Annotated in this window: 55 protein-coding genes (1 of these 55 running past the window's edge); 39 read left to right on the top strand and 16 right to left on the bottom strand. The window is 27.9% G+C overall.

Features of this window, described 5'->3' with window-relative positions; translation table 11 throughout:
• The first annotated feature begins 322 nt into the window (after positions 1-322).
• The 10 genes from FMAG_RS00710 (at position 323) to FMAG_RS00755 (ending at position 11,592) form a co-directional block, all read left to right on the top strand.
• Positions 323-1,066 carry an MIP/aquaporin family protein gene (locus FMAG_RS00710; protein ID WP_005883088.1) on the top strand — a complete coding sequence of 248 codons (744 nt, stop codon included), beginning with the start codon at positions 323-325 and terminating at the stop codon, positions 1,064-1,066.
• 33 nt (positions 1,067-1,099) lie between these two features.
• Positions 1,100-2,605: a glycerol kinase GlpK gene (gene glpK, locus FMAG_RS00715; protein ID WP_005883090.1), complete on the top strand. Its 1,506-nt coding sequence runs from the start codon at positions 1,100-1,102 to the stop codon at positions 2,603-2,605.
• A gap of 141 nt (positions 2,606-2,746) precedes the next feature.
• Complete coding sequence (locus FMAG_RS00720; protein WP_005883092.1) at positions 2,747-4,192, top strand: NAD(P)/FAD-dependent oxidoreductase; 1,446 nt, start codon at positions 2,747-2,749, stop codon at positions 4,190-4,192.
• Position 4,193: 1 nt separating this feature from the next.
• On the top strand, positions 4,194-5,456 hold the full coding sequence (locus FMAG_RS00725) for an NAD(P)/FAD-dependent oxidoreductase (protein ID WP_005883094.1): 1,263 nt from the start codon (positions 4,194-4,196) through the stop codon (positions 5,454-5,456).
• Entirely contained in the window at positions 5,456-5,800 is a 345-nt protein-coding gene (locus FMAG_RS00730) for a DUF1667 domain-containing protein (RefSeq protein ID WP_005883096.1), read from the top strand. Before FMAG_RS00725 ends, FMAG_RS00730 begins: the two co-directional genes overlap by 1 nt.
• Positions 5,801-5,984: 184 nt before the next feature.
• On the top strand, positions 5,985-7,076 hold the full coding sequence (locus tag FMAG_RS00735; RefSeq protein ID WP_005883099.1) for an antitoxin: 1,092 nt from the start codon (positions 5,985-5,987) through the stop codon (positions 7,074-7,076).
• A gap of 447 nt (positions 7,077-7,523) precedes the next feature.
• Positions 7,524-8,285, top strand: a complete 762-nt coding sequence (locus tag FMAG_RS00740) for an ABC transporter permease (RefSeq protein ID WP_005883101.1) — start codon at positions 7,524-7,526, stop codon at positions 8,283-8,285.
• Complete coding sequence (locus FMAG_RS00745) at positions 8,269-8,967, top strand: ABC transporter ATP-binding protein (protein WP_005883103.1); 699 nt, start codon at positions 8,269-8,271, stop codon at positions 8,965-8,967. The genes FMAG_RS00740 and FMAG_RS00745 overlap by 17 nt, the downstream gene beginning before the upstream one ends.
• 11 nt (positions 8,968-8,978) lie before the next feature.
• Positions 8,979-9,914 (top strand): NrtA/SsuA/CpmA family ABC transporter substrate-binding protein, encoded by a 936-nt coding sequence (locus FMAG_RS00750; RefSeq protein ID WP_005883105.1) that lies wholly within the window; start codon positions 8,979-8,981, stop codon positions 9,912-9,914.
• Between the two features lie 40 nt (positions 9,915-9,954).
• Positions 9,955-11,592 carry an FAD-binding protein gene (locus FMAG_RS00755; protein WP_005883107.1) on the top strand — a complete coding sequence of 546 codons (1,638 nt, stop codon included), beginning with the start codon at positions 9,955-9,957 and terminating at the stop codon, positions 11,590-11,592.
• Between the two features lie 78 nt (positions 11,593-11,670).
• On the opposite strand, the gene FMAG_RS00760 is transcribed toward FMAG_RS00755, so the two are convergent.
• Positions 11,671-12,294 (bottom strand): YczE/YyaS/YitT family protein, encoded by a 624-nt coding sequence (locus FMAG_RS00760; protein ID WP_005883109.1) that lies wholly within the window; start codon positions 12,292-12,294, stop codon positions 11,671-11,673.
• Between the two features lie 11 nt (positions 12,295-12,305).
• On the bottom strand, positions 12,306-12,755 hold the full coding sequence (locus FMAG_RS00765; protein ID WP_005883111.1) for a MarR family transcriptional regulator: 450 nt from the start codon (positions 12,753-12,755) through the stop codon (positions 12,306-12,308).
• Between the two features lie 169 nt (positions 12,756-12,924).
• Between FMAG_RS00765 and FMAG_RS00770 the strand changes: the two genes are divergently transcribed.
• Positions 12,925-15,753, top strand: a complete 2,829-nt coding sequence (locus tag FMAG_RS00770; protein ID WP_005883113.1) for a DEAD/DEAH box helicase — start codon at positions 12,925-12,927, stop codon at positions 15,751-15,753.
• 12 nt (positions 15,754-15,765) lie between these two features.
• On the opposite strand, the gene FMAG_RS00775 is transcribed toward FMAG_RS00770, so the two are convergent.
• A complete protein-coding gene (locus FMAG_RS00775) occupies positions 15,766-16,428 on the bottom strand; it encodes a response regulator (RefSeq protein ID WP_005883115.1) in 663 nt (220 codons plus the stop codon).
• Positions 16,406-17,971 (bottom strand): sensor histidine kinase, encoded by a 1,566-nt coding sequence (locus tag FMAG_RS00780; protein WP_005883117.1) that lies wholly within the window; start codon positions 17,969-17,971, stop codon positions 16,406-16,408. Before FMAG_RS00780 ends, FMAG_RS00775 begins: the two co-directional genes overlap by 23 nt.
• A 212-nt stretch (positions 17,972-18,183) precedes the next feature.
• Between FMAG_RS00780 and FMAG_RS00785 the strand changes: the two genes are divergently transcribed.
• Together FMAG_RS00785 and FMAG_RS00790 are read left to right on the top strand one after the other, a co-directional pair.
• On the top strand, positions 18,184-19,227 hold the full coding sequence (locus FMAG_RS00785; protein WP_005883119.1) for an AEC family transporter: 1,044 nt from the start codon (positions 18,184-18,186) through the stop codon (positions 19,225-19,227).
• A 16-nt stretch (positions 19,228-19,243) separates the two neighbouring features.
• Complete coding sequence (locus tag FMAG_RS00790) at positions 19,244-20,230, top strand: 2-hydroxyacid dehydrogenase (RefSeq protein WP_005883121.1); 987 nt, start codon at positions 19,244-19,246, stop codon at positions 20,228-20,230.
• Between the two features lie 94 nt (positions 20,231-20,324).
• On the opposite strand, the gene FMAG_RS00795 is transcribed toward FMAG_RS00790, so the two are convergent.
• The 8 genes from FMAG_RS00795 to FMAG_RS00830 all read right to left on the bottom strand — a co-directional run bounded on the left by FMAG_RS00795 (position 20,325) and on the right by FMAG_RS00830 (position 29,321).
• Complete coding sequence (locus FMAG_RS00795; protein WP_187073655.1) at positions 20,325-20,915, bottom strand: IMPACT family protein; 591 nt, start codon at positions 20,913-20,915, stop codon at positions 20,325-20,327.
• Positions 20,915-21,649 (bottom strand): site-2 protease family protein, encoded by a 735-nt coding sequence (locus FMAG_RS00800; protein ID WP_005883125.1) that lies wholly within the window; start codon positions 21,647-21,649, stop codon positions 20,915-20,917. The genes FMAG_RS00795 and FMAG_RS00800 overlap by 1 nt, the downstream gene beginning before the upstream one ends.
• A complete protein-coding gene (locus tag FMAG_RS00805; RefSeq protein ID WP_005883127.1) occupies positions 21,612-22,961 on the bottom strand; it encodes a ComEC/Rec2 family competence protein in 1,350 nt (449 codons plus the stop codon). The genes FMAG_RS00800 and FMAG_RS00805 overlap by 38 nt, the downstream gene beginning before the upstream one ends.
• Before the next feature lie 325 nt (positions 22,962-23,286).
• Positions 23,287-24,609 carry an MFS transporter gene (locus FMAG_RS00810; protein WP_005883129.1) on the bottom strand — a complete coding sequence of 441 codons (1,323 nt, stop codon included), beginning with the start codon at positions 24,607-24,609 and terminating at the stop codon, positions 23,287-23,289.
• Positions 24,602-25,777 carry a nucleotidyltransferase gene (locus tag FMAG_RS00815; protein ID WP_005883131.1) on the bottom strand — a complete coding sequence of 392 codons (1,176 nt, stop codon included), beginning with the start codon at positions 25,775-25,777 and terminating at the stop codon, positions 24,602-24,604. Before FMAG_RS00815 ends, FMAG_RS00810 begins: the two co-directional genes overlap by 8 nt.
• A 93-nt stretch (positions 25,778-25,870) precedes the next feature.
• Positions 25,871-27,229: an MATE family efflux transporter gene (locus FMAG_RS00820; protein WP_005883133.1), complete on the bottom strand. Its 1,359-nt coding sequence runs from the start codon at positions 27,227-27,229 to the stop codon at positions 25,871-25,873.
• Positions 27,230-27,342: 113 nt separating this feature from the next.
• Positions 27,343-28,668, bottom strand: coding sequence for a D-serine ammonia-lyase (locus FMAG_RS00825; RefSeq protein ID WP_005883135.1), 1,326 nt, complete (start codon positions 28,666-28,668; stop codon positions 27,343-27,345).
• An 89-nt stretch (positions 28,669-28,757) separates the two neighbouring features.
• Complete coding sequence (locus FMAG_RS00830; RefSeq protein WP_005883137.1) at positions 28,758-29,321, bottom strand: helix-turn-helix domain-containing protein; 564 nt, start codon at positions 29,319-29,321, stop codon at positions 28,758-28,760.
• A 287-nt stretch (positions 29,322-29,608) separates the two neighbouring features.
• Between FMAG_RS00830 and FMAG_RS00835 the strand changes: the two genes are divergently transcribed.
• The 3 genes from FMAG_RS00835 to FMAG_RS00845 are packed head-to-tail and all read left to right on the top strand — an operon-like array spanning position 29,609 to position 33,547.
• Positions 29,609-31,336 carry an ABC transporter ATP-binding protein gene (locus FMAG_RS00835; RefSeq protein ID WP_005883139.1) on the top strand — a complete coding sequence of 576 codons (1,728 nt, stop codon included), beginning with the start codon at positions 29,609-29,611 and terminating at the stop codon, positions 31,334-31,336.
• Positions 31,329-33,065, top strand: a complete 1,737-nt coding sequence (locus FMAG_RS00840) for an ABC transporter ATP-binding protein (protein ID WP_005883141.1) — start codon at positions 31,329-31,331, stop codon at positions 33,063-33,065. The genes FMAG_RS00835 and FMAG_RS00840 overlap by 8 nt, the downstream gene beginning before the upstream one ends.
• Before the next feature lie 11 nt (positions 33,066-33,076).
• On the top strand, positions 33,077-33,547 hold the full coding sequence (locus FMAG_RS00845; protein WP_005883143.1) for a hypothetical protein: 471 nt from the start codon (positions 33,077-33,079) through the stop codon (positions 33,545-33,547).
• A 331-nt stretch (positions 33,548-33,878) separates the two neighbouring features.
• On the opposite strand, the gene FMAG_RS00850 is transcribed toward FMAG_RS00845, so the two are convergent.
• From FMAG_RS00850 to FMAG_RS00860, 3 genes are all read right to left on the bottom strand, one after another.
• Positions 33,879-34,820, bottom strand: a complete 942-nt coding sequence (locus FMAG_RS00850) for a TDT family transporter (protein WP_005883145.1) — start codon at positions 34,818-34,820, stop codon at positions 33,879-33,881.
• A 265-nt stretch (positions 34,821-35,085) separates the two neighbouring features.
• On the bottom strand, positions 35,086-35,775 hold the full coding sequence (locus FMAG_RS00855; protein WP_005883148.1) for a TMEM164-related integral membrane acyltransferase: 690 nt from the start codon (positions 35,773-35,775) through the stop codon (positions 35,086-35,088).
• Between the two features lie 11 nt (positions 35,776-35,786).
• Entirely contained in the window at positions 35,787-36,410 is a 624-nt protein-coding gene (locus FMAG_RS00860) for a ribonuclease H family protein (RefSeq protein WP_175613361.1), read from the bottom strand.
• Positions 36,411-36,565: 155 nt separating this feature from the next.
• On the opposite strand from FMAG_RS00860, the gene rpmE reads away from it, so the two are divergent.
• The 14 genes from rpmE (at position 36,566) to upp (ending at position 48,613) form a co-directional block, all read left to right on the top strand.
• A complete protein-coding gene (rpmE, locus tag FMAG_RS00865) occupies positions 36,566-36,778 on the top strand; it encodes a 50S ribosomal protein L31 (protein WP_005883152.1) in 213 nt (70 codons plus the stop codon).
• A gap of 78 nt (positions 36,779-36,856) precedes the next feature.
• On the top strand, positions 36,857-37,609 hold the full coding sequence (locus tag FMAG_RS00870) for a transporter substrate-binding domain-containing protein (protein ID WP_005883154.1): 753 nt from the start codon (positions 36,857-36,859) through the stop codon (positions 37,607-37,609).
• A gap of 174 nt (positions 37,610-37,783) precedes the next feature.
• Positions 37,784-38,275, top strand: a complete 492-nt coding sequence (locus FMAG_RS00875; protein WP_005883156.1) for a hypothetical protein — start codon at positions 37,784-37,786, stop codon at positions 38,273-38,275.
• 11 nt (positions 38,276-38,286) lie between these two features.
• A complete protein-coding gene (locus tag FMAG_RS00880; protein WP_005883158.1) occupies positions 38,287-38,754 on the top strand; it encodes a hypothetical protein in 468 nt (155 codons plus the stop codon).
• A 13-nt stretch (positions 38,755-38,767) separates the two neighbouring features.
• Positions 38,768-40,213, top strand: a complete 1,446-nt coding sequence (locus FMAG_RS00885; protein ID WP_005883160.1) for a type 2 periplasmic-binding domain-containing protein — start codon at positions 38,768-38,770, stop codon at positions 40,211-40,213.
• 12 nt (positions 40,214-40,225) lie between these two features.
• Positions 40,226-41,668 carry an ABC transporter substrate-binding protein gene (locus tag FMAG_RS00890; protein ID WP_005883162.1) on the top strand — a complete coding sequence of 481 codons (1,443 nt, stop codon included), beginning with the start codon at positions 40,226-40,228 and terminating at the stop codon, positions 41,666-41,668.
• 17 nt (positions 41,669-41,685) lie between these two features.
• Positions 41,686-42,537, top strand: coding sequence for a hypothetical protein (locus FMAG_RS00895; protein ID WP_005883164.1), 852 nt, complete (start codon positions 41,686-41,688; stop codon positions 42,535-42,537).
• Complete coding sequence (locus FMAG_RS13200; RefSeq protein WP_005883166.1) at positions 42,527-44,014, top strand: hypothetical protein; 1,488 nt, start codon at positions 42,527-42,529, stop codon at positions 44,012-44,014. The genes FMAG_RS00895 and FMAG_RS13200 overlap by 11 nt, the downstream gene beginning before the upstream one ends.
• An 11-nt stretch (positions 44,015-44,025) precedes the next feature.
• The gene (locus FMAG_RS13205) at positions 44,026-45,153 is read left to right on the top strand and encodes a hypothetical protein (protein ID WP_005883168.1); all 1,128 of its coding nucleotides are present in this window, start codon (positions 44,026-44,028) and stop codon (positions 45,151-45,153) included.
• 31 nt (positions 45,154-45,184) lie between these two features.
• Positions 45,185-46,093, top strand: a complete 909-nt coding sequence (locus FMAG_RS00905) for a toxin-antitoxin system YwqK family antitoxin (RefSeq protein WP_005883170.1) — start codon at positions 45,185-45,187, stop codon at positions 46,091-46,093.
• Between the two features lie 12 nt (positions 46,094-46,105).
• Positions 46,106-46,543 (top strand): fimbrial biogenesis chaperone, encoded by a 438-nt coding sequence (locus FMAG_RS00910; protein WP_005883172.1) that lies wholly within the window; start codon positions 46,106-46,108, stop codon positions 46,541-46,543.
• Between the two features lie 214 nt (positions 46,544-46,757).
• On the top strand, positions 46,758-47,279 hold the full coding sequence (locus tag FMAG_RS00915) for a hypothetical protein (RefSeq protein ID WP_005883174.1): 522 nt from the start codon (positions 46,758-46,760) through the stop codon (positions 47,277-47,279).
• A gap of 48 nt (positions 47,280-47,327) precedes the next feature.
• Positions 47,328-47,864 (top strand): hypothetical protein, encoded by a 537-nt coding sequence (locus tag FMAG_RS00920; RefSeq protein ID WP_005883176.1) that lies wholly within the window; start codon positions 47,328-47,330, stop codon positions 47,862-47,864.
• Between the two features lie 125 nt (positions 47,865-47,989).
• Positions 47,990-48,613 (top strand): uracil phosphoribosyltransferase, encoded by a 624-nt coding sequence (gene upp, locus FMAG_RS00925; protein WP_005883178.1) that lies wholly within the window; start codon positions 47,990-47,992, stop codon positions 48,611-48,613.
• Positions 48,614-48,879: 266 nt separating this feature from the next.
• Here the strand turns inward: upp and pdxR are convergent, their stop codons facing one another.
• Positions 48,880-50,271, bottom strand: coding sequence for a MocR-like pyridoxine biosynthesis transcription factor PdxR (pdxR, locus tag FMAG_RS00930; protein ID WP_005883180.1), 1,392 nt, complete (start codon positions 50,269-50,271; stop codon positions 48,880-48,882).
• 152 nt (positions 50,272-50,423) lie between these two features.
• Between pdxR and pdxS the strand changes: the two genes are divergently transcribed.
• The 9 genes from pdxS to FMAG_RS00975 form a co-directional block, all read left to right on the top strand.
• Positions 50,424-51,299, top strand: coding sequence for a pyridoxal 5'-phosphate synthase lyase subunit PdxS (pdxS, locus tag FMAG_RS00935; protein WP_005883182.1), 876 nt, complete (start codon positions 50,424-50,426; stop codon positions 51,297-51,299).
• Positions 51,300-51,301: 2 nt separating this feature from the next.
• A complete protein-coding gene (pdxT, locus tag FMAG_RS00940) occupies positions 51,302-51,877 on the top strand; it encodes a pyridoxal 5'-phosphate synthase glutaminase subunit PdxT (RefSeq protein ID WP_005883184.1) in 576 nt (191 codons plus the stop codon).
• Between the two features lie 138 nt (positions 51,878-52,015).
• A complete protein-coding gene (locus tag FMAG_RS00945) occupies positions 52,016-52,633 on the top strand; it encodes an NUDIX hydrolase (RefSeq protein WP_005883186.1) in 618 nt (205 codons plus the stop codon).
• A gap of 79 nt (positions 52,634-52,712) precedes the next feature.
• Positions 52,713-53,213 carry a D-glycero-beta-D-manno-heptose 1-phosphate adenylyltransferase gene (rfaE2, locus tag FMAG_RS00950; protein ID WP_005883188.1) on the top strand — a complete coding sequence of 167 codons (501 nt, stop codon included), beginning with the start codon at positions 52,713-52,715 and terminating at the stop codon, positions 53,211-53,213.
• Positions 53,206-53,670, top strand: a complete 465-nt coding sequence (gene tsaE / locus FMAG_RS00955) for a tRNA (adenosine(37)-N6)-threonylcarbamoyltransferase complex ATPase subunit type 1 TsaE (protein WP_005883191.1) — start codon at positions 53,206-53,208, stop codon at positions 53,668-53,670. The genes rfaE2 and tsaE overlap by 8 nt, the downstream gene beginning before the upstream one ends.
• Complete coding sequence (gene tsaB / locus FMAG_RS00960) at positions 53,651-54,340, top strand: tRNA (adenosine(37)-N6)-threonylcarbamoyltransferase complex dimerization subunit type 1 TsaB (RefSeq protein ID WP_005883193.1); 690 nt, start codon at positions 53,651-53,653, stop codon at positions 54,338-54,340. Before tsaE ends, tsaB begins: the two co-directional genes overlap by 20 nt.
• Positions 54,341-54,395: 55 nt before the next feature.
• Complete coding sequence (locus FMAG_RS00965) at positions 54,396-55,721, top strand: FAD-dependent oxidoreductase (RefSeq protein WP_005883195.1); 1,326 nt, start codon at positions 54,396-54,398, stop codon at positions 55,719-55,721.
• A 90-nt stretch (positions 55,722-55,811) separates the two neighbouring features.
• Entirely contained in the window at positions 55,812-56,129 is a 318-nt protein-coding gene (locus tag FMAG_RS00970) for a thioredoxin family protein (RefSeq protein ID WP_005883197.1), read from the top strand.
• A 134-nt stretch (positions 56,130-56,263) separates the two neighbouring features.
• Positions 56,264-57,671: the 5' portion of a hypothetical protein gene (locus FMAG_RS00975; protein ID WP_005883199.1), read on the top strand. The gene runs 2,465 nt beyond the window's last position; the window shows 1,408 of its 3,873 coding nt (coding positions 1-1,408); the start codon lies at positions 56,264-56,266; its stop codon lies off the right edge, out of view.

Consider the following 57,671-nt stretch of genomic DNA (forward strand, 5'->3'; position numbering starts at 1 on the left):
TTTACAAGTAAATTTTAAATTTAATGAGCGCTACCGCACAGAGGGCATTGATAAACAATGAAAGCTTTATCAATTGAACAAGCAAGAAATTTTTGAATAGTCTCTTCAATGTAAAGAAAATGATTATAGTAAAAATATTTTTTGACATGAGTTAAAAGATTTGATATATTAATATCAGAGAATATGTGTTTTAAAAGCATGTATATCTCCTTTTGTATATTTTGTTTGGCGACTATATTATACAAAAAAAGAGAGCTGAGTAAAGCATTTTTTTAATGCTACTCAGCTTTTTTTATATAAAAAATAAATAGGAGGACTTCATATGGAATCAAGTTCAATGTATTTAGCAGAGTTTTTGGGAACAACTTTTCTTTTACTTTTAGGAAATGGTATTAATATGACCCTAAGCTTAAATAAAAGCTATGGAAAGGGTGGAGGCTGGATGGTAACTTGTTTTGGCTGGGGAATATCAGTAACAATGGCTGCTTATTTAACTGGTTGGGTAAGTGGAGCACATTTAAATCCAGCATTAACAATAGCATTAGCTTTTGATGGAACATTATCTTGGAAATTAGTACCAGGTTATATTCTAGCTCAAATATTAGGAGGAATATTAGGAGCAACTTTGGCATATTTAACTTATAAAAATCTGTTAGATGAAGAACCAAGTAAAGGAACTAAATTAGGAGTTTTTGTAACAGGACCAGCTATTGATAATAAGCCTTGGAATATTGTAACAGAGATGATTGGAACTGCTATTTTAGTTATTGGAATATTAGCAATTGGTTATGGGAAAAATATGGTTGATCCAGGAATAAAACCATTTTTGGTGGGAATGCTTATTTGTGTAATTGGTATGGCTACTGGAGGAGCAACAGGTTTCGCTATTAATCCTGCAAGAGATTTAGGACCAAGAATAGCTCATGCATTATTACCTATAAAAGGAAAAGGAGATTCAAATTGGAGTTATGCTTGGGTACCTATAGTAGGTCCTATTATAGGTGCATTGATAGGAATAGGTTTATTTAATATATTTTCAACAACTTGTACAATTTGTTTAGGATAAAGAATACAGATAAAAATATTGGAGGTTTTAGCAATGGATAAAAAATATATAATAGCATTAGACCAAGGAACTACAAGTTCAAGAGCAATTGTTTTTGATAGTGAACAACAAATAGTTGGAGTAGCTCAAAAAGAGTTTACACAGATATATCCTAAAGAAGGATGGGTTGAACATGATGCAATGGAAATATGGTCAAGTCAAAGTGGAGTATTAGCAGAAGTAATTGCTAGAACAGGGATATCTCAACATGATATTATAGGTATAGGAATAACAAATCAAAGAGAAACTACTATTGTATGGGATAAAAATACAGGAAAGCCAGTATATAATGCTATAGTTTGGCAATGTAGAAGAACAGCTAAAATATGTGATGAATTAAAGAAAATAAAGGGATTGGAGGAATACGTAAAAGAGAATACAGGACTTTTAATAGATGCTTATTTCTCTGGAACAAAAATAAAATGGATTCTAGATAATGTAGAAGGAGCTAAAGAGAAAGCAGAAAAAGGAGAGCTTTTATTTGGAACTGTTGATACTTGGTTGATATGGAAACTGACAAATGGAAAAGTTCATGCTACAGATTATACAAATGCTTCAAGAACAATGATTTATAATATAAAAAAATTGGAATGGGATGAAAAGTTATTAAAAGTACTAGGAATACCTAAATCGCTGTTACCAAAAGTAAAAGATAGCAGTGGAACATTTGGATATGCTAACTTAGGAGGAAAAGGTGGACATAGAGTTCCAATCGCTGGAGTAGCAGGAGACCAACAAGCAGCATTATTTGGACAAGCATGTTTTAAAGAGGGAGATTCTAAAAATACATATGGAACAGGATGCTTCCTACTAATGAATACAGGGGAAAAGATGGTAAGAAGCAAAAATGGTCTTGTAACAACAATAGCAATAGGACTTAATGGAAAAGTTGAATATGCATTAGAGGGAAGTATATTTATAGGTGGAGCTAGTGTTCAATGGTTAAGAGATGAGTTGAAGTTGGTAGGAGAAGCTAGAGATACAGAATATTTTGCTAGAAAAGTAAAAGACAATGGTGGAGTATATGTTGTACCAGCTTTTGTAGGCTTAGGAGCACCATACTGGGATATGTATGCTAGAGGTGCTATCTTAGGACTTACTCGTGGAGCAAATAAAAATCATATTATAAGAGCAACATTGGAATCAATAGCTTATCAAACTAGAGATGTATTAGAAGCTATGCAAGAAGATTCAGGAATAAAATTAGCAAGCCTTAAAGTTGATGGAGGAGCAGCAGCCAATAATTTTTTAATGGAATTCCAAGCAGATATCTTAGGAACAAATGTTAGAAGACCTGAAACTCTTGAAACAACTGCTTTAGGAGCTGCATATTTAGCAGGATTAGCAGTTGGATTTTGGGAAACTAAAGATGAGATTAGTTCACAATGGAAATTAGAGAAAGAGTTTACTCCAAATATGGCTGAAGATGAGAGAGTAAAAAAATATTCTGGTTGGAAAAAAGCTGTAAAAAGGGCTATGGAGTGGGAAAAAGAGGATTAAACTTCTTGACAAAATGACTGAAAAGTAGGATAATATTACTGTAAAAGAATAAACGACTGGAGAAATGGAGAGTCAGCAGTAGACAGAGGTAATCTGTCTGTTTGCTGACTTTTTTTTATTGGAAAAATTAAGGAGGAAGGTATGTTAGATGTTATTGTAATTGGAGCAGGGATAATGGGAGCTGCTACAGCTTACGAATTAGCAAAATATGATTTAAAAGTAAAAGTATTGGAGAAAGAGCATGATGTTTCTAATGGAACAAGTAAAGCTAACTCTGGAATAGTACATGCTGGATATGATGCACCAGAGGGAACTTTAATGGCAAAGTACAATGCATTAGGAAATGCTATGTATGAAGATTTATGTAAAGAGATAGATGCTCCATTTAAAAGAACAGGTTCATTAGTTTTAGCATTTTCAGAAGAGGAAAGAGCACATTTAACTTTACTATATAATAGAGGATTAAAAAATGGAATTCCTAATATGAGAATTATAGAAAAAGAAGAAGTATTTGCAATGGAGCCAAATGTAAGTAAAGAGGTTGTAGCAGCATTATATGCTCCAACAGCTGGGGTAACAGGACCTTGGGAAGTAACTATAAAAATGTTGGAAAATGCAGCATTGAATGGAGTAGAAGTAATAACTGATGCTAAGGTTGAAAAGATAGAAAAATTAGAAAATGGATATAAAGTGATACTTGCAAATGGAGAAGAATTAGAAACTAGAGCTTTAGTAAATGCTGCTGGGGTGTTTGCTGATGAGATAAATAACATGGTAAGTGAAAGAAAGTTTAAAATTACTCCAAGAGCTGGAGAATACTTTTTATTAGATAAAGTACAAGGGAACCTAGTAAGTAGTGTGATTTTCCAATGTCCTACAAAAGTTGGGAAAGGAGTTTTAGTAGCACCAACAGCGCATGGAAACTTAATAGTAGGACCAACAGCTGAAAAGGTAGAGAATAAAGAGTATGTAGGAAACACTCTAAGTGGATTAGATAAAATTAGAGCAACTGCAACTAAAAGTGTAAAAGATATAAACTTTAGAGATAATATTAAAAACTTTAGTGGGCTTAGAGCAGAAGCAGATATAGATGATTTTATTATAGGAGAAGCAGAAGATGCGCCTTATTTCTTTAATATAGCAGGGACAAAATCTCCTGGACTTACATCAGCACCAGCTATTGGAGTAGATGTAGCTAAGATGATAGTGGAAAGATTAGGAGATGTAAAGAAAAAAGAGGAGCACAAGAAAAATAGACCACAAATTCATTTTATGGAACTTTCTAATGAAGAGAAAGCAGAGGTAATTAAAAAAGACCCAAGATATGGAAGAATAATTTGTAGATGTGAAAATATCACTGAAGGAGAGATAGTTGATGTAATTCATAGAATGGTAGGAGCTAAGACAGTAGATGGTATTAAAAAGAGATGCAGACCTGGAATGGGAAGATGTCAAGGTGGATTCTGTGGACCAAGAGTACAAGAGATTTTAGCAAGAGAATTAAATCAAAAATTAGAAGATATAGTATTAGATAAAGTAGGGTCATATATCCTTACTGGAGAAACTAAAAAACAGGAGGAACTATAAGATGAGATACGATTTAGTGGTTATTGGTGGAGGACCTGGAGGTCTTGCAGCAGCAATAGAAGCTAGAAATAATGGAGTAGAAAATATTTTAGTAATAGAGAGAGACAAAGAACTTGGAGGAATATTACAACAGTGTATCCACAATGGATTTGGATTACACGAATTCAAAGAGGAGCTTACTGGACCAGAGTATGCAGAAAGATTTATTAAAAAACTTAAAGAGAAGAATATAGAGTATAAATTAGATACTATGGTATTAGAAGTAACTCCTGAAAAAATAGTTCATGCTATCAATACAGTAGATGGATATATGATGATAGAAGCTAAAGCAATAGTTTTAGCTATGGGATGTAGAGAGAGAACAAGAGGAGCTATATCTATTCCAGGAGAGAGACCAGCAGGAGTATTTACAGCTGGAACAGCTCAAAGATTTATAAATATGGAAGGATATATGGTAGGTAAAAAAGTTCTTATCTTAGGTTCTGGAGATATTGGGCTTATTATGGCTAGAAGAATGACATTAGAGGGAGCAGAGGTACAAGCAGTTGTAGAACTTATGCCATTCTCTGGAGGATTAGCTAGAAATATAGCTCAATGCTTAAATGATTATAATATTCCATTATATTTAAGTCATACAGTAGTAGATATAAAAGGAAAAGAGAGAGTAGAGGGAGTTACAATAGCTAAGGTAGATGAAAATAGAAGACCTATTCCTGGTACAGAGATAGAGTATGAGTGTGATACATTACTTTTATCAGTAGGACTTATTCCAGAAAATGATATTTCAAGAAAAACAGGAATCGTAATAGATAGAAGAACTTCTGGACCAGTTGTAAATGAGATGATGGAAACAAGTATTCCTGGAATATTTGCTTGTGGAAATGTAGTTCATGTACATGACTTAGTTGACTTTGTAAGTGCTGAAGCTAGAAAAGCAGGAAAAGCAGCTGCTAAATTTGTAAAAGATGAAGTACAAAATGGAGAGTATATAGAGCTTAAAAATGGGTTTGGAGTGACTTACACTGTTCCTCAAAAATATAGATTTGAAAATATAGAAAATTTTTTAGAAATCTCTATGAGAGTAAATAACATATATAAAAATATGAGATTACAAGTAAAAGATGGAGATACAGTATTAGTAAATATGAAGAAGGCTCATCTAGCTCCTGGAGAGATGGAAAAAGTAGTAGTTCCTAAGAAACTATTAGAAAGTGTAAAAGGTAATGAGCTAGTAGTTTGTTTAGTGCCAGAGGAGGAAAAATAATGATAAAAGAGATGGTATGTATAGTATGTCCTATGGGATGTCACTTAACAATAGATACAGATACTTTAGATGTAAAGGGAAATATTTGTCCAAGAGGAGCAATTTATGCTAAGGAGGAGTTAACTGCTCCTAAAAGAGTAATTACTTCAACAGTAAGAGTAGTAGGAGGAATCCACAATAGATTACCAGTAAAAACTAGTACAAGTATTCCAAAAGAATTAAATTTTGAATGTATGAAGTTGTTAAATAACATAGAAGTAAAAGCACCAGTAAAACATGGAGATATAATAATAAAAAATGTTTTAGGAACTGGAGCAGATATTATAGCTTGTAGAGATATGTAGAGATAGTTTATAAAAACTCAAGAATAGAAAAATTGTTCTTGAGTTTTTTTTATTAAAATAAATTTATTAAAATTTTATAACTTAAATTAAATGTATAGTTTTGAAAATAAAGATTGACAAAACAGCTATTTAAAGGTAATAATAAATGTAGAGAGAATTTTATTTAAAGATAGGGGGAAACAAATTGGATAATTTAATAATTACAGTAGGTACAAGTTTAATAGAAAACTATATTGAACACAATCCGGAAAAGGAAAATATAACTAAAGATGATATTTTAAGCTACTATGAAAAAGAGAGTATGGTAGACCTTAGAGATAAGAGATTTGGATCAGAGATTATTGCAGTAGAAAATTTAAGAGAGAAAGATATTTTTTCAGGAAGACATCTATTTATGATAACACATGATACTGTAAATGGAAGATTAGCTGGAGAGGTATTAGAGGAATTTTTCTTAAGCAAAGGAATAGTAAGAAGAGTTACTAGAAAAGCTGTTGAAAAAATGAATAAAAGAAATCCTGATGAGTTTAGAACAAAAGGATTAAGAAATCTAGTAGAAGAAGTTGGAGATATAGTAGAACAAGTTGGAAATAAATATAATATAGCTGTATGTACAGTTGGAGGTTATACAGCAGAGATATTTATGGTAAGTCTTATGGCTCAAATTCTTGGAATTAAATCATATTTTATGTTTAGAGAGTTTGAAGATGTTACTGAGATACCACCTTTACCTATAAAGATAGACTATAACTACTATTTAGAAAATAAAGAGTTTTTCAATACTATTTCAAATAATGAAAGATTAGAAAAAGAAAAAGTTGAAAAATATTTAAATGAAAACTTAGAGTTATCTTACTTCTTAGAAGAGATAAAAGATGGAGAAAAAACTTATGTAGAATTATCTGCAATGGGAGACTTTTACTTAAAGACTGTTAAAAATTGTAAATATTTACCAAGAAGAACTACTAATATTCCTGTAAGTGAAAAAGAGATACCATCTTCAACAATAACAGAGAGACCACAAGAGTTAGATGATATGTTAAGTTTATTAAAAGGTTCTCCATATGTAAATAAATTAAAAGTTGTATTCCATAATCCAAATAGAAAATTAAAAGTTTCTAAATTCTTTATTTTAGATAGTGATGATTTTGAGAGTACATTAGCTCTTGAAATGAAAACTTCTATGGGAGGATTTAGAGTAGATATATACACTGTAGCTGATACTAAGAAAGAGTATGAAGCTCTAATGGTATACTTCAATGAAAATTTCCTATAATAGATAAAATAATTATATAAAAGATATAAGAGACTGTTGCAAATTCTTAAATTGAAATCAAAAAATAAAAATATTTAATAATATAAAAGGAAAAAAGTTTACTTCCAATCGCTAGTGCTTAAGCAATGCTCATTACAGTAAATTTTTTTCCTTTTTCTTTACTCTTATTTTATCCCGATTTCAATTTAAGAAATTTACTTAGAAAAGTAATAAAATTCAAGAATGACAATTTTATATTGATAAAGAACTTTAAGAATTGTGTAATTCTTAAGCTATTTCTCATTCAAATTTTTAGAATATGGAACAATTCTTAGTTTTTTTACATAGCAAAAGTCATTCTTGAATTAGTTATAATAACTTTAATTTCTTAAATTGCAACAGTTCCATTATTTTTTGATTAGTTTAGAAATTTTTCTGCTATAATAGTGATAGAAAGGAGCAGATAAAATGTATAAAAGAAGATTTTATATAATTATACTTATATTTTTTATATGGTATTTAGGTTCAGTTTTTAAATTATGGAATAGCTTTATAATTCCATCTCCTGAAAAGGTAATAAAAAGTTTTTTTATTTTATCAAAAAATAGAAAATTACTAAATAGCGTAGCTATAAGTTTAAGAAGAGTTATAATAGGTTTTGGAATATCTATATTTTTTGCTCTTCCTCTTGGAATAGTATTTGGTATAAAGCCTAAATTATATGAGTATTTTAAAAATCTGTTGGAATTTATGAGGCATGTTCCCCCGTTAGCCCTAGTTCCAATGATAATACTCTGGTTTGGAATAGGAGAGTTATCAAAAATAGTAATAATAATATTAGCTAGTTTTTTTCCCATATTTTTAAATTCACTAAAAGGGATAGTAAGTTGTGATGAGAAATATATAGAGGTTGGGAAAGTTTTTAATTTAACTCATATGGAGATATTTAAAAAGATAATATTACCAAGTGCTATTCCAGATATACTTCTAGGATTAAAGTTGGGGCTTGGTTATAGTTGGAGAGCAATAATAGCAGCGGAACTTATAGCTTCATCTTCAGGGATAGGATATCTAATTTTAGATGCCCAACAAATATCTAGGTCAGATATAGTAGTTGTTGGTATATTATCCATAGGATTTTTAGGAATGATTACAGATTATATATTTTCTATTTTTACTGATAAATATTTAAAAAAAAGAAAAGGAAGCTTGTATGAGAGGTTTATATAGAGTAAAAAACTTAACTAAAATCTATGAAAAAAAAGAGGTTTTTAAAAATTTAGATTTAGAGATAAAAAATGATGAAATAACAGTTATCTTGGGAAAAAGTGGCTGTGGGAAAACTACTTTAATGAGGATATTATCTAAATTAGATGAAGATATTCAAGGGGAAGTGAAATTTTATGATGAAAATAATTTAGAAGCTCAAGGAAAATATGGGGTAGTTTTTCAAGAGAGTAGATTATTGCCTTGGCTTACTGTAGAGGAGAATATAACTATTCACGGGAGAAAAGAGAATGTAGATAAATATTTAGAGATGATAGGGTTGGGGGAGTATAGGAAAAGTTACCCTCAAGAACTATCTGGAGGAATGGCTCAAAGAGTAGCATTAGCTAGAGCTTTAAGTTATGAGCCAGATACACTGTTTATGGATGAGCCTTTTTCAGCTTTAGATTATTTTACTAGGAGGCAATTACAAAAAGAGTTGTTAAAAATCTATGAAAAAACTAAGATAGGAATAATTTTTGTAACACATAATTTAGATGAAGCACTAGCTCTAGCTCATAGAGTTTTAGTTATAAAAGAGGGAAAAATAATAGAATTTAGAATAGATAAAAATTATCCAAGAGAGATAGAAGATATGGAATTAATAAAATTAAAAGGTAAAATAATAGATTTAATAGAAAATTAAGGAGGATAAATATGTTAAAAAAGATAATGGTTTTAGTAAGTATGAGTTTATTATTATTAGTAGGTGCATGTGGAAAGGATAAAAAAGTTGAAAACATAAATTTGACTTATGTTAAATCTCCATTAAATATTCCATCTATTTTAGAAAAAAACTTAAAAATGTTTGATAAAGAGTTTGAAAAAGATGGAATAAAGATAAATTTTTATGAATTGACAACAGGACCAGAACAAACTAATGCTCTAGCAGCTGGAGAGTTAGATTTTTTACATGCACTAGGTGGAACTTCTGCTATAATAGCAGCTTCTAATGGAGTAGATTTAAAAATTACCAATGTATATAGTAGATCACCAAAGGGATTTATGATTCTTTCAAAAAAAGATGAAATAAATACTCCTGAGTCATTGAAAGGGAAAAAAATTGGAGGACCAAAAGGAACAATACTTCATCAAGTGTTAGTAGGATATTTAGGGAAAGGAAATCTTAAAGAGGAAGATGTAGAATTTATAAATATGGGACTTCCTGATGCTTTAGCAGCTATGGAAAGTGGACGTATAGATGCAGCTCTACTTGCTGGACCTGTAGCTTTAAAAGCTATAAAAAATGGTGCTAAGGTAGTAAGTAATGGGGAAGGATTGACACAAGGACTAGTAGTTACAGCTGTAAGTGGAAAATTTTTAAAAGAGAATCCAGAGTTAGTTAAGAGATTTTTAAAAGTTAATGAAGAGACAGTAAAATATATTGATGAAAATTTTGAAAATACTTTAAAAATAATAGCTGAAGATGTAGGACTAACAAAGGACGAGGTACTAGAGTTATATCCACTATATGATTTTAATCCAGAGATAAGAGAGGCAGATATTCAAGATTTAATAGAGACACAAGAGTTTTTAATAAAAAATGGTATGCAAGAGAATAGAATAGATATAAACAATATTATAGCTAAATAATATTTTTAGATATAAGATTTATTAACAAGGAGATTGAGGATTGAAAATAAAAATAAAAAAAGAATTTAAAACGGAAATTTTAGTTGTAGGAACTGGGATAGCAGGGCTTATAGCAACAGAGAGAGCTCTAAAAAAGAGAAAAAGAGTTTGTCTTGTGACAAATAAAAAATTGTGTGGTGGAGCTAGTTATTTTCCACTAAAAGGAACATTGGGAATACAAGTTACAAAAGATAAAGATGATTGTGAAAGATATTATGAAGATATAGTAAAAATGGGAAATGGAATGGAAAATCCTGAGTTGATAAAAACTTATATCTCAAATATAAAAAATAGTTTATATCTATTAAATAAGATTGGATTTGAGCCTTGGCTTCGTAAAGATTCTAGACCTGCATGTTTTGCAAAATATTCAAGAGATATCTATCTCATAAATAATTGGAAAAAAGCTAAGGAAAGATGTAAAAGAAAATTAAAAAATCACAGAGGATTAAATATTTTAGAAAATAGTACCTTGGTTAGAATAGTTACTAAAGATAAAAGAGTAGTTGGAGCTATATTTCAATGTAAACAAAATTTTATCTTTGTAAAGTCTAAAGTAATTATACTAGCAACTGGTGGAGTAGCTAGCAATTATAAAGATAGTCTTTATCCAGAAGGAATAAATGGAATTGGACATATTGCTGCTTTAGATGCTGGGGCTATAGCTCAAAATATGGAGTTTATACAATTTATACCAGCTTTCTTAAAACCCAAATATAATGTATTATTTGGAGAACATACTCTTAAATATTGCTTAGGAATGTATGATTTAAGAAATAATCTACTTTTATCTGGAGTAGATGATGAAAAAAATAAGGAGCTTTGGATAGAAAGAAGTAGTTATGCTCCTTTTAGTGTAGATTTTAAAAGTCATATAATTGATTTAAAAATTCCAACAGAGGGAGTTAGTATAAAATATTCTAAGGAGCTCTATGAAAATAAAGAAGAGTTTTATATAGTTTATTTAGATTGGCTAAAGAATGATATGGGAATAGATTTATTAAAAGATAATATTATCATCAGTCATTTTGCTCATAGTTGTAATGGTGGACTAAAGATAGATGAATTTGCTAGAACAGGAGTAAATGGATTGTATGCAATAGGAGAAGTTGCTTCTATAATAGAAGGAGCCAATAGATTAGGTGGAAATTCTTTAGGTGGTTCTTTAGTTTTTGCAAATAGAGCTATTATCAATGCTGTTGAATATATCAAAAATACTAAAAGCCTTAAATTAAAAAAGAGAGATATTGAGCAAGATTTTAATGCTTGGATAAAAGAGATTACTAGAGAAGATAAAAATAATCTCTTAGATAAAAAAAGTGTTATAAAAATCTTAAAAAATATTACAAGTGATAATTTAGGAATTGTTAGAAGTGCAGAAAAAGTAAAAAGATTATTTGAAGAGTTAAAAAATATGAGAGAAAGCTATAGTATAGAGAAAAATTTAAAAGAAGGTTCATTAGAAGTCTATTTAATGGAAGAGAGTATAAAGATGTTAGCTTTGAGCATTTTAAATCGTGAAGAAAGTAGAGGAGCACACTATAGAGAAGATTTTCCAGAAACTTCAAATGAAGTTGTAAAATTAAATGTTAAAAGAAAAAATAATGAGTTTATAATTGAGAAAGTAAAAGTTAGATAATAAAAACCTCTTTACAATGGTAAGTTGTAAAGAGGTTTTTTATATTAAAATTAAGAGTTAAAAATTATTTTTGTATTGTTAAATTATTCTCTTTAAATTTAATTTTGTGAGTATACCTACAACTTTTCCTACAAGGATAGCAGCAATAATAGTTCCCTCTCTCACTCCAGAAATATTTTCTAAGAATATAAAAGAGATAATAACAGCTATTACAACTGTAGTAACATCAAATCCCATTTTTATATTATGGAACTCAAAGATAGTTTTTTCTTTAAGTGCCATCATAACACCTTCAGCAGGTAATGGAACAAGTTTAGCTTCTAAATATAGATAAACACCAATTCCAATTAGAATAATACTAACTAACATATAGATTAGTCTAATCATATAATTTTCAGAAGGTGTAAAGTAAAATATCATATTTGAAAAAGAAACAAAGTAACCAAATAGACTTGCACATATAATTTGTAATAAGCTGTGAAATTTAAAATCTTTTTTTAAGATAAAAACTTGTAAAATAATATAACTACAAAAAATAACTGATACACATAATCCTTGATCTAGTCCAGAGATTAAACTTACAACATAGGGTATAGCATTAACTGGAGATACTCCTAAATTAGATTTTACAGAAAATGTTACTCCAATAGCCATAATAAATAGTCCAATACAATAAATAATAATTCTTTTAAAATGATTCATCTTTCTTTCTCCTAAATTTCTCTTAAAGTTTTTAATTTTATCTCTATTTCATTTGAAAGTGATTTTAGACTTTTTTCTAAATTATCAATTTCAACTTGAGTTAGATTTTTACAAATCTCTTTTGTTAAGTTTTCATCAATTTCATATAGAGTTTTTATATTCTTTTTTATTTTTTCTTTCAAAATAATGTTGAAAATTCTTTTATCCTCATTACTTTTAACTCTTTCAACATACCCTTTTTTCTCTAGCTTATCTATTATTGCTGTAACTGTATTCTGGTCTTTTTGAGATTTTATAGCTAATTCTTTTTGAGAAAGTTGGATATCACTTTCAAAAAGTATTCTAACTATAACCCATTGTTCAGGGGTAATTTCATACTCTTTAAACTTTTCAGTTAAAAGTTGAGAGAATTTTTTAGCTGTAACACAAAGATTATAACCAAGTAAATCTATTTTTATCACCTCCAGAAAAAATCTTACAAAAAATATTTTAATACGTTTACGTATTATTGTCAAGAGAAGATTTAATTTAAAAATTTATTGTAAGAAAAATATTAAAATTAGAATAAAAAATACCTATAAGTGTATGATATAATATGAATAATTGATTATATAGGGAGAAGAGAAGATAGTGGAGAATATATTAATAGATAGTATAAAAACAAGTTTAATAGATAGAAATATGGAGTCTATTCTATCTTATCAGCATAAGCTTATCTCTAATAGGGAAGAAAAAATAATAAGTTTAATAAGAAGAGAGCTGGAAAGTTGTGATGAATTTATAATCTCAGTAGCCTTTATAACTTTAGGTGGGGTTACTATGATACTTGAACAGTTGAAAGATTTGGAGCAAAGAAACGTAAAGGGAAAAATTTTAACAGGAGATTACCTAACTTTTACTCAACCTAAGGCACTTAAAAAACTTTTGGAGTTTAAAAATATAGAGTTGAAGATATTATCAGATGAAAAATTTCATGCTAAAGGGTATTTTTTTAGAAAGGGAGATATATGGACAATGATAGTGGGAAGCAGTAATCTTACTCAAACAGCTCTCACTATAAATTTTGAATGGAATTTGAAAATTAACTCTCTTAAAGATGGGAAGATAGCCCATGATATTTTAAATAATTTTTATGAGATTTATAATAAAACTCCTAGATTGGATAGTGATTTTCTTGATAAGTATGAAAAAATATATATGCTTACAAAGGAGTACAACAAGAAAAAAAAGAAAGAGATAAAAGAGTATAAGGAGATAACTCCTAATCTTATGCAAAGACAGGCTCTTGAAAATCTGAAAATTTTGAGAAATTATGAAAAAAGAGGACTTCTTATTAGTGCAACAGGCACAGGAAAAACTTATCTTAGTGCCTTTGATGTAAAAAATTCAAATCCTCAAAAAGTGCTCTTTATAGCTCATAGAAAAACTATACTTCAAAAGTCAAAGGAAGCCTATGAAAATATTTTAAGAAATAAAAAAATAGTAATATATGGAGATGAGGAAGTAGAAGGAGCAGATGTTGTTTTTGCTATGATACAAACTTTAAGTAAAGAGAATCATCTGGCAAAATTTTCTCCAGATTATTTTGATTATATAGTAATAGATGAAGTACATCATGGAGGAGCAAAGAGTTATCAGGCTGTTATCAATTATTTTACTCCTAAATTTTTATTGGGAATGACAGCTACTCCAGAGAGAGGAGATAATTTTGATATATATAAGTTATTTGATAATAATATAGCTTATGAAATTAGATTGCATGATGCTTTAAAAGAGGAGTTACTATGCCCTTTTCATTATTTTGGTATCTCTGATATAGAAGTAGATGGGGAATTAATAAATGAGAAGAGTGGAATAAAAAAACTCACAACATCTGAAAGGGTAAACCATATTTTAGAGAAGAGTAAATTTTATGGATATAGTGGAGAAAAGCTTCATGGACTTATTTTTGTATCTCGTGTAGAGGAAGCACTACTTCTTGAGGAACGATTTCAAAAGAGGGGAGTAAAATGTGTAGCTTTAGTTGGAGATGATAGTGATGAGAAAAGAGAAAAGGCTATAACTGAGCTTGAAAATGGTAAGATAGAGTATATTATAACTGTAGATATATTTAATGAGGGAGTAGATATCCCTTGTGTGAATCAAGTGATACTGCTACGTCCTACTGAGTCATCAATTGTATATATCCAACAACTAGGGAGAGGACTTAGAAAATATCCAGATAAGGAGTATGTAGTTATACTTGATTTTATTGGTAACTATGAGAAAAACTTTTTAATTCCTGTAGCTGTATCTCAAAATAGTAGCTATGATAAAGACTATATGAAAAGGTTTATAATGAATGGAACAGATATGATTCCAGGACAGAGTTCTATAATTTTTGAGGAGATAGTTAAGGAGAGAATTTTTGAAAATATTAATAAAACAAACTTTTCTACAAAGAAAAATATAGAAAAAGACTTTGTACTTCTTGAAAAACAACTTGGAAGAATACCTATGCTATATGATTTTTTTGAGAAGAATATGATAGAGCCAAGTATAATATTGAAATATAAGAAAACTTATGATGAGGTACTTAGAATTTTAAAACCTAGAGAGGAGTTTCCAGCTCTTAATGAAAGGGAGAGCAACTATCTAACTTTTTTATCTAGCTTTTTTACTCCAGCTAAAAGAGTGCATGAGATGATAATCTTAGAAAAATTATTGAGAGATGAAAAAATAAATACAACTGAGATAGAGAAAATTTTAAAAGAGAGATACTCTTTAAGTAATCAAAAGGAAAATATTGAAAATGCTATAAAGCATTTAGCAAAGGAGATATTTGTAAGCCTTTCAACAGCTAAGGAGTTTTTACCTATTATTGAAAGATATGGGGAGGATATAGTTTTAAGTAACGATTTCAGAAAAAGTTACAAAGAGAAAGAGTATTTTAAAAATCTAATAGATGATTTGATAAAATATAACTTGGCGTATGTGGAGAAAAACTATAAACAAATAGAAGAGGAGAGTATATTAAGATATAAGGAGTATAGTAAGCAGGAAGCATTTTGGTATCTCAATTTAGATTTTAATAATGGTTACCAAGTAAGTGGATATACTGTTTTTGAAGAACAGAGAAAAGTAATACTATTTATTACTTTGGATGATACACCACCTTTTACCCAATATGATAATAAGTTTTTTGATAATAGAAGATTTACTTGGTATTCAAAAAATCAAAGGTGTTTAAGTAGAAATGGTAAACTTACAGCAGAGGGAAAGATAGCAGAAAATTATTATACTTTAGAAGCCTTTATTAAGAAAAAGTCTGGAGAAAATTTTTACTACCTTGGACAAGTTAAAGAGGTATTAAATCCTAAGGAGATAATAAATTATAAAGGAAATCAAGTAGTAGAGTATGAGTTACTTTTGAAAGATGAGATAGAAAATAGATTATATGAATATTTATTAGGAAAATAAGGTAGAGTATATCTACCTTATTTTTTTATAGAGATATAGAGGGCGTCCAATATTTCCATAGTTAGTAAAACTAGTTATATATTTTATATTTTCTAAATAATCCAGATATTTTTTTATAGTAACATTGCTAATATCAGTTATTTGACAAATATCTTTTATTCCAAACTCTTCATTTGGAAGATTAGATATAATTTGAGTAACTTTTTCTAATGTTTTTGAATTCAATCCCTTTGGAAGATTTAAGCTAGAAGGAGTAGAATGAATATTATCAATAGAATCTTGCTTAACTTTAGATTTATTTAAGATTTCATCTCTAGTAAAAATTTTATCTATACTAATTTTTAATCTTTCAAAATCAAATGGTTTTATTAAGTAATCAATACAACCAAATGAGAAAGCTTTTTTTATATCTTCTCCTCCATTAGCAGAAGTTATCATAATAACATCAGTGGTATAACCTAATGTTCTTATTTTCTTCAAAATTTCTATTCCATTCTCTTCACCTAAAAATACATCTAAAATAATTAAATCAACTTTATGAGTAGTTAAAAAATCTAAAGTATCTTTTTCAGTAAAAGTTCTTCCAAGAACTTTTATATTTTGAAAACTAGAAAGATACTCTTCGTTAATCATAGCTACCATTGGGTCATCTTCAACAATTAGAACATTCTTCATTTTTCACCTCTATAATAAAAGTTTTTTTAGATTCATCTCTTTCTATTCTTATATTTCCGTTATATAATTTTAATTTTTCTTGCACAAGATAGAGTCCAACACCACGATTTTTCCCCTTTGTAGAGAAACCATAATCAAATATTTTATTAAGAATATCATCTGAAATAGATTTTCCATTATCAGTAACAGATATAGAAAAAAAGCTTTTATTTTGTAATATTTGTATTTTTATAAATTTATTATCTATATTATAGTCTATAAAAGACTCTATAGAGTTTTCAATAAGATTTCCAATAATAGTACTTAGATCTTCAATAAAAAATTTTTTAGGTTTAAGCTCAAAGTTAGATTTTGAATCAAATATAAACTCTATTTTTCTTTCTTTACAAATAGCTTCTTTTCCTAAAAGTATAGCCTTTAAAAAAGGATTTTTAATTTGATTATATTTTTTAAAATCATACTCATTTAATTCTTGAGCCTCCAATATATATTTTTTAGCTAAATCTAATTTATTAATATTAATAAGTCCTAGAATTACATGAAGTCTATTCTTAAATTCATGTATGTTGGCTCTCATTCCCTCTACCAATTGATCAATACCTGTAATTTCTCTTGCATAAGAATCTACATCATCACGTGTTTCAAGTAGTAAAATATTTCCAAAATATTTTTCATCTTGGCAGATAGGAAGAATTTTTATATAGAATATATTATTATCTATTGTAATTTCTGTTCTAGTAATATTGTTCCCACCCAGTAAAGATAATGTGTGATTTAAAACTTTTTCAGGAGTAAGATATGGAAATTTTTTTAAGAATACTTGATTTACTCCTACAATTTGATTTTCTTTATTGAGAGCAATCAATCCAGATTCTAAATTATTTATAATAAGTTGTTCTTTGATATGAAGTTGAGTAATATCTTCAGGTTCTAAGCCAAATAAAGATTTTTTTACTCCTCCAGCAAAAAATATAGAAAGTATAAAAGCTATAGTTAGCGCTAATAAAAATAGTGAAGTAAAGATTATTATAGTAGAATTGTTAGAAGTTTTTATAAGGTTATCATATTTTCCAATCATTACAAAGCCAAGTACTTTGTTTTTCTCCTGTGATAAGATAGGTTCGAACCATCTAGTAGTAATACCTACAGAACCAAGCATAGTAGAAAAATATCCTTCATTTTTAAGAATTTTATCCCAGTTTACAGGATTAACAAATTTTTGACCAATTTGTTTTTTATCTAAGTGTGAATACTTTTTTCCAGTAATATCTGTTATTACTATAATATCTATATTTTGAAATAATGATATATATTTGTCTGTTTTTTTATCAATTTCAGGATTGATTATACCTGTGCTTACAGCTTGAAGAATGGTATCATCAGTTGCAACTAATTTAGATACTTCAACAAGGTTACTATTTATATTTTCTTTATTTGTAGTAAGTTTTATATTGATAAAAATTCCATAAGAGATAATAAGGGTAAAAAAGTTAATAAGTGTTACATATAAAATAAGTTTACTTTTAAAATTTAGTCTATTCATAATAACTATCTTAACATTTTTTTATTTAAATACTATATATTAAAAGATAAATTAATGAACTTTTAACGAAAAAAAATTTAGCTATATAAAATAAGAAAAAATAAAAATTACTTAAAAAATTTAAAAAATATTTATAAATTTAAAAAATTGAAGTTATTAATTAAAAAGGGTATTCTAATAATATATAAAAAATAATTAACTTGGAGGGATTTATGAATTTCAGTGAGATTTTAACAGGAATTTTAAAAAACAATAGTATAGTTGGAGCTATATCATCATCAGTTTTAATTATCTTATTTGGTTTCTATTTAAGAAGAAAAGGAGTATTTAAAGATGGAACAGCAAAGATTTTAACAGATGTAATTCTTTCAGCTTCATTACCAGCATTAGCTTTTAATGCCTTTATGCAAGATATTAACAAAACTAGTCTAATGCAAGGAATCAACTTATTAATATGGGGATTTGCTATTTATATTATCCTTATATTTATTACAAAACTTATTTATATAAAATACAACGGAGATAAAAAAGTAGTTTTAGAAATTTTAACAACTTTTGGTTCTACAACGTTCTTTGGTATTCCAATCATATCAGCAGTTTATGGGGCTACAGGAGTGATGTATGCTTCTATATTTAATATAGCTTACAGAGTATTCTTATATTCTTATGCTTATATTAAAATGTCTGGAATAAAAGCTGATAAAAATAATATTAAGCAAATGTTTTTAAACTCTATTGTACTTGCAACTTTTTTAGGAATGTTTATATGGGTATTTCAAGATTCTCTTCCACAAATAACAATAGGAGAAAAGAGTTATGCATTTTTAAGAATAGACAAAACAGCTTTCTGGTTATTTAAACCAATGACATATTTAGCTGCTCTTTCTTCTCCACTAGCTTGGTTAGCAATAGGAGCAAAACTAGCTGATATCTCATTAGTAGAAGCTATATCATCAAGGGATTCTTGGATATATAGTTTTATAAAAGTATTAGTAGTTCCTTTTATTAATTTGATAGCTTTATATATTTTAACTGTAACAAATATTTTGCCAATATCATTTGTAGGATTAGCTTCTGTAATTATAATGATGGCTACTCCAACAGCTACAGTAGCAGCAGCGTATGCTATTAAATTTGATAAAGAATCTGTACTTACATCAAACTGTTCACTACTTTCAACAATATTTAGTGTAATATGTATGCCTCTTTGGATAGTAGTATTAGAGATAATAAAATCTTTAAATATATATATGTAAGTTTTAGGAGGAGAATATGAAATTAATATGTTATGGAGTTAGAAAAGTAGAAAAACCTTTCTTTGAAAAATTAAATAAATTTGGTTATGATTTAACTTTAGTAGAAGAGTTAATGAATGATGAAAATGTAAATTTAATAGAGGGACATCAAGCTGTTATGCTTAGAGCTAACTGTCCAGCTAATAGAAAAAACTTAGAGAAAATGAAAAATTTTGGAGTAGAGTATTTACTTACTAGAACAGTAGGATATAATCATATAGACTTAGAAGCTGCATATGAGATGGGATTTAAGATGGCTAGAGTTCCAAGATATTCACCTAATGCTATAGCAGAATTAGCTATCACTTTTGCTATGAACCTAGTTAGAAAAGGGGCATATATGGTAGATAGAAGTAGAAATAAAAACTTTATCGTAGATGAGTATATGTTCAGTCCTGAGATTAGAAATCTTACTGTAGGAGTAATAGGAACAGGAAAGATAGGATTTACAGCAGCAAAACTTTTCAAAGGATTAGGAGCTAGAGTTATAGCTTATGACTTATATCCAAGTGAGGCTGCTAAAGAAGTAGTAGAGTATGTAACTATGGAAGAATTAAATAAAACTGCTGATATAATTACATTACACTGCCCATATATCAAAGGAGAAAACGATAATCTATTAGGAGAAGAATTTATCTCTAATTTAAAAGATGGAGCTATACTTATCAATACAGCAAGAGGAGAGCTTCAAGATGTAGAAGCTATAATAAAAGGATTAGAGAGTGGAAAAATTGGAGGATTTGCAACTGATGTATTCTCTAATGAAAAAGAATTCTTCTTTAAGGATATGGCTGGAAAAGAGATTGATAAAAATGTTGAGAAGTTAATCTCTTTATATCCAAGAGTTTTAATAACTCCACACATTGGTTCTTATACAGATGAAGCCTTAACAAATATGATAGAAATCTCTTATGAAAACTTAGATGAATTTTTAAGAACAGGAGATTGTCAAAATAAATTATAATAAATTTAGAATAAGATTATTATAGTGATGATTTATAAAATATAAAAATAAAAAGTCAAGAATAACTCACTTTGTTATCCTTGACTTTTGTTTCTTATAAATCTATTATCATAATATCTCTCAGAGCTTGAAGATTTTCAAGAGTAGGGGTATCAATTCTAACCTTATAAGTTACTCTATCATTATATCCCTTATCTAAATATTCAGCCCCACCACTGTTTAAAATAGATTCTACCTCTCCAATTCTTTCATAGGAAAAATCAATAAGATAGATTTTTCTCTCTACATACTCCTCTATCCCAGCTTCCTGTATAGCAAGTTTAGCTGTTTTAGCATAGTTTCTAACAAGACCACCAGCTCCTAGCTTTATTCCACCAAAATATCTAGTAGCTACAACAGCAAGATTTGTAACTTCCATATAGGTAATGATATCTCCCATTGGTTTACCAGCAGTACCACTAGGTTCTCCATCATCATCAGTTTTAAAGTACTCCTGTCCATTATCTACTACCTTATAAGCAGAACAGTTATGTGTAGCATCTGGGTGCTTATTTTTTATAGATTGTATAAACTCCTCAGCTTCTACCTTACTTCCAACAGGCTTTACATAGCCTATAAATTTTGATTTTCTCTCTTCAAATTCAATAACATACTCTCTAGCAACACTTTTCATAAATCTCTCCATTAAATTAATTTATCTAAAAAACTAAGAATAGCCATATAAACTGGAGCTATAAATTTATATAAAAATCCAGTCCAACTTAAAATCATAATTATAAAAATACCATATCTATCCATATGGAAGATACTATCTCTTAAATCATAACTACCTATTGAAGCTAGTACTCTTGAACCATCTAGTGGTGGTATTGGCATAATATTAAATACAGCAAGTAAAATATTCAAGCTAATCATATAGAGTACAGGCTCAAGTAGATGTAGAGGAGCTAGTACCTCATAGAAATGTTTAAATAAAAACATACCAATGATAGCCAATAGAATATTTGATAGCACTCCAGCTATTGCTACTAAAAATTCTCCCAATCTTCCATATTTTAGTCTGTAATAATTAATAGGTACAGGTTTTGCCCAACCAAAGACAAAGGAAGAGCCAGATAAAATTAGAAGTATAGGGAAAATAGTTCCCAATGGGTCTAGATGATGTAGAGGATTTAAACTTAATCTTCCATAATTTTTAGCAGTATTATCTCCACAGATATAAGCCATAACTCCGTGAGAAATCTCGTGAACAAGTAGAGAAAATAGAAGTATAGCTATATTGATAAAGATAGAGGGATTAAAAAGTATATTTTTACCAAAGCTTAATAAAATATATGCAATAATCACTCCAAGTATAATTTTTGTAGATGTAGGCATACCTCTATTGAGATATTTTAGTTCGTTTATAAATCTTTTCATCTTTTTTGTAATCCTTTCTAAATTTTAAGATAAATACTCCTGCTATAAGAAAAATATAGAAAATAGTTATAAGCTTACTCTCATTTTTATATTTTATACTCATAAAAGGAATAGTATTAAAAAAATCTACCAATATAAAAAATAGTTTAAAAACTATATTTAATATTGGGGTAATTAAAAATCCTAATGAAAAATTTTCTAAAAGAAGTCCAATAAATCCAAGAGATATAAATAGACTTCCTATTGGAACTACTATCATATTGGTAACAAAAGATAGAAGTTGTATAACACCAAACTCCTGAATAAGTAGAGGTGTAAGAAAAAATTGAATACTTAATGTAAGTAAAACTCCATCTATTATCTTAGACTTTCCTTTATATATTTTAGTTTTAATATATGGAAAAATTCCTGCTATAACAAATACAGCTCCATAGGATAGTTGAAATGAAATGCTGTTAATAGAGGCAGGATTTATAATAAGTGAGAGAACATAGCTTACAGTGAGAGTTTTTAATAACTCTGTATTCTCATCTAAAATTTTTCCAAGAAGATAGATAGCTCCCATAATATATGCTCTATCTAATGAAGGAGAGTGTTCTATCCCAAGATAGTATAGGGTCAAGGTAATTAATAAAAATATATTCCTCCCTCTTTTTTTCAAAGGTAACTTTGTAGGAAGGAGAAAAGAGATAATTGAGATAACCAGCCCTATATGAAAACCAGAAAGAGCCATAAGATGTGAAATTCCTATATAGTTAAATTTTTCTCTCATCTCCTGTGTAAGCCTATATCCCTTTCCTAAAGTAACTGCTTCATAGATTCTTTTCATATCATAATCAGAATTTCTTAAAAGAGTTTCACTTTTCTTTTGAAAATATCTGTGGATATTATTTTGAGGCAGAGAGGTAATCTTTTCCACTTGGATATCTAAGTATTCATTTCCATACTTTTTATTAATCTCCTTTATCTCTCCAATCACTTCATATTTGCCATTGGATTTATTGGAAAGATATAGATATGAATTGTTTAATGGATATCTATTATCTATCTTTTCAATCTTCCCACGCCCTTCATAGAGTGAAATTTGAAAAATTTTTATATCTCCTATATTATTTGAGGAGTTGAATAAAAAGAAAGCCCTAATTAAAAATAGAATGGGAAGTAATAAAAGAAAAATATTTTTTTCTCTGTTAAAGATAAAAATACCTAAAACTAAAATTAAACTGAAAAATATTCCAAGCTCTAAAGAGAATAATTTTAGTGCCCCTAAGATGATACTAATCTCTAAAGCTATAAGATAGATTACTTCCACAGATCTCTCCCTTTGTCCTCAATATACTATATTTTACTATATAATATACTTTTAATCTACTAGATATTTTATAAGTACAACGTAAATATTATATGAAAGTAAACTAATAATATCTAGTTTCATTTTTTAAAATCGATTTGTACACCTGTAATTTTATTATTGAGAGTAAACATATGGCTAAAAAATACCCTCTATAAGCTTGTAAAAAGCTCATAGAGGGTATGGTTTCTAATATAGAATTTATGCTGGTTCTAGAGTAGCAAAAAACAGATATTTTTCACTATTTTGTATAATTATATAATAAATATCAGTATAGTGAAAAAAATTACTCTTCATATCTATAATAAAAGAAGAAAGATATTATAAAAGATATAGCTGAAACTAAAGAAGTGAGGTATATACCAGATTTTTCTACTCCCTTAGGTGCTGTGGTAATAGCAGAAAGGATATCTCCATTTCCAGCTACTAATATAATTGGAAGTATAAGTATAGATATCATAAAAGCCATCTTTAAGAAAAATCCCTGTATACCAAAACAAACTCCCTCTATTCTATTTCCATTCTCTTCACTTATCTTGCTACCTATTTCACTGAGCATAGCTGGTGGGAAGATAAAAGCTGAACCAGCAACAGGTATACCAATTAAAGCAAAAAGTGGATATCCCATAGAAACTGGAATGATTTTTCCTAATTGGAATAGGCAGAGAGTGAAAAATGTAAGCATAGCTAGACAAGCTAACATAATTTTTCTATAGCCATATTTTTTAGAAAGCTTATTTGTTGGATAGAAAAATAGAGCTGACATTCCAAAGAGAAGAGCTGATGCAATAGTGATAGCTCCTTTTCCCATTCCCATAATATCCTCTATAAAGTAGTTCATTATAGCTCTTAGATTATTAAAACCTATAAAGAAAAATAGAAGTCCAAAAAGATAGTTGATAAAAGCTTTATTTTTAAAAACTATCCTCATAGTATCTCTAAAATTAGCTTGAGAAGTTTTACCAAGAGAGTATTTTTTCTCAGGAACTAAAAATACAGTGATAAGTCCACCAATAATAACTAACACACATAGAGAGATAACCATACCTCTTACACCTACAAGAGTATCCCCCTTACCTATCATTCCTATTAATGCTCCAGGAATAATCATAGCGATAGCTGTATAAACTAATCTAAAAACTGATTGCCAAGTAGAAAGATTTAATCTCTCTTCAGTTGTCTGCCCTATCTCTGGGATAAGAGAGTTGTAAGGGGCTCCTACTATTGTATAAAAAGTAAAGAACATAGAACCAACTATAGCTAGATAGATAAAAGCTAATTTTTCATTATTCATAGGTGGATAGAAAAAAGCAATAGTAAATAGTGCTAATGGAATAATTCCCACAGCTATAAAAGGAATACGCCTACCCCATCTCGTATTTACTTTATCAGATAAAAATCCTACTACTGGGTCAGTTACCATATCTACAAATCTTGAAATAACTAGAGCTAGTGAGATAAGAAGTGGAGCCATTACAGGCTTTAGTCCTGAACTCTCTGGTGGTAGATAAAAATATAGTATCCATTGAGCAAATATCTGGTCAACAATGGCATAGCTTACCCCTAATCCATAAAAAATCTGTATACTTGTAGGTAATCTTTTACTCATTAGTTTCCTCCTTTAAAATTATTGGGGACTTATAGTCCTTGTAATTATTTATAAGTCTATATATTTTTGAGCTTTCTTCGTTGAACTCTATTAGAGAGCAAACCTCTGGAGAAAAAATCTCATTCATTTTTTTGTAAGAGGTGATAATCTTACTGTTTTCAAATTTCTTTAGATAACTTAGATACTCTCTTCCCTTAGAATTAAATCCTAGTACTCTCACATAGGGGATAGATTTTTTTACCTCTTCAGTGATAGAGTTAGTAAGTCCTAAAAGTGTATGAGTTAGTACCCTTTGTACTCTTCCCATAGTGTATCTTCTATTGCTAATAGCTTGAAAAAAATCTTTATAGTCAGAAAATTTTACAGCTCCTTCATAGAGCCTATTTTCAAAACCAATCTCCATATCCTGTATATCAGATAGTTTTTTAGAGTTTTTAATTAACTCATATCTAATAAGAGAGTAAAAATCTTCCATATATGTAAAGTTATCATAATCTTTTAAAATATTATAACTTTCCTTTGTAACAATATTTTTAATCTCTTCATTTTTTTTAAGATGCTCTCTAATCTTTGTAGCACTTGCAAAATCTCCTACAATATTTGTATCGTGATACCCTACCTTTTCTCTTTTTAGAGTCATAGGTGTTATGGAACTTTTCCAATATTTGATGGCTTTTATGTATTCAAGTCCTAAGATATCGTTGGAGTTAAGTTCACTCTCTCCTAAAATCTCTTTCATAGTTAGACTATGTGCAGTGGGATATGAATGTCCCTCTTTTAATCTCTCTTTTAATTTTATTTTAAACTCATCACTTTCTTGAAGTGTAGATATTCTTTTTAACTCTTCAATCTCTCCTCTCTCTGAACCAAATATCATAGAGTTACATCTTAATTCTTCTAAAATTCCAACAGCTCCTTTAGCAAAAATCTCTGCACTTTGTGAAGAATAAAAAACAGGTAACTCTACTACTATATCTATTCCATTAGCTAAAGCCATCTTAGCCTTTGTCCACCTATCAACTATTGAAGGCTCTCCTCTTTGAACAAAATCTCCACTCATAACAGCTATGATGATAGAGTCAGGATTCAGTTCTTTAGCTTTTTGTAGATGGTATCTGTGTCCATTGTGAAAAGGATTGTATTCCACTACTATTCCTGTGGCTTTCATCTTCTCTCCTTTCTTTGATTTTATTTTCATATTATATCATATTTTATTTAGAAATTTATATAAAAATAAGGAGAGGGCAAACCTCTCCTTAGATTATTTTACTAAGTTTCTAATCCATTTACCAGAGATTAATCTAGGTAGAGTAGCTATCATTTTAAAAGGTTCTTCCATACAAACAAAGAAATAAACAGTTGTGATAGGATATTTAAAATATGTAGCTCCCAAAAAAGATAGAGGTACTCCTATTCCCCATACAGCTATTAGCTCAACAATAATAGCATACAATACATCTCCACCACCACGTAATACTCCAAGTATTTGTACAGCTCCAAAAAATCTTACTGGTACAAATACTGACATTATTTTAAGAACAGTTATAACATTAGCTTTTGTTTCTGGAGTAATCTTAAATAAAAGAACAATAAATGGAGATAGAAGATAGAAAAATATTCCAACAATAATTCCAAGGAAAACTCCAAAGATATTTATCTTAATAGCAGCTTCCTTAGCTTCACTCTCTTTTCCAGCTCCAATTTTATTCCCTATGACTATACTAGTGGCAATAGCAATACCAATAGCAAAGATATTAAAGGTATTGTTAATAGTATTGGCTATCTGCATAGTAGCAGTGGCATTAGTTCCAAGTTTAGAGTAAGCTATAAAATATACAGTAATTCCTCCTATCCACATTACATCATTAAATACAACAGGAGTAGCAGTTTTGATAAATTTATTGATTAAATCTCTTGTAAAAGTAAACATCTCACTAACTTTACCAGCTATAATATTTTTATCTCTGATATATATAGTGTGTAGTATAAAGCTCATCTCCATAAGTCTAGCTACAGTAGTTCCAAGGGCAGCACCAGTTACTCCAAGAGCTGGGGCACCGAATTTTCCAAAGATAAGTATGTAGTTTAAAATTCCATTGAAAATTAGTCCAATCAAACTAGCGTACATAGGTATTTTTGTATAACCAGCACTTCTTAGAGCCATAGCAAAAGAGAGAGATATACTTGTAAAAATATAACTAGGTGCCACAGCAGCTAGATAATCTTTTCCTAAATCAGAAACAATTTTTTCTTGAGTAAATATTCCCATAATATTTTCAGCAAAGAAGACTCCACCTATAACAAATAAGATAGCTGTAATAAGGGAGAAAAGAAGAGATATTCCCATAAATTTATAGATACTTTTTATATCTTTTTTACCCCAATATTGAGCCATAAATATTCCAGCTCCCATAACTATACCATTAGTAGCATTGTAGTAAAGCATATAATATTGGTTGGCTATCCCTGTTGAAGCGATAGCGTTTTCTCCAAGACTACCTATCATCAAGTTATCAAGTAAGTTTAATGATGCTCCAATAAGGTTTTGTAAAATAATTGGAATAGCTAAGATTAAAAGATTTTTAAAAAATTCTCTGTCTTTCTTAAAATTAATTAACATAAATCCTCCTACAAAAAAATAAAAGCAGGTGGGTTATCAGCCGCCCATCTGCTTTTTTATATATTTTATTCCTTTGTTATTATACTATTTTATTCTTTTTCTGTCAATTTTGATTATTTTAATAATTCTTTTCCTTTATTTACATATTCATTCATAATATCTCTAGGAACCATATTTCCACCAGTTGCCCAAGCTATATGAGTGATATTTTCTTTTTTGATATTGTGGGCTTTCAAATAACTCTCTCCAACCTTATCTTTTTCAATGAGTTCTATTCCCTTTACCCCAGCTAAAGCACTAGGCTCAAGGTAAATATTTTCTAAATCTGCCATTTGAGCTAGATATATATACATTTGCTCATCGCTTAAAGTATAAGAACCAGATACAATATTTTCTACACATCTACCTACAAAACTAGATGCTCTACCTACGGCAAGTCCATCAGCAGCAGTTTTATTATCTATTCCAAAATCTTGTACACAAACTTTATCGTGTAGCTTAGTAGCAAGTCCAAGAGTCATACAAGGAGAGTGAGTTGGCTCAGCAAAAAAGCAGTGGACACTATCTCCAAAAATAGATTTTAGACCAAACATAACTCCACCAGGACCTCCTCCTACTCCACAAGGAAGATAAACAAATAGAGGATTTTCCTTAGTGATTACTATATTTTTTTCCTCTAGCTGTTTTTTTAGACGAAGAGCAGCTACTGTATAACCTAAGAAAAGAGTTTTAGAATTTTCATCATCTATAAAATGACAATTTTTATCAAGACTAGCTTGTTTACGTCCCTCTTCAACAGCCTTGCTATAATCCTCTTTATATTCAATAACATTGACACCTTTACTTCTAAGCATATCTTTTTTCCATTGTCTAGCATCTGCTGACATATGAACTGTTACTTTAAATCCTAGCTTAGCTCCCATTATTCCAATAGATAATCCAAGATTTCCAGTAGAACCAACTGCTATTGAGTATTGAGAAAAAATCTTTCTAAAATCTTCACTATCTAAAATCTCATAATTATCTGTAATCTTTAATTTTCCACTTTTGATAGCTACATCTTCAGCAAATTTTAGTACTTCATAGATTCCCCCTCTAGCTTTTATTGAACCAGAGATAGGAAGATGACTATCACATTTTAAATATACTTCTCCCTCTACATCTAAAAGATTTTTCATCTTATCAATTTTTACTAAAGGAGATTCAATTATTCCCTTACTTATTTTTGTTTCTGGAAAAACTTTTTCTATATATGAGGAAAATCTCTCAAGTCTTTCACTAGCATCAACTATCTCATCAAAAGAGATTACAGATTTTTTTAATACCTCTTCTGTTGATAGAAGATTTTCGTTTAACCAAAATACATCTTCTAAGTTACACATTTTTTCAATTATTGGAAACTCTTCTTTCCACTCTTTTATCTCTTTACCTAATACCATCATCACACCTACTTAATTATAAATTAATTTTATTAATTATATATTAATTTAAAATTACTAAAATGTCAATACTGAAAATAATTTAAGAATTAAAAACTAGGTGGATTGATAGCAAAGATAACTTTTACTTCATCTTTCTCTTCATTTATCCATCTATGTTCAGTAAGAGCAGGAATTCTAATACTATCTCCCTCATTTAAAATATACTCTCTACTTCCAATTGCTATTTTAACTTTCCCTTTTAAGATAAAAGCTACCTCTTCTCCCGAATGACTCTGTCCTATCTCTTCAGTGAAAGAGTAACTAGGGATATTCATCATACAAAATTCAATACTTCCTTTAGTATCAGGAGTTAAGAGCTCATATCTCACTTCATTATTTTCTGGAAGTCCAATAGATTTTCTACTATTAGCTCTGACTACTAACTCTTCATTATTTTCCTCTTTGAAAAACATAAATAGAGGGACATCTAAAGCTTTTGATATAGCTCTAAGAGTAGCAATAGATGGATTAACTAAATCTCTTTCTATCTGACTTAACATAGAAGATGTCATTCCAATTTTTTCAGATAACTCTTTTATTGTAAGTTTTTTATTTAATCTATAGTTTTGAATTTTTTTTCCTAAACCTAAATCTAAGATATCGTTCTTCATAAAATTTCCTTTCAATAAATATTTTAATTTTATTATATCATCTTTGAAAAAAAATACAAAAAATAAAAATAGCAGAATTTTCATCTGCTATTTTTACTCTATATAAAATATTTTGGGGAAAGATTTATTATGTATTAATGATACCATATGATTATGACAAAAATATTACAAAGATAAAAAATTATTGACTAATAAAAATTAATTGATTTAATCTATTATTTGTTCTTTTTTTATGATAAAATTAAATAAAAAAATGCTTTGTAAATCCAATTATTTTAGGAGGAGAGATGTTTAAATATTTTAAACCTTATATCCCAAGAGGAATAATAGCAGCCCTCTTTAAGATGGGAGAGTCCTTTGCAGATTTGACACTTCCACTTATAATGGCTAAGGTAATAGATATTGGGGTTTCTAATAAAGATTTTGAATATATTCTTTCTATGGGAGGAAAGATGATTTTAGTAGCTGGAGCTGGATATCTTTCAGCTATTTTGTCTAATTATTTTTCATCTAGAACCTCTCAAGAGTTTGGAGCAAATTTAAGAGAAAGTATATTTACAAAGATTCAGCACTTTACATTTAACCAACTGAATAAATTTTCACAAGCCTCTTTGATAACGAGAATAACCAAAGATGTAGACCAAGTTACTAATATGTTTTTGATGTGTATAAGAATGGTGTTGAGAGGGCTTACTACGGGAATAGGAGCAGTAATTATGGCTATAATTATCAATCCAACACTTTCTATTATTTTTATAATAATAACACCGCTTATAATCTATTCAACTCTTTACTATATGAAAAAATCTTTTGGGCTTTTTGATTTGGTACAAAAAAAATTAGATAATTTGACATTGATACTTAGAGAAAATTTATCAGGAATTAGAGTAGTGAGAGCTCTTTCTAAAGAAAAGATAGAAGAGAGTAGATTTGACAAAAAAAATGATGAATTGAAAGAACAAAGTATAAAAGCTGAGAGTCTTATGATAAGTAAGCTTCCTTTTATAACATTGATTATGAATTTAGGTGTAGTAGCAGTGCTTTGGTTTGGTGGAATAAATGTACACTATGGAAATATGCACTTAGGAGAGATAGTTGCCTTTATCAATTATCTCAATATGATACTATTTGCAATGAATGCTCTTTCATTTTTATTTACTCTTTATAGTAAAACTAGTATCTCATATAAAAGAATAAAGGAGATAGTAGGAGAAAATATAGAGGTAGTAGAGCAGGAGGAATTTGAAAAAAATCTCTCAGATAATATTTTAGAATTTAATCATGTGTATTTTTCCTATGATAAAAGTGATAGATATGTACTAGAGGATATAGATTTTAAAATTAAAAGAGGTGAGAGTATAGGAGTAATAGGTGGAATTGGTTCTGGAAAATCTACACTGGTTTCTCTTATCCCAAGATTTTTTGATGTGGTAAAGGGAGAGATAAAAATTGATGGAGTAAATATTAAGAGATATCAAGAGAGTGAACTAAGAGGAAAGATTGGACTAGTTTTGCAAAAAGCTTTTCTTTTTTCTCAAAGTATAAGAGAGAATATAATGTGGGGTAATCAATATGCTACTCAAGAAGATATAGAGTTAGTAGCACATATCTCACAAGGAAAAGAGTTTATAGAAAAATTTCCAGAAAAATATGAAACGGAATTGATTAAGGGTGGGAATAATCTTTCTGGAGGACAAAAACAGAGAGTTTCCATTGCAAGAACACTACTAAAACAACCAGAGATACTCATTTTTGATGATAGTTTTAGTGCATTAGATTTTATTACTGAGCATAAGCTAAAAGAGGAATTAAAAACCTATATGAAAACAGTTACAACTATAACTATATCTCCTAAAATATCCTCTCTTATTAAGATGGATAGAATAATAGTGATGGATAATGGAAAGATAGCAGGATTCGATACCCATGAAAATCTTATAAAAAATTGTAGTGTATATAGAGAGATTTGTGAATCACAAGAGATATGTACAACAGAGGTGTGTAACTATGAATAAGAGTATATTAAAGAAATTGACTCCATATCTTTACCAGTATAGATATAAATTTTTATTTTTAATATTCTTAGCCATAATAGGAAATATTTTGACTTTGATAGGACCATATCTAGTGGGGAAAGCTGTCAATGTTATCCATATAGATATGAGCAAGGAAAACTTTATATATTTAGCTGGGATATCAGTGGCTTTACTTTTTACATATATCTCTGGAGCATTTCTCTCTTTAATACAGAATATCAAAATGAATAAGATATCTCAAGAGATAGTAAATGTGATGAGAAAAAATGCCTTTAATAAGATACATAAGTTTCCACTTAAAGTATTTAATAGTATGGCACAGGGAAATATTTTAACTATTCTTATAAATGATATAGATAATATCAGTAGTTCTTTATCTCAAATAGGAACAAGAATAGTAGTAAATATCTTAACTATATCTACAGCTCTAGGAATTATGATATACATAAGTCCATCTCTTACAATAATACAACTAGCTCTTGTATCTGTTACTGGATTATTTTTAAAAGGGATAACTAAGAAAAGCAAGGAGAAAAGAAGAGTTCAACAGAGATATTTAGGGAAATTAAATAGTTATGTAGATGAGATACTCACAGGACAAGCAGAGGTAAAATCATTTTCCTATGAAGAAAGAGCTATTGAAAAATTTAAAAAGCTCAATGATGATTATCGTGAAACTGCTATAAAAACTCTATTTTTTTCAGGATTTAATTTTCCAACTTTGAACTTTATAAATAATATAGGGTACTCTTTGATAATTTTTACAGGAGCTATATTTATGTTAAAGGGAAAAATTAATTTAGGGGAACTATCTAGTTTTATTATTTATTCCAAACTTTTTAATAGACCTATTGCAAGTATATCAGAAGCATATAATATTATCCAAGCTGTTATAGTTAGTTCAGAGAGATTTTTTTCTTTTATGGAATTAGAAGAGGATAGTATAGGTGGAGAAAAGGAATTAATTCCAGAAAAAATAAGAGGAGAGATAGAATTTAGAGATGTAAATTTCTCATATGATGATGAGGTAAGTGTATTAAAAAATCTTTCTTTTAAAGCGGGAGCTGGAAAAGTTGTAGCAATAGTTGGACCAACTGGTGGAGGAAAAACTACAATAGTAAATCTACTTATGAAATTTTATGATATATCTTCAGGAGAGATACTTCTTGATGGAATCAATATTGATGAATATAAAAAATCTGATATAAGAAAATTATTTGGAATGGTTTTACAAGATAGTTGGCTATTTACAGGGACAATTGAGGAAAATATTAGATATGGAAATGAAAATATTACCCATGAAGATATAATAAATAGTGCAAAGCTTGCTTGTGCTCATGATTTTATTAGTAAATTACCTATGGGATATGATACAATAATAAGTGAAGATAACATGGTATTATCTCAGGGGCAAAAACAACTTATTACTATTGCTAGAATAATTGCATCGAATCCTAAATTTTTAATTTTAGACGAGGCTACAAGTGGAGTAGATACTAGAACAGAATTAAGATTGCAAAAAGCTATTTCCAATATAACTAAAAATAGAACAAGTTTTGTAATTGCTCATAGACTTTCTACCATAAAAAACGCAGATTTAATATTAGTATTGAAAGATGGAGCTATAATTGAGAAAGGTACTCATAAAGAGTTGATGGAGCTAGGGGGATTCTATCAAACTATGTACAATACTCAATATGCTTTATAGGGGGGATTTTTTTGTTACTAAAAAAAATAAATATTTATAATCCTTTAACTAGAAAAGGATTTACACAGGATGTTTCATTGATAATGGAACCAGCTATCGAAGCTATGTATTTGGAATTAAAAAATAATCATGAAGCTCTGTTCAAACATAAGGAACTATTATCTTTAAGTCCTGTGGGAATGAAAAATTTTAGCATGGAGATAACAGGATATGAGGGAACAGCTCTTTATAAAATTTTTCATGAAGAGGATTTGGTAGTATTAGGGGAAGTATTTACTAATGATGAGGAAGTAAAGAAATTTTCTCAAGATTTAGCACCTGAATTGGCAGAAGCTTATAGTAATATACCAGCAGCTCCTGTATCTACTATAATTTTTGCTAGAGATTTCTATAAAATTAATAGAATTATGCAAGAAACAGTATTTTCTTTTTGTAGATTATTAGGTTTTTCTGCTGTGAGAGTTTTAGCAGACCATAAATAAAAATTAAAATAATTTAAGAATGACTTTCGTTCAAAGAATAAAGAGCAAGTATGGCTTCCAAAATTCTAAGAGCTTTAGCTCTCTAAGAATTTTGAGACACAGAAAGCAAAGCTTTCAGTGTTTCCTTAATGTAACACAGAAAATAAATTTCTGTGTCTCAATAGTAGTAGTCGTTAAAACTCCTCTACTATTGGAAAACTCGTTTCACTCAAACAGTTGTGTTTTTTAGCGTTTGCTTTCGCTGACTTGCTCTATTTATTCTCTTCAATCTTCATCATTCTTAAATTTTATTTTTGATTTCAATTTAAAAATTTGTAAGAAATTTTTATTTTTAAGCTTTAATAATATTTCTTTTTACAAAAATCATCATTTTAATAAATATTCCAGTTATTAGTATAGTTGCTAAAGTAGCAGCTACACAAGCAAATGTGTACCAAAATTCTCCCTTACCTAAATCAAAAGCTTTAATGTAGTTAGAATATTTTAATATAGCTGTTGAACTAATAGCTAATGGGAAAGTAAATGAAGCATATACTGGAGTAAAACTGATTTTAAATATTCTAAACATAGCTATATATATAAGTGCTGTCATAAATAATCCCAATGGGAAAAGAAAATTAATTATAACTGGATTAGGGTTACTAAAAGCTACTAAGTATCCAGCTAAACAAAGATTAGGTGGAGCAGCCATAATAGCAAATGTTGGTAATCTAGTATCATCTATTCTTTCAACAAAGATTATTCTATAAAGCATCATTGGTAGCATTATGATATAGAAGATAAATCCTATGTAGAAAAGTGCATGTGATAGATGAGGCATTCCCATTAGTGTAGAATCAACACAAGCTACAACTATTCCAATAGGAGGAACAAACCAACTAGGTACCATATGGTGTATATCCCAAGAATTAAATCTATGATAGATAAAAGATACTGCGAAGATAAAATGTAATACTATACATAAAAGCCATAATCCTTTACCTAAAGTAGCAGAGAATCCATATAGGATAACAGAAAAATTCATAAGTGCCATATCTAATGTAGGAATAAAACTTCCTAATGTTGGGTGTTTTAATTCCTCTTTAAAAACTTCAAAATGTAAAATATTTTTTATAATAATAGGTAACAATAACATAAGAGATATAAAATTACCAACATATAGAAAAATAGGTGATAAAATAACTGCTAATACTCCACTTACTCCAGATACTCCAAGAGCTAGTCCTGTAAATGCAACTGGTAAAGATTTGAAAAGCTCTTTAAAAGATTTCATATTTATCCTCTCCTTTATAATAAATATATAAATAACTATTCTTGTTTACAAAATAATTATAATATTTTTTTATATAAAAGTCCAGATAAATATTAGTAAAATTTATAATTCTTTATTTTGTAATAATAAAAAATTATTATAGATAAAAGGAGAAATATTTTAATATAATAAAAATCAAGAATAATTTTAACTTTAAAGAATAAAAATCATTCTTGATTTATTTTAGTTTATTATAAATATTTAAATTGTAATAATTTTTTTCTCTTTAATAAAACTTAGATTTTCCAAATTTTACAGCTCTACTTTTAAAAGGAAAATAGATAAGGTAAGTGAGGATAATATATATTAATTCTACTACAACAATATAATAAGGCCATTCTCCGAAATAATTTATAGGAGATGAAAAATCAGGGACTCTATTGACATATAGATAATTAGTACCTAAAGAATCATTTAGAAAATATACTCCTAAACATATTAAGTTGATTACGAAAAATGCTATAAAATATCCCCAAAGTGTTGGACGAAATTTAAAAAAGATATAAGCATAAACTACAGCAAATAATATATAGAAATGAGTTGTAAAAAAACTCAAAGTCATAAAATTAGGGAAAGAATACTTTACATCAGGAGTAGCAATAGCAAAAATAGCTCCTAAGCTCCAATAAAAACATAGTTGAAATAGTGTCTTTGAACCACTTAACATCATTATAATAACAAATATTAAAGTGATATTACATAGATGAAGTGGTAAAAGCTGAAAAATCTCTTCATTATTGTAGAGATGTCTGTATGTTAATTCAGCTAATTTTAAAATAAAAATAGTTATTGCTGAGATCTTTGCAAAATATCTTTTATTGAAGAAATTAGCTATGAATAGTAAAAAAGTAAAAAATAAAATATTAGAAATAATTAAAATAAAATGTTCATTACTAAAAAGTTTAAAAGTTTCCATAGTCCCACTCCTTATTTATGAAATCCTAAATCAGCTGGATTATAATCTCCAGATACATATTCTACACTTCCGCCAGAAAGTTCAAATTTTTTTCTAGCCTCCACCACTTTTAAAATTAATTCAATAGTTTCAGAAGGGAGATTATCTTTTTTGAAAATCCCTTTAGACCAAAAATATAGAACTAAGTTACTATCCCCATAAATATGTTTATAATTTCCTTTAGTAGCAATATCAATAGCTAATAAAAGTCCAAGTAACTCTCCAAAATTATTTGTTTTTTCCTTTCCTAAGTGAATATTTCCAAATTCATTTGGAATATAACCATAGGAATTAAAGTGAGTAAGAGAGTTTCCTTTCTCATCAGTAATTCTGGTTTCAACTCCTATTCCTCTACCAGTTCCTGCATCAAAATATATTCCCATTGGAAGATTTTCTTGAATTTCCTTTTTTATCTCAGCTTTTTTTTCATAGTTAGCCCCTGCACCTAGCCAAGTTTCACACTCTTTTCTTGTGGGAAATGATTTATATCTAGCTTTTTTTCCGTTGACTAAAGTTTTACATTCGTCCCAAGTTTCTACAATACCAGAAATATTTTCTTTTTCTAAAAAGTATGCATAAAATTTTTTTGCCACAATTTTCCTCCACAAATTCCTTTATAGAGATATATTACCTCATAAAATAAAAATTTACAAATGTTTTTAAAATATATTCAAAAAATAGTTGCACAATTATAAGAATTATGGTAAAATAATTCCGATATTAAGAAAAATTTTTGTAGGAAGGTGAAAATATGAAAAACGGAATTCATCCACAATATAATGTTGTAACTGTTGAGTGTACTTGTGGAGAAAAATTTGAAACAAGATCAACATATGCTAAAGGAAGCGAACTTAAAGTAGCTGTATGTTCAAAATGCCACCCATTCTATACTGGAAAGGCTAAATTCATCGATGCTGCTGGAAGAGTTGACAAATTCAACAAAAAATATAGCATTAACAAATAGTAGAAATATTATAAAAAAAGAAAAGCAGGAGGAGAGAATCCTCCTGCTTTTTTAAAAATAAAAAATAGGGAGAAGTTCATGAAAATATACAAAAAATTATTGAGTATAATATTTTTAATATTATCATTTAATTTGTTAGCTCAAGAAAAAGTATATAAGATAGCAACAGACATAAATTTTCCACCATTTCAATATAGAAATAGTAAGAATGAACTTATAGGAATAGATATAGAGTTATTAGAAGCAATAGCAAAAAATCAGAATTTTAAATATGAAATTTTAGAGTTAGGATTTCAAGGAGCTATAAATGCACTAAATAATGGAGAGGTAGATGTTATTTTTTCAGTAATGACAATAACAGATAAACGTAAAGAGAAATATGATTTTTCAAATCCATATGTAAAAAATGGAATTGCTTTAGCAGTTAAAGAGGATTCAGATATAACTTCTTATGAAGATTTAAAAGGGAAGACAGTAACAATCAGAACAGGGACAGTAGGGCATGATTTTGTTAGTAAAATATCAGATAAGTATAATTTTTATTTAGTACATTTAGATGATGATTTAAATTTAGTTGAAGATGTAGTTAATAATATGTCAGATGCTTGTTTTGAAGATAGTATATATATAAGATATAATATATCAAAGGGAGAAAAAATAAAATTAGTCATAGAAGAAAAGCCACATTTAGAATGTGGAGTAATGGTATTGAAAGGAAAAAATCAAGAGCTATTAGAAAAAATAAATAAAGGTTTAAAAGAATTGGAAAAAAATGGAACATATGGGAAAATAATGGATAAATATTTAGTTGGATATAATGAGAGCCTTTAGAGAGAGTTGATTTTTATTATTTAAGAGCTGTAATTTTAAAAATTACAGTTTCTTTTTTTTTTGACTTAAATTTTTCTTTGATTAAAATATGTGTTCTTATAATTGACAAAAAAAAAAATGATACACTATATTAGTGTTATAATATAATTTTATTAATTTTTAATTTTAAAGGGGTTGAAAAAAATTTATATATTAATATTATTGGTTATAATCAATACTTTAACAATAGCAGAAGAAATAACTTTGGATGTAACAGCTAGAATAGTAGAGAATTTAACGATAACTACTAATGATGTCAATTTTGGAAAAATAGTAAGAGGAAAAGAAAAAAGAGAACCAGATGTTCCTGGAATGATATATATAGATGGAGAATCAAATTCGATAGTTTCTTTGGAATTGCAAGGAAATGGAGAAGAGATGAAAAATATACTTAACTTATATTATAAAGGAATAAAAAATGAAGAAAATAAAATTGCTTATAAAGCAAAGTTTTTTAGAAAAAATGGAGAAGAGGTTTTATTAAATTCTAATGGTAAATTAACTTTAAATTTATCTGATGAAGGAAGTGAAGAGATAAATTTAAAAGGAAGTATACAGACGGATAAAAATATAGAGTTGGGCAACTATGAGGGAGTAATTTCAATAAGAGTTAAATATTTAAGATAAAAGGAGTTTTAATGAAAAGTTTAATAATTTTGATATTTTTATTCTCAATAAATATTTTTGCTGGGGAAGCAACAGTAAATATATCTGCAAAAATATTAACTCCTATAAAGTTAGAGGTTAAAAGAAATGTGGAGTTTGGTAATATTATAGCTGGAGGAAAAAATATAGAGGCTAAAACAAAAGGTGAAGTAAGCGTAAGTGGAATAGGAAAGGTAAAAATGTTTTGGAGAGATAGTGAGAGCAACCAATTCCAAGAAATGACAAAAAATTTAAAATTGAAAATGAAAAATAGATTGGGAGAAAAATTTGATGCTACATTATTTGTTCAAGATAAGAGTAGTTTAAAAAAATTAGAGTTTGTTAATGAAGAGGAAAAATTAATAAGAATAGATGGTTATATAGCTGAATTAAATAAAAATTTAGCAAAAGATGATTATAAAGGAGCAGTAATTATTCGAGCAGAATATATTAATTATTAGGGGGCAGAAGATTTTGAAAAAAATATTTATGTTTTTATATTTATTAATCACTATAAATATATTAGGAATGGAAGAAATAAAAGTTTCTTATCCTAAAGGCAGAGTGGATTTTAGTTTTTATCAAAATTTAGAAGAGGATAAATATAAGGGGAAATATGTAGATTTATTTGATTTTTTAAATAAAGATAAAAAATATAAATTCAAATATCAAATTGAAAAAAAAGATGAAAAAAATTTAGCTGATATTCAAATCAGAAAACTTGGTAATTTTGATTCAAATTATAGTTATATTGAAACAGCATATACACAGAGGATATATGTAATAGCTAAAAAAGGAGTAGACTTAAAAAATATAGATGAAAAAGAAAATTTAAGAGTTGGATATTTTGGAAAAGGAATAGAAGAGATAGAGAGATTAAAAAATTATTATGATACTCCAGAAAGTGATGTTACAATCTTTAGGAATGAAGAGGATATTTACTATGCTTTAATAACTGGAAATATTGATATTGCAGTGATAGCAAATCTAAAAAAAAGTAGTAATTTTCCTGATGTAGAGATTCTTACAACAATGAATGTAAAGGAGTACATTGGAATAAGAAAAGATAGAGAAGACCTATATCAACTTTTTAGTAAAAATATTGAAAAATTCGATAATAAAAAATTATTAGAGAGTAATAAAAAAAATAGAATAGAATATTTTAAATATTTATATAAAGATACTCCAACATACAATGATATAAAAATTAGATATAAAGACTTAAAAGTTTTAATTCCAGATAAAGAGTTTCTTCCTTACTATAAGAGTAGAGGAACTAAGTCAGAGGGAGTAGTTCCATATATAGGAGAAGAAATAGAAGAGATTTTAAGAGTTCCAGTAAGATATGTTCTTTCAAAAGATGAAGCTTGGGATATAAATGGAGTAGATTTTACTAAAGATAAATCAACTCTAAGTAGAGGATATTTGAGAAATAAAATAGTTGGAATTAATAAATTAACAGATGCTACTATACTTACTTATAAAGATTTAGAAGGAATGACAATAATAAAATTAAAGGATACAAATTTAAATAATTTACTGTCAAGGTTAAATAATAAAAAAATAATAGAAGTAAGTTCATTTGATGAGGGAATGAATTATTTAAAAAGTACTAAAAATAGTGTATTTATAGGAACACAATTATATTTAAACTATTATTTAAGAAGTGAAAATTTAGATAAAAAATATAAAATTAGTCAATCTAAATTTGAGATTTCAACGGAGATGACATTTAAAGATAGAGAATTAATGAAAATACTAAATGAAGTATTATTAAGTTATTCGGCTGATGAGATAGAGTATGTTGCTAATACTATGGTTGTTCCAAAATTAAATTTAAAAAGATTTGTTGTTGAAGGAATTTTAGCTGGAGTTATATTAGTTTATATAGTTTTATTAATTAAAAGAGGGAAAAAATAGAAAGGATATAAAATGAAAAAAAATATGTTAAAAGTAATATTTTTTTTTCTTATAGTTGCAGTAAGAAGTTTTTCGATAATTGATGATGAGATAAATGAAATATTTCAAATAGAGAGTAGTAAAAATAAAGAGTTAATATTAGAACAAGAGGTAAGGGCAGAAACTTTTGACCCAGTTTTAGTTAGGGATACATATTCTAAAAGATTGATTGATTACTTATATCAACAACTTTTTAAAATAGATGAAAATGGAAATGTGGAAAATTGCCTATTAGAAAAGTCTGAATGGAAAGATAAAACGAAACTGTATTGTATATTAAAAGATGATATATATTTTTATAATGGGGATAAAATAACAGCTTATGATGTAAAAGCTTCAATAGAGGATTTCATAGAAAGAAGTTTTATGAATATGTCATATGATTCAATAAAAAAGGTAAAAGTAATAAATGATAGAGAGTTTTATATTATTTTGAAATATCCAGATGTAACTTTAGAAAGAGCTTTGACTAATCCTATTATTTCTATAATAAAAAGAGTAGATGGGAAAATATTAGGAAGTGGAATATATTATGTAGCTGAAGAAAAAAATAAAGCATTTCTTTTGAAAAAGAACAAATATTATAAAGAGGAAAAATATGATTTTGAAAGTGTAGAGGTAAGGGGAGAATTAAATAGTTACCAAAGAATATTAAACTCTATGAAAGCTCATAAGTATATAACCTATGATTTATATAAAGAAGATATAGAAAAAGCTAAAGAGATAGGAGCTATAACCGATAGAATAAAAATAGAACAAGGTAATATTTTTGATATATATTCTCTGTTATTTGGAAATAATTATGAATACTCTTTAGACGAAAAAAAAGCTATTGAATCAATAATAGATAGAGATATAGAAACTGTTTATCCAGAAAAAATGTTTTTGAAGATAAAAGGGTTAAATGAAAATAAGTTTAAATTATCAAAATTAAAAAAAGAATATTCTTTAGAAAAATCTAGGGAAATAATTAAAAAGAATAATTTAGATAAAAGAAAAATAGAAATAATGTGTTTAAATACGATTCACAGTAGAGAAATGGCTAATAAAGTAATAAGAGAACTAGAAAAAGAAGGATTACAAGTAGAGTTAAAAATATATGATTTAAATAAATTTATGCATAAATTAAGAAGTAAGGACTATGATATTGCTGTATATAATATAACCATAAGTTCTAAATATTTAGGAGCGAGCTTAGAAAAAATATTGATAGGAGATTTGGCAAGTGAAGAGCTACATGATTCTATAGGACCATTTATATCATTGATGAAACAATCTAAAAGTCAAGATGAGGCTTTCTTAGCGTTAGATAAAATATTATCTTTGATTTATAGTGGACGTTATTTTATCCCAATAGAGCATAAGGAAACATACATTTTAGGTGAAGGCGAAGTAATACAGAGAGTAAAAAAATAAAAAGTGAGGATACATTTATGAAAAAATGGATAGTTTTATTCTTTATTATAATTTATACTATTAGTTTTTCAAAAGTATATAGAGCTGATTTTATAAAAATAAATAAAACTGAAGATTTAATTATAGGAAAAACTACAAGAATAGATTTTGAAATGGATATAATTATTCCTAGAGAGGATTTTGAAGAAAAAGATTTTTTTTATTTTTCAAATGGAATGGGAAATCAATTTTTAAAGATAATAAATATTGATTTTAAGTCTTTTCAGTATAAAAAAGTAGGAAATAAAATTTATTTTAAAGATAATCTAAAAGAAAAAATAGTAAAAGAATTAGATTTAAAATTTTCTGGAACAATGGTTTTTGATTGGAAAGATAGCTCTGATAAGACTTTTAAAACATTAGAAAGTTTGGAAATAGGATACATAACAGATAGAACTAATCCAATTTTACTAGATTTTGATTTAATGACCCTAAATCCAATTAATGATGTTCAAGTAAAAGTGATTGAAGATATGAATTTGGGAGTTGTCTTTGCTGGAGAAAGATTGAGCACTAAAAATTCACAAAATAATGGTCATCCAGCAAAGATAGAGATAAAGGGAAAAAATAAAAAAAGAGTTGTAATTAAAATTCCTAAGATAGCAAAAATAACAAATGAAAAAAAAGATAGCTTGGATGTAAGTTTAAGTTTTAGAGAGAATAATAGTCAAGTTTTAATAAAAGAATTTAATAAAGACAAGGGAAATGAATCAAATAATGGAATGGTTAGTTTAAAAGATATTTTAATAGATGGAGAGAGTGAAACTTCCACTAAAAATAAAGGCACCTATGAGGGGAATTTTATAGTTCGAGTAGAATATGAACAGTAAATTAAAAATTTTATTAATAACAATATTTTTATTTATTTTAATTAATAAAATTAACTATTCAATTACAAATGAAAATTTAGAGGAAACATATATTCAAGTAAAAGTAAGAAAAATTAAAGATGATTTTTTTAAAGTAAAATATGATTATGCTACAGATGAAATTTATATAGGATGTAATAATTTATTTTATTTATTAGAAATTTTTACTTTAGAAATTGATATTAAAAATAAAGGGATAAAAGGGGAATTAGATGGGAAGAAAATAAATGTAAAGTTTAATAGTGATGATGCTTTTGTAGAAGATGAAGAGTTATATGTAAGGTATAAAGTATTGGGTAAAAAGTTAAATTTTAAGCTTACTAAATATAATCCAGCAATTTTATCCCTTGAAATGGAGCCTAATTTTACTCTATCTTATGAACATAGAGCAAAAGGAAAGTTAGAAAGAATACGTTTAGAAGATAAAGAGAATAAAAAAATTGACAATCATGATTTAGTAATGGAAGGAAGAATATTTAGACCAGGTTTATTAAAAGTAAATTATAGTTTTGATGATTTTAAAGAAAAAAATAACTATTACTTAAGCTATGAGTATGGAACAGAGTTATTATATGGGGAATACTATATGAATGGTATCTTAAAGCCAAAGTCAGAGATATCAACAGCAAAATTGTCTTATTCAAATTTTTATAAGGAAAATAATTTATCAATAGGAACTTTTAATATGGTAACTCCAAGCTTTTTAAACATAGATACTGATGTAATAGGTATAAATTTAAATGGAGATACTACTTATACGAGAAGAGAAAATGGAATCACAATTATAAAAGGAGAGGCTATAGGTGCTGAATCAGTAGAAATATATAGAAATAATGTTTTACTAGACTATACTTTTATAATAAATAATAATTTTAAATTTGAAATAAATGATGGTATTCTCAATTCTACATATCTACTAAAAATTTATTATGAAAATGGAAAAATAGAGGAAAAATGGGTATATTCATTGGGAGATGAAAATATTTTAGAAAATGGGAAGAAAAAAGTAGTTGCTCAAAGTGGAAAGAGTACTTCAAATGGAGATTTTCAAAACATATATGGACTTTATTATGGAGTAAATGACTATTTAACATTGGGTGCTGAAATTCAAAATCTAAAAGATTTAGATAATAAAAAATATAATTTTTTAAAGACTTCAACTATATTTAATACAGGATTACAAAATTTTCCAACTTTAATAAATTATAAAAATTATTTAGATTTAGATGATGTTGACTTTATTCATAATATATCTATTTTACAAAAATTTTATGATGTAAATTTAAAATTACAACACGATATTTATTCAGAAAAAATTTCAAAAATAATAAAATTAAAAAATGAAAGCTCTTTTTCTGTAAGTAAAGGGTTTAAAACAAATATTTTAGAATTGGGAATGAATAAGAAAAAAGAGAAGACATTTTTAAAGAAAAATTAGATGAGAAAAGTTTGTATCTATTATGGTATACATCTCTATTAAATCCTGTTTCTTTCTCATTAAAAGTTGATAAGATATTAACAAAAGGAAATGAAGGTACAATATATAATCCAACACTAAGTTATTCAAGAGATTTTAGTATAATTTTAGATGGAAGAATTGAAAAATATAAAGATAATTTAGAGACAGAGCAAGATTATAAGTTAAAACTTACTAAAAGACAGATAGAATTAATAAAAAATAAATTATATGGGGATATAAGTTTACAAGCAGAATATAATTACAATAGAAGAGAGATAACTTATGGAATAGCTTTTAATATAGAATTAGATGATTTTATAAAGGTTTATTCTAAGAATACTTTAGACATAGATAAAAATAAAAATATTGAAAAAAGCTCAGGTATATCTTTAACTAAATTAATAAATCTAAGTAATCCACTTCAAACATTAGATAACAATAGCAGTGTTAATAACTATATAATTGAAGGAAGAGTATTTTTAGATAGAAATGGTAACGGAGTATATGATAAGGGAGATGAGGTAGTAGAAGGTGTAGAAGTTTTAGCAGATAATAAGGGTGGAGTTTCAAATAAAGAGGGATATTATATAATAAATGATAGTTCAAATAAAGATGATATAGTTTTAAAAGTAAATCAGAAAACAATAGATGTAATGTTAAAAAGTACTAAAGGAGATTTAAAAATAAAAGTAAAAAATTCAAGAACAATAAATGTTGATATTCCTTTAGAAGTAATATCAATGATTACAGGAAATATTTGGAATACTGATGATTTTTCTGAAAAAAAATTCACTCAAAATATAGCTAACACAAGTATAGAATTAATAAAAGATAATGAAATTTACAAGGAGTTTGACCCAGAATTTGATGGTATGTATTTTTTAGATGATGTTACTCCAGGGAAATATAAACTTAGATTTTTATACTTGGGAATTGAAAATGTTGAGTTTGAGCCAAAAGAAATAGATATAGAAGTGAAATTAGAAAATCCAGATGAAGGAATATATATAGAGGGACTTGACACAAGAATGCTTATCAGAAAAACAGAAAATAATATTGAATCTATAAAATCTAATGAGTTATTAGATGAATTTGATGATTTAATAGGTATAGAGTAGCTAAAAAATTTTAAGGTTAAGAAGGAGATTTATGAGATACTTAAAAAAAATTAAATATTTAATAATGATGCTTATATTTATTTCTTTTTCTTATTCTATTGAATTTGATATATCTGAAAAGCAAGTAAAAGATGGAATAGTATATAGAAGAGGGGAAAAAAATAGTTTTACAGGTGTTTTTATAGGGGAAAATATAAGAGAAGAATATAAAAAAGGAGTGAGGAATGGGAAGTATATAGGAGTAATAAAGATAGAGAAAGATGAATATATATGTGAGGGAGAGTTTGTTGAAGGAATAAAAAATGGAGATTGGTTTATTAAATTTCCAAATGGGAAGATACATGCAATTTTAAAATATAATTATGATTTACCTGCTGGACAGTGGACATATTTTTATCCCAATAATAGAGTGAAAGGATATGAGAATTTTGAAAATGGAATTATTTCAGGAGAGGTTACTGTATACAGAGATAATGGGGACCTTTTAAAAAAGCTTGAATATAAAAATGGACTAGTTGATGGAGAAATGATAATTTATTCTAAAAATGAAGTATTAGACTCAATAGTAAATTTTTCAATGGGAAAATTAGATGGGAAAATTGCAATATACTTTAATAATAATATATTACAATTAGATGGTAAATATAAAAATGATAAGCGTGAAAGTTTATGGAGACTTTATTATAATGATGGAAATTTAAAAATGGTAGTAACTTATAATCATGGATTAAAAAATGGAAGAATGATTGTATACAATAAAGAGGGTCAAATAGTTCAAAGTACGATTTATAAAGAGAACAATGAAGTTGATGAAAAGGGCAATATTATTGAAAAGGCAGATAATAAGAGTGATACTAAAGACAATATTCTAATTAGATTTAAAAATATTAGTTATGACTTAGAATATATTAAGTATAATGAGGTTCTTTCAAATTTATAGGGGGGTAATAAAATGCTAAAAAAATTAATATTGATTTTTTTATTAGGATTTAAAAGTTTTTCTCTTAATTTTTCAATAGCTCCAACAGAATTTGAAGTTGACTTAAATAAAAATTCTATTCATGAAGTTTATGTGATGAATAATACTGCTGAACCATTGAGAATAGAAGCTTATACAGAAATTATTCCAGAATATTTAGAAAATAATTTAATAGATGATATTGTAATATTTCCTAAAATCATTTCTATTAGACCAGGAGGAAAACAAACTATAAGGTTTAAGGTTAAAGAAAATAAAAATAAACAAATAGGAGTTTATAAAAATTTAATGGTGTTTAGAGAAGTTCCAAATAGAATAAAGAAAATTTCAACGAACTCTGAATCTCAATTTTCAACAAAATTAAGTTTTATTACAGAAATAGCAATTGGTATAAAAGGAGAAAAAAAATGAAAAAAATAATAGGAATTTTATATTAATAACAGGAATAAGTTATTCGTTAAGTTTTACTGTCTATCCTACAAAATTTGATGTTGATTATAAAAAAGTAGGAGTTTATGAGGTCGAAATAATAAATAATACTTTAGAGCCATTAAGAATAGAGATTTTTCCAGAAGCTGATAAAGAATTTGGAGAGGATTATAACGTAAATAAAAATATAACAATTGTGCCTAAAAATATATTTTTAAAACCCGGAGGGACACAATTAACAAGATTTAGATTTAAGCCAGATACAAATGTAAAAGATGGTCAATATAAAAGTAATTTAATTTTTAGAGAGATACCTTCTGAAATAAAGACAGAAGCTAAAACAGAAGAAAAAGTAGATACATTAGTAAGTAATATTAAATTTATAACAGAGATGGCTATCCCAGTGTATTTAACTACAGATAATATCAGATTAGATGGAGAAGTAAAAAATGTAGAGGTAATAGGAAAAGGTAAAAATTTATTAATAAAATGTGATACCAATTCTAAAGGAAACTCTTCAATTGAACTGTTATATTCTTTAGAAATTTTAGATACAAAAGAAAAATTAACAGGAATTTTAGGTTATACAGCTAGAACAGGGAATGAAACAATTTCATTAGCAGTTTCTTTAAAAAATAATCTAAAAGGTAAAAGAGGAATTTTTAAAATTTATGATAAAGATGGAAAAGTATATTTTAAGAAAGATGTAAAGTTTTAAAAAATATTTATATATTTTTTAAAAATAAAAATAAAGGAGGAAGAATAGATGAGAAAAAAAATATTATTAGGAGTTTTAGCACTTTCAACAATTATCACTGCAGCAGGGATAGAGGATGTAATGAATGAAGTAAATAATAAGTATGGATATGCTTCTGGAAATTTAAAAATAAGTGCTGAAGTGGTAGCACCTATAACTTTAGAGGTTGAAGAATTAGATTTTGGAACTGTACCTATGGGAAAAATTAAAGATACTCCAATGAAAGAAGGAAAAATTAAAATAGAAGGAACAGCAGGAAAGAATGTTCAACTATTTTTCTATCCAACAGGAAGTGGTTCAGCTATAGCTAATGGAGGAATGCTTACAAAAAATGTACCAATAGAACTAATTAATACAACTAATAAAGATAGTAAGATAATATATTTACCTAGAATATTAGATGAACATGTTGATTTAAATACTAATACAGTAGCATTAGTTGATGGAAGTAAAACATTAATAGTTACAGGGTCTGTTGATGCGGCAGGAGCTCAAGATTTAGGAAAGTATGAAACAAATATGACTGTTAGAGTAAAATATCAATAATTTTTAACTAAAGGGCAAGAAATCATTTATTTTTAAAATGAAGTGATGAACTGCCCTATTGTTTTTTATAAGATAAGATGATATAATACTTTCATAAGTTATTTAATAAAATTAAGGAGGAACAAATGGCAGTTATAGAGATAAATCATCCATTAATTCAACATAAGTTAACAATTATGAGAAGTGTAGATACAGATACAAAATCATTTAGAGAAAATTTAAATGAGATAGCAAAACTTATGACATATGAGGCAACAAAAAATTTAAAATTACAAGATAAAGAGGTTACAACTCCACTTATGACAACAACAGGGTGTGAGTTACAAGATAGATTAGCTATTGTTCCTATCTTAAGAGCAGGACTTGGAATGACAGATGGTATATTAGACCTTATGCCTACTGCTAAAGTTGGACATATAGGTGTATATAGAAATGAAGAGACTTTAGAGCCAGTATATTACTACTGTAAACTTCCTGTAGATATTACATCTAGAAAGGTAATAGTAGTAGATCCTATGTTAGCTACTGGTGGTTCAGCTGTATATGCTATTGACTATTTAAAAAATAGTGGAGTAAAGGATATAATATTTATGTGTTTAGTAGCTGCTCCAGAAGGAATAGCAAAATTATTAAACAAACATCCAGATGTAGCTATATATACAGCTAAAATTGACCAAGGATTAACAGCAGAAGGATATATCTATCCAGGACTTGGAGATTGTGGAGATAGAATATTTGGAACTAAATAGTTTGTAACTACTCAGCCACTAAATTAATTTAAGAAAACTCAAAGAATTGTGTAATTTATGAAGAGAAGTTAGATTAACTCAGCGAAATCGAACGCTAAAAAATGCAATAAGTCGAAGACTTAACCCTTGCATTTTTAGTGAAATAAGCTCATAGTTAATCAACTTCTTGGAATATGGAACAATTCTTAGTTTTCTTTTTAAATCATAAATAGCTGAGTAGTAACAATAGTTTATAGAGCTGGGGGCAGAAGCCCCCTTTTTTATTATCAAAAAGAGTCTAATTCCTCAATAGTATTTCTTAATATTTCAATTCCTCTATCTATATCTTCAAGTGAGCATTGAGCAAAGCTTAATCTAATATAATTAGGAAAATCATTAGAAAAAACAACTCCTGGAATAATTTTAACTCCTTGTTTAATAAGTTTAAAATATACTGCTTCTCCAGTTATATTATTAGGAAGTTTTATCCAAAAAGAGAGCCCCCCTTGAGGTTTAGAAAAAGAAATTTTATCTATATTTGAAAGTTTCTCAATGAGGAAGAGTTGTTTTTCTTTAAAATGAACTCTAAGTTTTTCAGTATACTCTTTCCAAATATCATTTTCTAAAAAATATTGAAATATTCTTTGATTTAATCCTGAAGTTGAAATGTCTGAAGAGTATTTAGCTCGAATAATTTCATTGATAAGAGAGTTAGGAGTTATCATAAATCCAAGTCTAAAACCAGGCATAAAAACTTTTGAATAACTTTTTATATAGATTACTCGATTATTATTATCAAAACTTTTTAAAGGTAAAATCTTTTTATTAAAATATATATCTGAGCTGCTGTCATCTTCAAGAATATAAAAGTTATACTTTTCAGCTAATTTTAAAAGTTTTATTTTTTTCTTTTCAGAGAGAGTTACTCCAGTAGGATTTTGAAATATTGGTATTGTATAGAGAAGTTTTATCTTATTAAATTTAAGAAAACTTTCTAGCTCATCTAAATTGATTCCATCATCTTCAATTGAAATCTTTTTTATAGAAGCTCCACTATTTAAAAAACTATTTACTGCTCCTTTGTATGTAGGATTTTCAAGAACTACAACATCTCCATTTTGAATTAAAATTTGGCTCAATAGATTAATTCCTTGTTGTGCCCCTGATATAATTTGAATATTCTCTAAGTTTGTAAAAATATTAAAACTTTTTAAATTATTAACAATAGTTTTTCTAAAGTTAATATTTCCTTGTGGCATTTCATAGAGTAAGGCTTTTTCCCCATCAGTATCTAATATTTTATTAATACTCTCTTTTAAAATTTCAATGGGGAAAAAATTACTTTTAGGAGATGCAGAAGAAAAATCAATTGTACAATTTTCATTGAAGTAATTATATTTAAAATCTTCATTTGCCATATAATCTTCAGAGTAAAAAATATGTTGATTCCTATTATTTTTTATAAAAAAACCACTTCCTTTTTTACTAGCAACATATCCATCTTTCTCTAATAGTTCATAAGCTCTTATCACTGTAAAAATACTTATATTAAAATTCTTTGCTAATTTTCTAATACTAGGAAGTTTAGATAAAATTTTTTTATCTTCAATATCTTTTTTTAAAAAGTTATATAGTTTTAAATATAGAGTATCTCCAGGAAAAAGTTTTAAATTATCCATTATTTTTCTCCTTTTAAAATTGTTACGGTACAATTCGAAATGAAAAAATTGAATTTATGACAAAGATATGTAATAATATTTTTATAAATAATATAATTGTACCGGTACTCTTATTATAATATGAATATAAAAAATAATAAAGGGTGATAATTATGTCAAGATATGAGCTTAATAAAAATTTAGCACAGATGTTAAAAGGAGGAGTAATAATGGATGTTACTACTCCAGAGGAAGCAGTTATAGCTGAAAAAGCAGGTGCTTGTGCTGTAATGGCTTTGGAAAAAGTCCCAGCTGATATAAGAAAAAATGGTGGAGTAGCAAGAATGTCAGACCCTAAGATGATAAAAGAGATTCAAAAAGCTGTTTCTATTCCTGTTATGGCTAAAGTTAGAATTGGACATTTTGTAGAAGCTCAAATATTAGAATCTTTAGAGATTGATTATATAGATGAAAGTGAGGTATTGACTCCAGCAGATGATAGATTTCATATAGATAAAACTAAATTTCAAGTTCCATTTGTATGTGGAGCAAAAAATTTAGGAGAAGCTCTAAGAAGAATACAAGAGGGAGCAAGTATGATAAGAACTAAGGGGGAACCTGGAACTGGTGATATAATAGAAGCTGTTAAACATATGAGAAGAATGAATGAAGAGATTAGAAGAATAAGTTCAGTAGAAGAGTCAGAGTTATATAATATAGCTAAGGAGTTAGGAGTTCCATATGAGCTATTAAAATATGTATATAAAAATAAAAAGTTACCAGTAGTTAACTTTGCTGCTGGTGGGGTAGCCACTCCAGCAGATGCTGCTCTAATGATGCAATTAGGTTGTGATGGTGTTTTTGTAGGATCAGGAATATTTAAATCAGGAGATCCTGCTAAAAGAGCAGCAGCAATAGTAAAAGCAGTAACTAATTTTGATAACCCTAAGATATTAGCAGAGGTATCAGAAGATTTAGGAGAAGCTATGGTCGGAATAAATGTTTATAGCTTAGGAGAGAAAGAAAAAATGTCTGATAGAGGTTATTAATTATGAAAATAGGAATTTTAGCTTTACAAGGAGCTTTTTTAGAACATAAAAAAATGTTGGATAAATTAGGAGCTACAAGTATATATATTAAAGAAAAATCTCAACTTGAAGAGGTAGATGGAATAATTTTACCAGGTGGAGAGAGTACTGCTATGGGAAAATTAATGAGAGAGTTTAATTTATTAGAACCTCTAAAAGAGAAGATAAAAAATGGAATGCCAGTATTTGGAACTTGTTCAGGATTAATTCTTCTAGCTAAAAAATTAGTTAGTGATGATACAGTTCATTTAGGAGTAATGGATATAGCTGTAAAAAGAAATGGTTATGGTAGACAGTTAGGAAGTTTTAAATATTTAGGAAGTATCAAAGGAATAGAAAAGAAAATAGAAATGGTATTTATAAGAGCTCCATATGTAGAAACAGTAGGAGAAAAGGTTGAAATTTTAGGAGAAGTTGAAGGGAAAATTATAGCTGTAAAAGAAAAAAATATGTTAGGGATATCTTTTCATCCTGAGTTAACAGAGGATACAACATTACACAGATATTTTTTAAATATGGTAGAAAAAAATAGAAAATAATTATGATTTTAAAGAAGAAAAATTAAGAAGAGAACTGAAGTTTTAAAATTAACTTCAGCACTTAAAAATTTTTCTTCTTTTTTCTTTCCTTTAACTAATATAAGTGATAAAATTAAAAATAAAGATAAAGGAGAGAAGATGGGAGATAAGTTATCAGAGATATTAGCTCAAGGAGAGAAGAGAATAATAGGGCAAAATAGATATATAACCTCAGCTGTACTTATAGCTATTGTAGAAATAGATGGTAAAGAGTATATTATTTTAGAAAAAAGAGCTTTACATATTAGACAGGGAGGAGAGATATCTTTTCCAGGAGGGAAATTTGACAAAGATGACATTACAACTGAATATACAGCTATAAGAGAGACTATTGAAGAGTTGGGAGTAGCTAGAGAAAAAATAAATTTAAAAGGGAAATTTGGAAGTTTAGTAAGTCCTAATGGAATAATTTTAGAAGTATATGTTGGGTATGTAGATATTAAGAGTATAGATGAATTAAATTATAATATTGATGAGGTGGAAAAAGTTCTATTAGTACCTCTTGAATTTTTTCAAGAGAATACTCCTAGAATGGAAAAAATTGAGATGGAAAATAGACCTCTTTTTTCTACAAGTGAATTAAGATTACCTGCTAGATATGGAAACTCTTGGTTAGGAAGAGCTAGAGAGGTATATTTCTATAATTATCAAGGAGAGATTATCTGGGGACTTACTGCAGAGATTATTCATGAATTTATTAGTTTGTATAGCTTATAAATTTATTTTCTATTTAATAAAATATACAAATATGATAGAATATAAGAGAATATAAACTTGCTATATGGGAGGTAATATTATGATTTTAAGTAGAGAAACAGCAGCAAGAGTGATAGAAGAATTAAAACTACAAGGGAAAAAAGTAGTATTTACAAATGGATGTTTTGATATTTTACATGTGGGACATTTAAGATATTTAAATGATGCTAAAAAACAGGGAGATGTTTTAATAGTTGGAGTAAACTCAGATGAATCAGTAAGAAGATTAAAAGGACCAACTAGACCTATAAATAATGAGATAGATAGAGCAGAGATGTTATCTGGATTAAAAGCAGTAGATTTTACTCTTATTTTTGATGAATTAACACCAATAGAAACTTTAGAAAAAATTAAGCCATCTATTCATGTAAAAGGTGGAGATTATACAAAAGAGCAATTACCAGAAACTGCCACAGTAGAAAAAAATGGCGGAGAGGTAATAATCTTATCTTATGTTGAAGGAAAATCTACAACTAACATAGTAAATAAGATACAATTTAAAAATGAAAAGGAAGATGATGAGGGAGGAGAGAATGAATAAAATTCTCACATTTGATGAGTTAAATAATCTAGCAGAAAAATTAGCTGATTACTCTTGTGAAAATACAGTAATAGCTTTAATAGGAGATTTAGGTACTGGAAAAACTACATTCTCTCAACATTTTGCTAAAAGATTAGGAATAGATGAAAATATAAAAAGTCCAACTTTTAACTATGTATTAGAGTATTTAAGTGGAAGATTACCTCTATACCATTTTGATGTATATCGTCTAGGAGAAGCAGAGGAAATATATGAAGTAGGATATGAAGACTATCTAAATAGTAATGGAATACTTCTTATAGAGTGGGCTAATATAATAGAGAGTGAGTTACCAAAAGAGTATATAGAAGTAAAATTAAATTATCATGGTGAAGATACTCGTGAGGTAGAATTGAGATATATAGGAAATGAGGCAAAAGAGAAGGAGATGTTAGAGTATGTTGGTTTTAGCTATTGATACAGCAACTAAGATAGGAAGTGTCTCTCTATTTGATGATAAAATAGGAGTTATTGGAGAGTTAAATCTCTATGTAAAAGTAAATCATTCAGCAGTTATTATGGAGATGATAGATAATCTTTTTAAGATGACAAAACTTTCTATAAAAGATGTAGATAGAGTGGCTGTAACTGTTGGACCTGGGTCTTTTACAGGAATAAGAATAGGGGTAGCTGTAGCTAAAGGGCTATGTTATGGAACAAAAAAAAGTATTGTAGGAGTAAATGAATTAGATTTATTAGTTCAAAATACAGAGTGTGGAGAAGGGGTAATAGTTTCACTTTTAGATGCTAGAAAAGAGAGAGTATATTATTCAATCTATGAAAAAAAAGAAGGAATTAAAAGAGTTTCAGAGTATAAAGATGGAGAGTTAAGAGATCTTTTAGAAGAGTTAAGAGACAAAAATGTAATCTTCTGTGGAGATGGAGCTATTGCATATGAAAAAATAATAAAAGAGGTATTAGGAGAGAAAGCAAAAATAGTTTCAAAAGGAAACTCTATACCTAGAAGTGTTTTAGCAGGGCAGATGGCTATTGATATGCAAGAAGATAACCTATATACATTAGAGCCATTCTATGTAAATAAATCTCAAGCAGAGAGAGAAAGGGAAGAAAGACTAAAGAGAAATTAATTTATTTTAAAATAGTTATGGGAAGAGATAATAGATAATTTAAGAGGTGAAGGAAATGTTAGTGAAAAAATGGAGATGTACAGTATGTGATGAGTTATTTGATTATGATAAAAAGCCAGCAACTTGTCCAGTTTGTGGAGTAGGACAGGAGCTTTTTGAATTGGTAGAAGTAGAAGTATCAGAAAATTCTATTGCAAAAGAGATTGATGTAGTAATAATAGGTGGAGGAGTAGCTGCTGTAAATGTAGCTGATTCTATCAGTGCTAAAAATAAATTAGCAAAAATAACTATCATTTCAAAAGAAGGATACTTACCATACTACAGAACAAGACTTACAGAGATATTAGATAATGATATTCCAATGGAAAGAATGGAGATAAAAAAACAGTCTTGGTATGATGAGAGAAATATAAAAGTGATGTTAAATGAAGAAGTTACATCTATTTTAAATGGTGAAAAAGCTGTTATTCTTTCTAATGGAGAGAAATTAAAATATGACTCATTAGTAATAGCTACTGGAGCAAAATGTTTTGTACCTCCATTTGAAAATAAAGACTTAGAGGGTGTAAGAGTAATAAGAGAACTAAAAGAAACTCTTGAAATAAAAGAGGTAGCTAAAAAATGTAAAAATGTAGTAATAATAGGTGGAGGAGTTCTTGGATTAGAAGCTGCTTGGGGAATAAAAAATCTTGGGGCTAATGTAACTGTATTAGAAGTTATGCCAAGAGTATTACCTAGACAATTAGATGAAAGAGGAAGTTCTCTATTAGAAAAGATGATAAAAACTTCAGGAGTAAATATTATGACTGGAGTAGAGATAAAAGGATTTGCAGGAAATGGGAAAGTAGAAAAAGTTCTTTTAAAAGATGGACAGGAGCTAGCAGCAGAACTTGTAATAGTAAGTGCTGGTATACGTTCTAATCTAGAGTTTGCTGTATCTTCTGGAATAAAAATAGAAAGAGGTATAGTAGTAAATGAAAGAATGGAAACATCACTAAAAGATGTATATGCTTGTGGAGATGTAGCTGAATTTAATGGGAAAATAATAGGACTTTGGCAAGTAGCTATGGAGCAAGGAAAAGTGGTAGGTGCGAATATTTGTGGAGAGGAAAAAATATATACTGAGCAAGTACAACCACTTAGTTTCGAAGGAATGAATACTCAACTTCTTTCTATTGGAGAGATAAAATGTGAAGCTGATTGTAGAGAGATAGTAGAAGATTATAATGCAACAAGAGATATCTATAAAAAATTCTTCTTCCAAAATGATATTTTAAAAGGAGTAATTTTAGTAGGAGATATTTCTAAGTCAGTAGCTGTGATAAAAGGAGTAAGAGAGGAGATTAGAAAAAATCAGATTATAACTAAATTATATAATTAGTACTTGATTTTTTCCAATTTTAGTGTAAAATTATAGGAGAGCAATTTCTAACTACTAAAATTAAGAATTTTCAGAAATTAGGAGGAAGAATTGAATACTTTTATAAATTTAGATGATACAACTTTTGTAGAGCAGCTAAAGAAAGAAAAAGGGCTTGTAATTTTAAACTTTATTGCAGATTGGTGTGGACCTTGTAAGATAATGAGTCCAATTTTAGAGATGATAGCTAAAGAGGAGTGTATAAAAATATTTAAAGTAAATGTAGATGATAGTCCTAACTTAGCTGTTGAATTTGGAATAACAAGTGTTCCTGTTACAATGTTTATGGATGATGGGAATAAGATTTGCCAAATAAATGGATTAAAATCAAAAGAGGAGCTCAAAGAAAAATTATATGAAATAAGATAATGAAGGCTGACTAGGTAGTTTTACTATTTAGTCAGTTTTTATTTTTGTAGAAAAAATGAAAAATCTATGTAAATTATTGTATAAATATGGTATAATTACCTAATAATATTTAGTTTTAAGAGAGGATTACAACTATGAGAGATAGGATAAGATTAGCAATAGCATTTATAGTTGTTTCGTTAACTATATTAGGTTTGGATAACCTACCAGTGATAACGGACATTTCCAACTCTGGAATAGAACTGAAAAAAGAGAGAGAAGGTTCTATCTTAGCTGGCACGGATGAAGTTGAAATAGATTTAATAAATAATACAATGAAATCTAATAATGGATTAAATCTTAAGCAGGGAGATTTAGAATTAAAAGCTTATGATTTAAAAAGAGATATAGATAAAAATAGAGTTTATGTAAATGGTGAGTTACAAACTTTATTTTCAAATGAACAAGGAGATATTAGTTTACAGTCACTAAAAGGTGGAGAGGTAGCACTAGACGGAAGTGAAGGAACTTTCTACAATAACTTTGGATATTTAGAAGTAGAAAAAATAACTGGTGCTGAAAAACCAAATGATAGAATATATTTCGGTGGAGATAAGGTAGAGTATAAAGATAAAAAAATATATATTAATGACGGTTGGTTAACAACTGATTATAATATAAATAAAACGAGAAATCCTAATGATGCGGGGTATCACTTTTTAACTGAAAATATGGTAATAGAACCAGAAAAGCAGATTACTTTAAAAAATAGTGATTTTTATATTGGAGATGAGAGTAAACTTCCTTTTAGATTTCCATGGTTTAGAGCAAATATAAGGCAGGGATCTATGGTTCCATTATTTCCAGAGTGGGGAGATGATGATTACTATGGATGGAATACTACATGGGGATTTCTTTATGGAGATAGTGGAGATAAATATGTAGGTGGATTTGCTCCAAAATTTGCAGATAAAATGGGCTTCTTAGTGGGAAGATGGGAAAACTGGTATAAAACTGAAAAATTTGGTACTATGAAACTAGATATTGATGATTGGTTAGTATATTCAAAAGAGGATAGTATAGATAAGAGCAAGGCTACTGATGGAGAATTATTATCACATGAAGAGAGAGAAAAAAGATACAGAATAAATTATACTCATGAATATAATGGAGAAAAGGGAAAATTATATTTTAATACTATCAATGCTACTTATAATATGATTCCTAGATTAGATGATATAGTAAATGAATATGCCTTAAGAAGAACAGATGCCGATGGAAATGGTAAAGGAGCATTTGGAAAAAGAGAAGAGCAAGGATTACGTCCAGATTTAACAAATACTATGAGTTTTTTTAGTATGGATGCTGATTTGAAAAACCTAGGAGAAAATAAGGATATTACCTTAAAAAGTAGATTAAAACTTACTGATGATAAAAAAGCATATGCTCTTATGGTATATGATGATATTGATGATATCTCTTATGGAAGTAGTATAGATAATGATTTATTCAGTCAAGTAGAGTTAACAAAGGATAATGCTGATTATAAAATAAGTGGATACT

It is taken from the genome of Fusobacterium mortiferum ATCC 9817 (assembly GCF_000158195.2).
GTDB classification, from domain to species: Bacteria; Fusobacteriota; Fusobacteriia; order Fusobacteriales; family Fusobacteriaceae; genus Fusobacterium_A; species Fusobacterium_A mortiferum.

Coding starts and splice junctions, on each gene's coding strand:
- FMAG_RS00730 (WP_005883096.1), top strand. CDS start 5,456: ATGATAAAAGAGATGGTATGTATAGTATGTCCTATGGGATGTCACTTA.
- FMAG_RS00880 (WP_005883158.1), top strand. CDS start 38,287: ATGAAAAGTTTAATAATTTTGATATTTTTATTCTCAATAAATATTTTT.
- FMAG_RS00785 (WP_005883119.1), top strand. CDS start 18,184: ATGAATTTCAGTGAGATTTTAACAGGAATTTTAAAAAACAATAGTATA.
- rfaE2 (WP_005883188.1), top strand. CDS start 52,713: ATGATTTTAAGTAGAGAAACAGCAGCAAGAGTGATAGAAGAATTAAAA.
- FMAG_RS00820 (WP_005883133.1), bottom strand. CDS start 27,229: ATGTTAATTAATTTTAAGAAAGACAGAGAATTTTTTAAAAATCTTTTA.
- FMAG_RS00830 (WP_005883137.1), bottom strand. CDS start 29,321: ATGAAGAACGATATCTTAGATTTAGGTTTAGGAAAAAAAATTCAAAAC.
- FMAG_RS00895 (WP_005883164.1), top strand. CDS start 41,686: ATGAAAAAATGGATAGTTTTATTCTTTATTATAATTTATACTATTAGT.
- FMAG_RS00760 (WP_005883109.1), bottom strand. CDS start 12,294: ATGAATCATTTTAAAAGAATTATTATTTATTGTATTGGACTATTTATT.
- tsaE (WP_005883191.1), top strand. CDS start 53,206: ATGAATAAAATTCTCACATTTGATGAGTTAAATAATCTAGCAGAAAAA.
- FMAG_RS00965 (WP_005883195.1), top strand. CDS start 54,396: ATGTTAGTGAAAAAATGGAGATGTACAGTATGTGATGAGTTATTTGAT.
- FMAG_RS00905 (WP_005883170.1), top strand. CDS start 45,185: ATGAGATACTTAAAAAAAATTAAATATTTAATAATGATGCTTATATTT.
- FMAG_RS00740 (WP_005883101.1), top strand. CDS start 7,524: ATGTATAAAAGAAGATTTTATATAATTATACTTATATTTTTTATATGG.
- glpK (WP_005883090.1), top strand. CDS start 1,100: ATGGATAAAAAATATATAATAGCATTAGACCAAGGAACTACAAGTTCA.
- rpmE (WP_005883152.1), top strand. CDS start 36,566: ATGAAAAACGGAATTCATCCACAATATAATGTTGTAACTGTTGAGTGT.
- FMAG_RS00780 (WP_005883117.1), bottom strand. CDS start 17,971: ATGAATAGACTAAATTTTAAAAGTAAACTTATTTTATATGTAACACTT.
- FMAG_RS00745 (WP_005883103.1), top strand. CDS start 8,269: ATGAGAGGTTTATATAGAGTAAAAAACTTAACTAAAATCTATGAAAAA.
- pdxR (WP_005883180.1), bottom strand. CDS start 50,271: ATGGATAATTTAAAACTTTTTCCTGGAGATACTCTATATTTAAAACTA.
- FMAG_RS00725 (WP_005883094.1), top strand. CDS start 4,194: ATGAGATACGATTTAGTGGTTATTGGTGGAGGACCTGGAGGTCTTGCA.
- FMAG_RS00795 (WP_187073655.1), bottom strand. CDS start 20,915: ATGGAGAGATTTATGAAAAGTGTTGCTAGAGAGTATGTTATTGAATTT.
- FMAG_RS00720 (WP_005883092.1), top strand. CDS start 2,747: ATGTTAGATGTTATTGTAATTGGAGCAGGGATAATGGGAGCTGCTACA.
- FMAG_RS00815 (WP_005883131.1), bottom strand. CDS start 25,777: ATGAAAGCCACAGGAATAGTAGTGGAATACAATCCTTTTCACAATGGA.
- FMAG_RS00825 (WP_005883135.1), bottom strand. CDS start 28,668: ATGGTATTAGGTAAAGAGATAAAAGAGTGGAAAGAAGAGTTTCCAATA.
- FMAG_RS00750 (WP_005883105.1), top strand. CDS start 8,979: ATGTTAAAAAAGATAATGGTTTTAGTAAGTATGAGTTTATTATTATTA.
- FMAG_RS00710 (WP_005883088.1), top strand. CDS start 323: ATGGAATCAAGTTCAATGTATTTAGCAGAGTTTTTGGGAACAACTTTT.
- pdxS (WP_005883182.1), top strand. CDS start 50,424: ATGTCAAGATATGAGCTTAATAAAAATTTAGCACAGATGTTAAAAGGA.
- FMAG_RS00910 (WP_005883172.1), top strand. CDS start 46,106: ATGCTAAAAAAATTAATATTGATTTTTTTATTAGGATTTAAAAGTTTT.
- FMAG_RS00850 (WP_005883145.1), bottom strand. CDS start 34,820: ATGAAATCTTTTAAAGAGCTTTTCAAATCTTTACCAGTTGCATTTACA.
- FMAG_RS00840 (WP_005883141.1), top strand. CDS start 31,329: ATGAATAAGAGTATATTAAAGAAATTGACTCCATATCTTTACCAGTAT.
- FMAG_RS00835 (WP_005883139.1), top strand. CDS start 29,609: ATGTTTAAATATTTTAAACCTTATATCCCAAGAGGAATAATAGCAGCC.
- FMAG_RS00870 (WP_005883154.1), top strand. CDS start 36,857: ATGAAAATATACAAAAAATTATTGAGTATAATATTTTTAATATTATCA.
- FMAG_RS00920 (WP_005883176.1), top strand. CDS start 47,328: ATGAGAAAAAAAATATTATTAGGAGTTTTAGCACTTTCAACAATTATC.
- FMAG_RS00790 (WP_005883121.1), top strand. CDS start 19,244: ATGAAATTAATATGTTATGGAGTTAGAAAAGTAGAAAAACCTTTCTTT.
- FMAG_RS13200 (WP_005883166.1), top strand. CDS start 42,527: ATGAACAGTAAATTAAAAATTTTATTAATAACAATATTTTTATTTATT.
- tsaB (WP_005883193.1), top strand. CDS start 53,651: ATGTTGGTTTTAGCTATTGATACAGCAACTAAGATAGGAAGTGTCTCT.
- upp (WP_005883178.1), top strand. CDS start 47,990: ATGGCAGTTATAGAGATAAATCATCCATTAATTCAACATAAGTTAACA.
- FMAG_RS00810 (WP_005883129.1), bottom strand. CDS start 24,609: ATGAGTAAAAGATTACCTACAAGTATACAGATTTTTTATGGATTAGGG.
- FMAG_RS00855 (WP_005883148.1), bottom strand. CDS start 35,775: ATGGAAACTTTTAAACTTTTTAGTAATGAACATTTTATTTTAATTATT.
- FMAG_RS00890 (WP_005883162.1), top strand. CDS start 40,226: ATGAAAAAAAATATGTTAAAAGTAATATTTTTTTTTCTTATAGTTGCA.
- FMAG_RS00775 (WP_005883115.1), bottom strand. CDS start 16,428: ATGAAGAATGTTCTAATTGTTGAAGATGACCCAATGGTAGCTATGATT.
- FMAG_RS00800 (WP_005883125.1), bottom strand. CDS start 21,649: ATGAAAAGATTTATAAACGAACTAAAATATCTCAATAGAGGTATGCCT.
- pdxT (WP_005883184.1), top strand. CDS start 51,302: ATGAAAATAGGAATTTTAGCTTTACAAGGAGCTTTTTTAGAACATAAA.
- FMAG_RS00945 (WP_005883186.1), top strand. CDS start 52,016: ATGGGAGATAAGTTATCAGAGATATTAGCTCAAGGAGAGAAGAGAATA.